Here is a 57,671-nt window from a genome sequence, read left to right on the forward strand (position 1 = left end):
TAAAACCTCTTCTGGAGTCCCCTCCATAACAAATCGTCCATCTTTTATTACAACAAGACGATGACTATACCTTACCGCTTGATTTAAGTCATGGAGCACCATAACAACAGTGATCCCTAATTCTTCATTTAGTTTATTCACCAATTCCATTACTTCAATTTGATGGCATATATCTAAGTAGGTCGTTGGCTCATCTAAAAGTAATATTTTAGGTCTTTGGGCTAAAGCCATTGCAATCCAAGCCCTTTGTCGCTCTCCTCCCGATAAGCTATTGACGGAGCGATCTCTAAATTTTTCTACTCGCGTTTGTTTTAATGCCCATTCAATAATTTCTTCATCTTCTTGGCTCTTTGCTTCATACCATTTACGATGGGGCATTCTGCCATAACTCACCAGTTCTTCAACAGTAAAGTCTGGTGGTGTAGACTGGTATTGGGATAAGATAGATAATTTTTTTGCCACTTCTTTAGTAGGGAGTCGATGGATATCACAGCCATCTAAATATACAACCCCATCAATGGAATTCATTAATCTTGATACAACCTTTAGTACTGTTGATTTACCAGAGCCATTAGGGCCAATTAATGAAACAATCTCCCCTTGGGGAATTTCGAAATTAAAATCCTCAACAACGATTTTCTGGTCATAGCCTATTTTCAAGTTTGATGCCTTAATCATACCTTATAACCTCCCCCTTTTCTTAAAAGGTATAGGAAAAATGGACCACCAAATATAGCCATAATCACACCAACGGGAAGTTCAATTGGGGCGAAGGCTGTTCTAGCAAAGGTGTCAGCCAATATCATAAGGGCCGATCCCATCAGTGCACTAACAGGTAGCATAAAACGATAATCTGAACCAATCAACAATCTGGTAATATGGGGAACGATTAACCCTACAAAACCAATTAGCCCTACCGTAGAAACAGAGATTCCTGCTAAAAATGCTGCTGTCAAGGATAATATCAACCTAGCTGTGTTAACTTTTATCCCTAAATTTTTAGCGGCATCTTCCCCTAGTTGTAGTGTATTGGCTGTGTTAATACATAACAAACCAATAATCAAACCAATAATTGAATAAGGAGCTAAAATTCTTAAATGGTGCCAGCTTTTGCCTGCCAAACTACCATTTAACCACATTAAGACCCCTTGAATTCTATCGCTATACAAAATAGAAAGTAGGGATGTACCTCCACCTAAAATGGCATTTACTGCTACTCCGGCTAAAATAATTCTTATGGGGTCTATCCCCTTCTTCCAAGCCAATGAAAAAACCAATAGACAAGCCAATGCCCCTCCAATGAAAGCTGCTAAGGGAACAATTCCACTTAAGTTGGGAAAAACCAACATGATCGTTATTGCTGCCAGTGCAGCACCAGAAGAAACACCCGTTAAACCTGGGTCGGCAAGGGGATTTCTCATAACTGCCTGTAGTAGAGCACCTGCCACTGCAAGGTTTGCCCCAACCACCATCGCTATTAAAGTCCTTGGTAGCCGGATATTTTTTATAACGGTATGGGCAGTAGCGTTTTCTAAGCTGGTTAACCCTTGAATAATCTCACTAACGGTAAAACGTACACTGCCAAATCTTAGTGAAATTAAGATGGCAAGAAACAATACAACCGATGTCATTACAAATACAGTTATTCTTTTAATTAACCTTTTACTCATCACTTTTTTTGTTGGTGTTGACTTACTTGACGCACTCATCTCCACTTTAATCACCTAACTTTATATGTATTATTAAATTATTCTTACTTAAGAGGCTTTCTCTTGTTCCTTCTTTTTAAGAATTTCCTTTGCAAGATTTAAGTAGACCTTGCTCATTTCAGAATCTGGAAAAGCTTCTATAACTGTTTTACCATCATTCTCAGCCTTTTGAACATGACCATCCCTAGGGATGTATTGAATAATTTCTGTATTAATTTCCTCTGCAACTTTCTCAACAATATCTACTTCATTTTCTACGCCCTTGGCATTTAGAATTAATCCCCTAAGCTTTGCGTAGCCTTTACTACTAAATTGATTAACTGCAGAAGCAATATTTGAAGCTGCATACAGCGACATCATTTCTCCCGATGTAACCACATATACATCTTCTGCATAACCGCCCCTTAAAGGCATAGCAAAACCACCACAGACAACATCCCCCAATACATCGTAGATAATTACATCTGGTCGATATACTTCATAAGCTTTTAACTCTTCTAACTTTTCAAAGGCAGTAATAATTCCTCTACCAGCACATCCAATACCAGGGGTGGGCCCTCCTGCTTCAACACAAAGTACACCATTAAAACCTTCAAAAACGATATCATTAAGTTCAATTTCATCTCTTTTTTCTTTTATTCGATCAAGTACAGTAGGGATTATTTCTCCCTTCATCAAGTTTTTAGTAGAATCTGCCTTTGGGTCGCATCCAATCTGCATGACTTTTAGACCTAAGGTAGATAAAGCTGCTGAAAGATTTGATGTGGTAGTAGACTTACCAATACCACCTTTACCATAAACTGCAATTTTAAGCATATTGACCTCCTTGTGTAACTGATTATTATTCTCAACAGAAATAGATTATCATAATCATATGATAATTGTCAATGATTTCTTATAGATATTTTTGCTAATTATGTTTAGATAGTAATGCTTTAGGGTATAATAAATTATTAACTTTTTATGGTAAGTGTTGTTGAAAATTCAGCAATAAAAAAACTATTGGTGGACCTTTTCTATGGCCCCAATAGTTTTTTTTTATTGTTATATTATATTAGCTTACTTTAAATCAAAAATCTTTAGATTCTCAAATCCGATTTTTTCAAAGGGTAAATCAAAATGCATCGGATAGTTATTTGAATCGTTCCACTGATAAGGCTTAGTAAAAAAGGAAATAGCACTATTGTCTATTCTAAACTCTATCCCTTCAAATAAGAAGTCTGTATCAAATTCTTTAGAGGTGTATTGACTCTTCGCTTTGGCAATGGCTTTTTTAATTAAGGTTTCGTAATCGAACCCTTCTATAAATAGCTCTTTTAGCTCTATTCTTTCACCTGTTTTCAGATATACATAACCACTATCTTCCCACTGATCTTTACCATTACCACTGAAGTATGTATGTTGACTAATATTAAATAAGTTACCGATGGGGTAAGCGTGGATATTTTGTCCTACATACAACCATGATGTTTCTTCTAGAGCTAACCTAATTTTATCAGTTTCTTCTTCTCTCATTTTATCAATCACTTCTTGAAGGCTTAATGGTAAATCATTCGGATAACTGATATTTATATTCCATGATAGATCATCTTCTGCAATATGATCCATTTTTTGGATTCTATTAAAGGAATGATTTTGAAGAAATCTCTTTTTCTTGATATCTTTAACAAAAATAGATTGATCTCTATTATAAAAACGTTCTGTAATAGCTACATCTTCCTTCTCAGAAAAGAAAGGAACTGTTACATAGGTACTCAAAAACCCAACATTAAACTCTGGGTTATTATAGTCTATAACGATATTCATTCCATAATCAGAAATAAAAAATTTCTGCTCTGAACTGATTCCCTTAAAGGGAGCGATTAAATTAAGGTCACCATGCTCCTCGTAATCAATATGGCTGTATCGTCTTCGTTGATTAACTTCTTCAACAATGGCTTCGTTAAGTCTCTCAAGACCCTTTACATCATTGGTAAATAAATCTTCAATTAAAAATTTTTCCCCAGTATTTAAGTCAAAATTTAATGTTTCTGTCATAGAAAAAAATTGGTGTCCATCCCTTGGATGTGAGTAGGAACCATGTAAATTTGCTACCACCGATAAAACGTTATTACAGTTAAAACTTTGACTAATTACCAAACTACTATCCATTAATTTGCTTTCTGGCTGAAAAAGGTACCGAGCTCCACGAAAGGGGGGTATTTTTTCGCCAGTTAAAAATAGTAATAATTGGTCATATAATTCTTTGATCTCTTTATTAATCAATTCTTCAACGCTATTATCCACTAACCCCTTAACCTCTATATAACTTCGGTGGTGCTGGTTAGCTTCTGAAAGATCAATCATCTTAATTTCCATAGGGTTTTCTACCACGTAGTTGATCTCAACTGGTGAAAGTACCCTTTGTCCTTTAGATTCGTAGACTACCGATTTATTATTATTAGGAGTAGTCACATCTTTTACAGCGGTTTCCTCTCCATTGCAACCACTTAGAAAAATTAAAGCCGATAATATCACTACAAATAGTGGCTTATTTAATTTTAACATATCCAGACTCCTCCATCAGATTCTGCCCTTCTTCAGATAAAATCCATTCGATCATTTTCCTTACTGAACTATCCTTTTTTTCATCCCTTCTTATGACAGCATAATAAGCAGTTTTTATTGGGTACATACCAGTTTGTATCGTCTCGCTATTTGGATAGATTCCATCTACCTCCAATAATTTAACTTCATCATTACCCCACATATCCACCACAAAATAGTAATAGGAATACCCTAAGGCGCTATGGTCATTATCATAGGTAGCTACTGCATCGATTAATTCGCCCATACCTGCCATAATTCTTTCCATAGGTGGCTCCATCGGAGTTAAACCATCCATTACCAACTCTAAAAAGCCCGTTTGACTTCCAGAATTTACAGGTCGTTGATAGGCTATAATCGGCATATCTAAACCACCAACTTCAGACCAATTAGTTATTTCTCCTGCATAAATCTGCCTAATTTCTTCTAAAGTAAGCCCTTTAATTGGATTATCGCCATGGGTTAAAAATACAAAGGCTTCACTTACAATTGGAATCACTTCTAGTTCTACCTCTTTATCTCTGGCTAATGCTAATTCTTCCTCTGAAGGGCTTGTTACAAAAATAATATCTGCCTTTTTATTAATTAAGTTTAAATAGGCTTCATGGGTCTTGTTATGTAGAATATATGGCCTTACTTCTTCTAGGGTTAAGCCTGTTAGTTTAGCTGCAACAGCTTCTGATAGTGGTATCGTTACCGTAGATCCATCTACTTTAGGGTAATCTGTTATATTAAAGGTTAATTCTTTCTTTATGCAACCGGTAAAGATAGTTAAAATTATCACTAACAATATAACAAAGACAGTGTTTTTTTTCATGTAATGTTCCTCCTTAAGAATATTAATATATACTTCTTTCTTCATTTGATTTTTTAAAAGCAGTAAATAGTTCGACAACAAGTATTAATATAATGATTTGCAGAAAATCTCCATATCTAGCCATCAAGGGTACGTTCCAATTACCATGAACCAAGCCTACAAGAACAATATTTTTAGTTCTTAGGAAAATATAGCTGAAGAAAATACCAAGAATAAAAATCATAACCAAACTTATTAAAATTTCTATTATTGAAGCCCCATTGAACAAACGTACAGGTATATGAACTGTAGCAAAAATGATACTAGACAAGATGGTAGCATATCCCTTTAACTTCGGTTTATAAGAAGCCTCCTTAATAAATCTATTTAAAAGGTATCCTCTAAAAAGTAATTCTTCTCCCATACCTACAAAAATCCACTGTTGAAGCATTTGTGAAAATGAAAATCTTTGATCTAATTCTATTTCACCAAAAACTAAATAATAAGTCAGCCCTAATATGAGGTACATAACTGCAATTACTACAAGTGATTGGCCAATATTTTTAAAGTATAAACCAATCTCGTCTTTAAAAATATGATCCCTTTTCATAGCCCACAGGGCAAGTAAAGCCATAAAAATAGCCGAAGCTATTGTCAAAAAATATCTAATTAGTTGTCCTTCAATGTTGAAATATTTAATTAATAAAAAAAAGATAGTAGGAAATAAGAAAGCTACAATAATCACTATGATAAGAGGTTTCTTAGTGATTTGTGATATTGATATCGTTTCTAAATCCATTGTTTACTTCACTCCTTTTACGCTAGCTACAGCTCCTTATGGATACAACGATTTGATTATTCCATTATCTTATTCCATTATTTTTTTAAAATTCCTTCTTTTGTAAGAAAACTGTAATCTTTGCATTATCAAACCCCCTATATGTAGAGTTAACTACTTTATAGGGGGCTTGATTGGATAATTGTATATATTTTTATTGATTTTATATATTTCTATTTATTTCTTCAACTATTTTATTAATCAATTCTTCTACTGTAAATCCGCCTCTTTCACTGATCATTTCAATAGTAGCTACAGAAGACATGGTTTTAAATATAATAGGATTTTTTAATTTGCTATACTTAGGAGATAAGTTAAATAAAAATTCTTTTATAAAGGGATATTCCTTTAACAAGTCTGATAATATCATTTCTCTTTTAATGCCATAAGGGTTTTTGACCACTTCTTGACTTGTCTTTTCTTCCACAGTTGGGTCTTGAATAGGTTCTTGTTTTCTATTGTTCCATGATAGCAACTTCTGACTACCCTCTAAACTTCTAATTCTAGTTGCATCCTGCATCATTTCTAGAACACCTCTAAAGTTTCCTTCATCATCTCTTACTGCATTATAAATAATGTAGATGAACTTTCCTCCCATTTCTAACCAGAACTCAGCCTCATCCTGCTCTCCTTCTCTAAAAGCTCTAATAATTTCTTCTACTGTGGCAACACTTTCTCTCGGATGACAATTCTGTACTTCTCTGCCGATTACACCTGCACTTCTTGGAAATACCCTGTGCTTCGTATCACTATAAAACTTAACAATTTCATTCTCATCTACATAGGATAAATCCACTTGTAGATGTTTAAAAATTAGATTAATTTGTTCTAGCGTTAATTTACCCTGACTAACATCTAAAACTTCCGAGTTTGAAGTTCCATTAAGCACTCCATGTTTCTGTAATACATGGGCTAAGTCTTTTAACAATTCATTATTATTAGATCCTTCTTGCTTTTCTTTTTCTGCCTTTCCATAAGGAAGCGGATTAGAAATTAGACAATAACCAATTTCATCATCACCCTTTCTCATTAAAACAAAATCTTCATCCGTTAACAGATCCATTGAAGTAGGGAATAGTATTTCTTCTTCCTTCACCATCATATCTTCTACCATTTCTATCACTTCATCTAGAAGTTCTAAAAAAGCAATATCTTGATCTGTTTCTAAGAGACCCTTAGCTTTCTTAATGATATCTCTTATATTATTATCTAGGGTCCACATTACCTTTGAAGGTTTATCAAATCCTTTTCTTTCTAATGCGGCAAACAATTGATTTTGCTTTCTTGCAAAATGAGTATTAATTTGCGACAATTGATCGTAAAGTTCTGCCCATTGATTCTTGATAAATTTCTTCTGTTTCATCTTCTTCATTTCAGCTAAAACCCTTCTAATGGCCTCTACTTCATCTAAGTATGTTCTAATAGGATGACCTGCGGGGAGACTGAGTTTATTTGATTCCAGAATTCCATCAAAAATTTCAAGTATTTCATCCATTCTTTCAGCCAATTCGTCATCAGTAATACCATAATTTTGAAGGTACTGTTCACAAATGGCAAATTCTTGGGGTGTTACTTTATCAACTGAAGCCTTCATTTTTTCTTTTGCTTCATCTAAAGAGATTTCCCCCTTTAAAAAACTAAGCTTAATCTTCATAATCTTTTCGACTTTCTTATCATCTAAATCTAGATACTCACCCATTTTAATCTTTTCTAGAGCTGCCTTTGGTGTAAAGTAAACATGAAATTCTTCATCGCTTATTTTCTCTACAGATTTATTAAAGCCCTTTTCTTCCATCATCTTATACATAGGAAAAGGTTCAAAATCTTTTATAACATGAATCCCTTCGCCTTCCTTTAATTCTTGTATCGCTTTTGTAATACAATCTTTAAAATGATCATGTTCACCACGGCCGTCAATGGTAATGTACTTAAATTCCTTTTTCATTTCTCATCGCTCCTTATCTTAACTATTTTATATTTATCTTTAATATTAAAAAAATTACGATTTCCCTCTGATAACTTAGTTTTAATATTTGTATACAAAAACATAAGTTAAGGTTTGTTATGCAATTTTCACAATTAACTTTCTTACTTAGAATTGGAGAATTGCTATTCTAAATTTTTATCATTCTCTATTTGATATTTTAAATCAATTGATAATTCTTATTATATATAATATACCATTCTTAATCAGTCTTAATCTGTGACCACTGTCACAGGATATAAAAAAAGTAATACGCTTTAGCATTAATTCGTTTAATATATCTAATACTAATACGAGATTTATTAGACACAAAAAGGAGGAATTTATAATTTTATGGAGACTATTTACAATCCTGCTATTCGGGCAGTCATCCTCTACTTTACTCTTTTAATATTAGCTCGAATTATGGGAAGAAAAATGATATCACAAATGACCTTTTTTGATTTTGTCGTTGGAATAACCATTGGTTCAGTAGCTGCTTCATCAACTCTAGGCCCATATAGCACAAGCCTAGGAGCCGGAATAGCTGTGTTAGTTGTCTTGACCACATTAGTAGTTTTAATTGGATATCTTCATATTAAGAGCTTTAGATTCAGAAAGTTAGTAGACTCTGAGGCTGTTGTAGTAATTGAACGGGGTCAAATTGTTGACAAAAACCTTAAGCGGGAGCGCTTCACAATTCAAGAATTAACTGCTCTACTTCGACAAAAAAATATCTTTAATCTTAGTGATGTTGAATTTGCATTGTTGGAGCATGATGGGAAATTATCTGTGCTACCTAAATCTAATAAACAACCCTTAAAGCCAATAGATATGAATATTTCTACCCCCTATCAAGGATTGATGAAGGACGTTGTAATAGATGGCATAATTATGAAGGAAAATTTAGAAGATGCTCTTTTAACAGAGAGCGACCTAATGAAGAAACTTCAGTTTTATGGATTTGAAAATGTTAGGGATGTTTTTTATGCTGGAGTAGACTCAGCTGGAAACCTATATGTTTCTAAGAGAAATGATCAGCAAGAAACCGATGGGAAGTATGGTATTGAATAATTAAGAAAGAAAAAAGACTATATACTTTTTTTATGAAATAAAGGTATACAGTCTTTCTAATTATCTACTCTAATTAAATCTACAAAATAAAATAAAATGATAAAATAGTTTTTGTATTATTTAATAAATATTTGTTTTCTTGAAGCCTACCTTTTCATAAATAGGGTAACTTGCCTCTGAAGCTTGGGCATAGATCATAAAGCTATCAAAAATTTTCGATGCCTTTAAAGTTTCCTTAAGGGTTAATTCCATCAAAGAATTATCATTGTTTACTGCTCCAAGAAAGTAGATTCCATAAACTTCTAAATCTAGTTCAATTAATGCAGATACAGAAACTGCTTCTCCATTTCTTAGTCCTAAGTAGGGTATTATCTTCGACTTTTCTTTACATACTTCATCTAAAACCCTTTTTCGAAGTTCTTCTCCCTTTTCTTTATCTATTTTATTAATATCTGCTACTGTATCCCACCATAAAGAGAGCATATCTTTTTCTATAGGGTTTATCAGATCAAAGTCCTTATCCTTAGTGTATTCGTCGCTAAAATTATGCATCGTTAAATACATCCCATAATACTTACAATGATCCTGATAAAAAAACGCTGTCATGTCTTCTCCAATTAAATTTATAAATTGATTTCTACTTTCTATATTAGATTCAGTTAGAAATTCTGGTTTACCAGAGATAACCCCAAACCATTTAGCCTGTCCATATTCTATAAAGCCACACTTTTTAGCCAAGCCGGGGGACATCCCATTATTATTTACGATTTGAATAAAGGGCATTTTTCCTTGATCTATAATTTTAGAAACTAAATCTATGGTTACATCAACGGCATAACCTCTTCTCCTGTAGGCTTCCTTTGTATACATAATCCCCATAGAGTTATCTTCGTGAGTAAGTACCCAACAAACCATCTCATTATCAAGATACACAGCTGAAGATGGTCTCTCCATAATGTCTTTTTTTATTCTATCTAAACTATCGTGGGAGTTATATTGATAGAAGTGATTTACTTCTTCTGCATTTTTAATATCGATTGGCTTAACTGGATTTTTAATTAACCCCTTATCCACCTTCCCATCAGGTATATAGTATACTGTTACAGGACTTATCCAACATACTTCATGTTTCTTCATAATTTTCTCTGCAATTGAGTCTTCGACAGCTGAAAAACCATAAGCCCCTGTCTGTAGATAATCATCTATAATATAATTTAGAAAATCTTCATTTTTAGAGTACAATAAGTGCATATATTCATTTTTCTTAACTAGTACCCCTGTTGGCTTTTCAAGATGATCTACATAGATTTCTGCCTCTGGTACATTCTCTAATACTCCTAAAATATTTAAGTTAATGATATGATCCTCCTTAAGAAGATCAATAATTGAGTCCCTTACTTCTGTTTTGATTAACATAGCTTCTGCCCCCCTTTATAAACCCCTGCTAGCACCATTACAGCTTTTTTGATAGATCTTATTTTAAGTAATACTTTAAAATATTTTTTCTAGTGATAATTCCCACTATTTCAGTATCAGTTACTACCGGTATTGTTTTAATTTTTTTATTAATAATAATGTCTAATATTTTTTCTAGAGAAGTATCCTCTCTTACCGTTATCAGTTTTGTTGTCATCACTTGACCAATTTTTATATTATTTAACCGACTTAGATCATTTTTTAATACTCTTAAATCAACGGGGGTATTCATTTCTGCATAGGCATAATGGGAATCACCGCTTAACTTCTTATCAATATAAATAAGATCAGTCTCTGTAACGATCCCCAAAAGTTTGCCGAAACTATCTACTACAGGCAAACAATTTGTATTTGTCGAAATTAATAGCTCCATCCCCTCATATACACTAGCATCTTCATTAACCGTAACTACTTCTGTAGTCATTATATTTTTTGCGTTAAGTTCCATTTTTCTCCTCCTTATTTTCCCTCTTAATCCTTTTATAATAGCTACTCTAATATAAAAATTTCTATATACTTATTTCTACATACTTATTTCTACATCAACGCTCCTTTGCCCTTTAATTTCCATAAATAAAAAACCCTCCTATTTCTAAGAGGGCCCTTTATGATCTATTAATTTGCTTGCTGTAGTGAATTTTTTAAGTCCTCATCTGCTGTACTAATTGGTTTAATATCAAAGGTATCTACAAGATATTGTAGTACATTAGGTGATATAAAGGCAGGTAAGCTAGGTCCTAAGAACATGCCTTTTATCCCTAGTGAAAGTAGTGCCAATAAATCTGCCACTGCCTTTTGTTCATACCAAGAAAGAACAATGGTAAGGGGCAGGGAGTTTACATCAGTCTCAAAAGCATCTGCAAGGGCTGTAGCGATTCTTACGGCTGAATAGGCATCATTACATTGTCCAACGTCTAATAACCTTGGTAAGCCTGCTACTGTTCCAAAATCCAGCTTGTTAAAGCGATACTTTCCACAAGCTAAAGTCAAAATTACGCAATCTTCAGGAACTTTTTCAGCAAATTCTGTATAATAGTTTCTTCCAGGCTTGGCTCCATCGCATCCACCAATTAAGAAGAAGTGTCTTATTTCACCTTCTTTCACAGCATCCACAATGGTATTTGCATGGGATAAGGTCTCATGATGACCAAAGCCTACTAAAATCTCCTTAGGCTTTTCACTCTCTTCAAAGCCACCCAGTTCTAGGGCCTTATTAATAATTTCACTAAAGTCCTTCGTACCATCTTCCTTTAGCTCGATCTTTTTAATTCCGTCCCAACCTACTACATTGGTAGCATAAATTCGGTCCTTATAGGTGTCTCTTGGTTTCATCAAACAGTTGGTGGTCATTAAAATACATCCTGGTATACCATCAAATTCTTGTTGCTGATTCTGCCAAGCAGAACCAAAATTACCTACTAAATGCTTATACTTGTTCAATTTAGGATAACCATGGGAGGGTAGCATCTCTCCGTGGGTATAAATATTAATCCCTTTACCTTCCGTTTGTTGAAGCAATTGTTCTAAATCTCTTAGATCATGACCTGAAACAATAATAAAGGGACCTTTTTTAATATTTACATTTACTTTTTGGGCAGACGGATTTTCATACCGTGTTGTATTAGCTTCATCTAATACACTCATTACTTCTACACTCATCTCACCGACTCTCATAGTCATACGTAATAAGTCATCTAATGTCATATTATCATTTGTAGTAGCTTCTAAACCTAAGAAATAAGTCTGATCTACTTGATCACTATGATGTCCAATATATCTAGCTTGATGGCCATAGGCACTTATTCCTTTTAGCCCGTAAAGTATAGTAGACCTTAATGAACGAATATCGGCATCTAGTTCTTGATCGTACATTATACCAGCCTTTACTGAATCCTTAAGCATTTCTTCTTTTGTATGACCTAAATTGTATGTAGCTGCATCGGAATAGTCTCCTTGAGGGGCTTTATTTCTAATCATCTCTTTAATACGCTGGGATTCTTTTAACATCTCTAGGTGGAAGTCTAAGTCAAAATTTACATTAGTAAGGGTTGTAAATAAAGCATTTTCTACGAATTTGACAATTTCTTTGTCTATATGCTCTCCCTTTTCAAGTAGGGGCTTAACATAGCAGGAGATCCCTTTTAGTTGATAGATTAATAAATCTTGTAAATTAGCAATCTCTGGAGTTTTACCACATACCCCGTGCTTAGTACACCCCTTTCCTCCCATTGTTTGCTCACATTGGTAACAGAACATTGAGTTTTCCATAGTATCTCTCCTCCTTAGCAATTTTTAATATCCTTAGTAATTTTACCCAATTATCTAAAAATATAATCTTTTTTTGTAGTTTAGATTTGACAAAGTATCTACAAACTATTAATTTTGCAAATAAAACAGCCCCCCAAAATGGAGGGCTATCTAATTATTTTAATTCTTTTGTAGTAGTTTAAGGCCTCTTTCTAACATCGCTGCCAATAAGATTGTTATAAGGGACCAGGCAAAAACACCTGCTGTATTGAGGTTCACTCTTTCTATTTGAAAGCTTGTACCCATTGATATTTTGGGCTGACTTAGGACTTCTGCTGCTATTATAATTTTTAGATTAAGACCCATCGCCGCTGCCATGCCGCTATGAATGTAGGAACTTATAGAAGGAATGTACAGATCCTTTAATCGATCCCATTTCCCAACCTCATATATATCCATCATCTCAATCAGTTTTACATCAACATTCCAACTAAAATTGGAGCTTTTTCGGATTCTAACCAAATAAGAGCAAGTAAAATCATAGCCATTGTAGGTACAGCCCTATTAATGATTACAATTGGTAAGTAAATAGTAGATCACTTTGGAGAATCCTCCTAATAAACCCAAACCTATTCCTGCTCCTAGGGCAATTCCAAAGCCTATTAACGCCCTTCTTAGGGTATTAACTACTGCCATTATAAAGTTGGGTGATTGAATGATTCTGATGATCTCCATTAAGGTAGCTTCTGGGGATGGAATTAATATTTCTTGTTCAACCACCATCGAGGCAATCTTCCATAGAGTTAATAATGCCATAACCGATAGGGTTGTATATAATAGCTCCTGTTTCTTTTTATCTTTCAAAATAGAAACCTTCATCTGGAAGCTTCCCTCCTACGGTTTCTGAAGAGTAATCAAATAAAACCTTTAAATATTTTTCGATTGACTCCCTTGCTACCTTTGAATCTTGATAATTAATATTGGACCTATTTAAACCATTTACAACTGCCCCCTTAGATAGACCTGTTTCTAACGCTTCACTGTACTCTCCAGCTTTTTCGCCATTTAAGGATAACCAGTCAATACTATTTTCATATTCTTCTAAAAACATCTCAATAAATTCTGGATGTTTTTCTATAAGCTCGTTTTTAATGATTAATGAGGCTTGAGGATAACTTGCGTTCCCTTCATTTTGCTTGCTCCATTCTTCTTGAAGGTCTAACAGTATAACGGTGTCTTCTTTCTTTAGCATCACATTAGAAAGGGCAGGTTCTGGGATTACTGATATTGTACTTCTACCTGCTATAAAGGTTGAGGCAAGTTCTGTCGCTTCCCCTAAATAAGTTAAAGTAACATCTTCATCTGGATCAATTCCATTACTTGAAAGAAGGTATCTCAATACGATATCTGGGGTAAGACCTCTACCTAAAGTATGAATTTCTTTCCCCCTTAAGTCTTCCCAACCAGTAATTTCTTCTGTTCCAACAATATACAGAATACCCCATACACTTGATGCTGCAAGCTTATAATCTACTCCCCGATTATATAGGGTTGCTGCTAGGTTAGTAGGTACAACTGCAATGTCAATTTCTCCCGATATAATTCTTGATGCCATCAAATCCGGCGATTTAACTGATTCGTAGCTAATATTAACATGTTCTCCAAAGGAAGGGTTTTCCTTAAACATTTTTATCATACTTAATGTAGGCGCGCCAGAAGGAGCTGCCACGTTAATACTTACATTTTCTAACACCTTTGATTCTACTTCATTTGTATCTTCTTCACTATTCACGTTTGATGTGCAACCTGCTAAAATTCCTAATGTAAAACTTAAAATTAAAATGATTCCAATTATTTTTTTCATCTTCTACACTCCTCTTATCATATTTTTTCTTTAAGCACTTTTGCATTTCACTTGATTTTCTTGATTTGAAAGAAGTTTGATCAACTTAGTTCTTACATTAATTAACTCACGGATTTCCAGATTTCTTGTATTTAATGGCAGGTCTATTTCTACCACATCTTCTACAGTACAAGGCTTTTGAGAAAGAACAACAACTTTATGTCCAAGTAATATCGCTTCATCAATCTCGTGGGTAACAAAAACAATAGTGTTTTTCCACTTATTCCATATTTCCACCAATCCTTTAACCATATTAATTCTAAGATCATAGTCTAATGATTTAAAAGGTTCGTCCATTAATAGTAATTCAGATTCAAAATTAAAGGCTCTTGCTATAGAACACCTCTGCCTCATCCCTCCACTTAATTGATGGGGGTATTTATTTTCGAATTGGTTTAAACCCACCATATCAATTAAGGCTTTTATTCGATTGCTGGAAGCCTTTTTATTAACCAACTTAATATTTTCAAAAACCGTTTTCCAAGGAAGTAAACGATCCTCTTGAAAAACATATCCTATCTTCTTTTTCTGATCTATTATATTTCCTTCATCTGGTTTAATAATTCCTGCTAACACATTAAGTAAAGTAGATTTTCCACAACCAGAAGGACCTAAAATGCAGGTGATCTCTTTGTCACTAATGGTAAGATTAAAATTGTGTAGTACATCTATCTCTTCAAAGCTTTTATACACTCCTTCAAGCTTCATTCTTGGCTCTCCTTTCACAATCTTCTACTGCATTTTTACTTGCCTTAAGAGCATAATAGATAAAGGATTCTATTTTTGACTTATCTATTTCATTTTCATTCCCGTCAAAGGACATATTTAATACAGGTATTTTAGATGATTTATTTTCTTCCTGTGTTAATATATTTAAGATTGTGTTGGTGTTTTCATACATTGAAGAAACAGTAATAACCCCCTCCACCGATTCAAAATCCCCTAAGGCTTTAGCATATCTGTATCTACCATTTCCGCCTGCATAAAGATGAAGATTTTGGTCTGCCCTCTTAATCAGCATTTCTAAATCTCCTTCAAAGGGATTGTTGCTCACAAGTAAATTGGAAATCCTTTTAATATAATTAGACAGCTTAGTCAGCTGGTTATGACCAAGAATATCTTTTTTATTCCCTGATTGAGTAAGAAAGTCTCTCCAAAAGAACCACATATATTCACTAAGGGGAGCAAATAACAATTGGATTCCCTGTTCTTCCATTTTCTTTATGTTATGATTGTTCATAAAATCATTAAATAGTAGGCCAACTTCCCCTAATAGGTAGATTTTATGAGATTTATTCCTTTTATCCATAGATTTATGAATTTTTCTTGTCACTTCTTCCAACTGTTCTATCGTTAGTTTTCCATCTGCTATTAGCCCATTTAAATTGTTGAGGTATTTCACCCTCTCGTTTCTTGGCGCTAAGTTAATTAAATCTCCCCCCAAGAGAACTAAAAATAAATCTTCTGCTAAAGTACTATCTTTAATAAGATCCTCAATGAAAGGTGCTACTATTTCAACATTTTCCATGTTTGCCCCATCAAGTTTATCTCTAATTAATCGATGATATTGTCCTCCTACCTCTGACCCCTCAGAAGTAGGGATGAGAAAACTATATTTTTTACCTGAAGCTTTTAACTCCAAGGCCTGATTCAGCACATCACCCACAAGACATGTAAAGGAAAGGTACTCCTTTGACAATGTATATTTCCTTCCAATATCCAATGTTTTCTTTGTGGTCATGGGAAGCACTTGAGCCCGATAACCCTTTTCTTGTAGATATGTTGCTAGAAGGTTAGTGTAGGGAAACAAATAGGGTAAATAAATCTCCCTTGTTTTATCAATTTCCTTTAATTTTGATTTAACACTAGTAACCCTATGGTTAACCTGATCAGAATATTCCTTGAGACTTAAAATTTCCTCTTCTTTTATCTTTTCTGACTTCAGACTATTTACAAAGGCTTCTACACGGGTCAATACTCCAACACTTGAAAAATGCTCGTCTACTTCAATATTTAGGTAGGGCTTTCCCTTCATTTCTTCTTTAAAATAATGGGATAAAACTGTATCGGGTCCACAACCATGATTAGTAATATAAATAGGATACAAATTTGGATGTTCTTTTATAATCTGAGCCCCCGATAAAATATGTTGTCCAAAGGGCCAATACATATTAGGATATTCTTTAGAAGTATCATGATCGTGGGCTGGTAAGTTAGACAAGGTTAAGACCTTGTAGCCTAGTTTCTCTAGTTTTTCTGGAATCCCCATATTCAATATTGGATCAACAATCCCATAACCTCTAGTAACAATGACAAAGGCTTTTTCATCCTTCCCAAGTCCTTTTATTGTGTTTTCTCCCAGTTTCTCAACTTCTAACTCAAAATCCTTTAACCGTTTCATTCCTTTTGCCAAAGCTACAGTAGTCTGAATAGAATTCTTTCCCAACTGCTGCCCCAATGTCATTAGCGTTTTCATCATATACTGCTTGCCAAATTTAAAGGATAGCTCAGGAGACAGTATTCGAATTCCTTTCTTTTCTAAATCCATAGTCTTATTTACTAACTTAGGGACACATTGCATATAAACACAACCATAATTTTGTCTAGTTGTCGAAACAGGATGAGCCATCGTATAAAGACTAGGTAAGAATAAATAATCAACCTTCTTTGCTATTAACTCTGCTACATGACCATTAATTAACTTAATTGGATAACAAGTTTCATCCATTGTAAATTCTTGGCTTAACTCTACAGTTTTCTCACTACTATTCTCAGATAATAGAACATTAAACCCTAGTTCCTTAAAGTAAGTATTAAATAATGGAAATAATTTATGAAGGAAAAGTACCCTCGGAATCCCTATTGTCTTTTTGGCAGGGTCAATAGCACCTTCATAACCTTTTAAATAATATCCTTCAATCTCTTCAAATATTTTTGATCTCTTAGTCGTTTCGATGGTTTCTTTCTTTTCAATCTCCTTAAAATTGAAGTCTTGATCTAAATTAAAACCTTTGAAAGCTGAAGCTGAAGTTTTCATCTCTTCTTTAGCCAAGATTGCTGCACCGAAGGCTCCTGTAACACTAAAGAATTTAGGCACCTCTAATTTATCGCCTAAAATACCTCTAAAGGCATTTACCACTGCTTGATTATAAGCTACGCCACCTTGAAAAAAGATTTTCTTGCCAACTTCCTTTTTACCTACAACTTTATTTAAATAATTTTTTACAATTGAGTAGGATAAACCCGCAGCAATATCCTCAATTTTTCCTTCATTACTAATACTTGCCGCAATGTTAGTTTCAATAAAAACAGTACAACGATCTCCCAAGTCTATTGGATTATTGGAACTAAGGGCTAAATTACCAAAATCATCTAAATAAATATTTAATTTTTTTGCTTGTTCCTCAATAAAAGACCCAGTACCAGCTGCACAGATTTTGTTCATCTCGAAATCAGATACAATCCCCTTCTCTAGCTTGATAAACTTAGAATCTTGTCCTCCTATTTCAATAATTGTATCTACATCTTTGTCTATGGTGGATGCTGCTTTTGCTTGGGCTGTAATTTCATCAATAATTACGTCTGCCCCTATGTAGCTACCTGCCATATATCGCCCAGAACCAGTAGTCCCACACCTAATATCTCTAGTTCCTTATTGTTTTCTACCATATGTTTTTTTATTTCCAATAAACCCTTACTCACGGCAGCAATTGGGTCCCCTAAAGTTCTTAAATATCTAAAATCTAAGACAGCATAATCTTCATCCATCAATATTACATTAGTACTGGTAGAACCTACATCAATACCGATATACCCCTTCACATAAGACTGAGAACTAATGTCTTTACATTCGTGTTTATTAATACTATCATGACTACCAAATTGTTCTAGGGTAGGAAATGAAACAGCATCTTGGATAAGATTTTGTGACTGGTCTTTTTCAGTAATAATCCTTTTGATATCTGATAGATCTAGTAAGAGTCTCTCTTTAAGTCCTATCACTGCTGCACCTAAAGCAGCAACATTACCACAATTATCTGGTGTAATCATTTCCTCGTTTCTTAGCTTCATTACATCCTTTAAGGCCTTTACTATGGCATCATTATAGGCTACTCCACCTGTCAATAATATTGGAGGTTGTATTGGATTCTTTTTCACAACATTAGCCCTATAGTTTTTTACTAGAGCATAGGCCAGCCCTAATAGGATTTCTTTAGTCTCTGTTCCCTCTTGTTGATGATGAATTATATCGGTTTTAGCAAAAACGCTGCATCTTCCTGCTATTCTTGGAATGTAACTTGCCTTTTCTGTGAGTTTTGAATAATCTTCAAGTCTAATCCCTAGCCTTGATACCTGTTCCTCTAAAAATGAACCTGTTCCAGCAGAACAATTTGAATTGATAGAAATTTTAATGCTATTATTGCCGTTGTCATCTACATTAGTGATATATTTTGAACTTTGACCTCCAATTTCAATTACTGACTTAATATCTTCTCGACAATGCTTACTACCTTCTACTAAAGAAGTCACTTCATTAATCCAGCTAATTCCCTTTTTATCTGAAAGAAATTTACTACCTTGTCCTGTAGCTCCTCCCTTTGTAATCCCTTCTCCATATTTATTTTCTAAATAACTAACATACTTGACTATTTCTTCTTTAACTCTTCCTTTATGAAGAATATATGCAAGATCGATAACTTCTAAATTTTTATTGATCAAAACAAATTTTATAGAAGAATAGCCTATATCAATTCCTAAACTAAACAATTTAGTACCTCCCTTTATTCAATCCATCTAATATCCAGTATTTTAATCTAGTATTTTAGTTGACCATGATAATCATTTTCATTTATACTATATAGTGATTATACATTTACAGAAAATAAAAAAAGTATCCCACGATACACTTTGGTATATTTCTATAATAAATTTTAAGTAGGGAGGTTATTATGGAACCTATTAAACAGCTTAATAATTGCATTCTATTTGATCATCTGACTAGTCAAGAAGTGTCAGATTTATTATCTAAAATTACATATCATGTTAAATCCTATGGAAAAAGTGAAATTATCTTTTCACCCCATGACCCTTCAGATACCCTAGGAATTATTTTAAATGGTAGTGTGGAGGTTCAAAAAATATTTGCTTCTGGTAAAGCCCTTACTGTGACTAGAAGATTTCAATATGAGCTAATTGCTGATGCTTCAATTTTCGCTAATACCACCTATTACCCTTCAACAATTTCTACTTGTGAAAAGAGTCATATCTTATTTATCAACAAGGTTAATCTTTTAAACTTATTTTCGATAGATCAGGAGATTATGTCTAAATTTCTAGAATCTGTCGCCAATAGAGTATTAACCCTAAATACCACCATAGAGATTCTTTCCTTAAATTCTGTGCCAGCAAAAATAGCATATTTTTTACTTACCGAGAAAAGTAAATTTAACAGCAATGTTATTAAACTAACATTTTCTAAAAAGTCTTTGGCTGAACATCTTAATGTATCTAGACCAACCTTATCAAGGGAGTTAAAGAAGCTACAGCTTGAAGGGATCATATCATTTGATAAAAGAACCATTGAGATTATAGACGCAGAAAAATTAGAAGGGATTTATTCAACATAACGTAAAGATCAAAAATAACCCCTGTGATTTTACCACATCACAGGGGTTATTGATTATTCTATCGTTGTTTTATCCTAAGGCTTAAACACCACTACTAAAAGCATTTTGAATTGCTCTTTTGCTAATAATGCATGGGGAATACCTGCTGGCATTATAATTGTTTCTCCCTTTTTTACAGAAAAGATTTCTTCTCCTATTGTGATCTCTGCTTCTCCATCCAGTAGATAAACCATTGCATCTCCACTTGAAGAATGGGAGCTTATTTCCTCCCCTTCATCGAAGGCAAACAATGTTAGACTTAAGTTTTTTCCTTGGGCTAGGGTTCGACTAATTACTTGTCCCTCTTGATAAGAAACAAGAGATTCCATATCTAGCACCTTAGAAAGTTCAATATTCTTGATAAATTGATCCATAAAAATTCCTCCTCAGGAAAATGATTATATTTTTTATAATCATATCATTTCCTTTTTAGTATTTCTGTATCCTAGGTTACTTATTTTAAGTAGATCAAAAGATCTTATATTTGACTATACTGATTAATACTTAAATCTCTTAATACTTTCCTGCATTTCTTCTGCTAGACTAGCTAAAGCCTCACTGGAGTTAGCGATTTCTTCAATAGCTGCGGTTTGTTCTTCTACTGAAGCGGATGCCTCTTCTGTCCCTGCAGCGTTTTGTTGAGATATGGCAGATAAGTTTTCAATAATTTGTATAAATTCATCTTTTTTATTTTTCATATTATTAACAGAGTCTGTAGACTTCTCTACAATCTGCATAGCTTCTTCTACAGCCTTGTTTATATCTTGATATTTGATATTTGTAATCTCTACATCTTCTGTTTGTTCTTTAATAATTTCCTTTGCCTTAATCATCGTGGTTACTGCATTTTCTGAATCCCTTTGCAACCCGCTGACTACTATATCAATTTCATTTACCGATTTTGAAGATTCTTCTGCCAGCTTTCTTATTTCTTCTGCTACAACTGAGAATCCTTTTCCTGCTTCACCGGCTCTAGCTGCTTCAATAGCAGCGTTTAATGCTAATAGATTAGTTTGTTCTGCTATACCATTAATAATACTTGTTGCGCTACTGATTTTCTCAGCACTTTCATTTGTTTTTAATACCATTTCATGAATCATCGCCATTGCTTCATTATTTTCATGATTTTTATTGGCTAAATTATTTACAATAATGATTCCTTCATCCTTTGATTTTCTTAATCCTTCCATCTGGGATTTTAGAATCTCCATGTCTATTAAATCTTCACTAATAATCTCGCTCAATTCGTTGGCAATTTTAACGCCTTCCTCTGTATCCCTTGCCTGGTGATTTGCTCCTTTAGCAATTTCTTCGATGGTTTTTGCTACCTCATCTGCCGCTATAGAAGATTGCTGACTTGTTGCAGTCAGTTCTTCTGATGAAGAGCTAACTAATTGAGCCGTATCCCCTATGTTTTTAACAATTTCTTTTATGGAATTCTTCATATGTTCTATAGCATTTATAATTTCACCAAATTCATCCTTTAAATTAAGATGTTTTTGTGAAATAGCTATTGAAAAGTCACCTTCAGCCATTGAGTTTACATAGGTTTTAGTGATATTCAATGTTTTTATAGCATAATTGGATAATCTAAACAAAATTAAACTTAATATTAAAAATGCTATTATTCCTACCCCATAAACCATTTTAATATTTTGATTTATTGTAGATTGAACAGCTTCCATAGAGATCCCTAAATTGATGGCGCCTATATGTTCACCATCTACACTAACAGGTAAAAGTACATCATAGACTTCAACTTCATTTTCTCCACCTTTATAGGTAAATTCTGACGTAAAAGATTTTCCATCAACTGCTGCTGTAATACTTCCCTTGTCCTCTAATACCATTCCAATTCTATCTTCATTACTATGGGCAACTGCAGTTACGTTTTTATCTATAAACAGGGCATACACAACAGATTCTTCTTCTCCTAGACTATCTACAAGTCTTTGGTAGCTAAAACGATCCCATAATGCTTGAGCTTCGTTGGCAAGTATTCCTACTTGAATAGCTCCCCCTTTACCATCGTGGACATAACCAAACTTATAAAAATTTTCATCGGTTAAGCCTTTACGAATGTCTTCCATTAATTCACCTGCTGGTTCCTTTGGAACCCTTCTAGCAAAGTGATCATCTGGTACAACCAAACCAAGATTAGTATCAACATGGGTTGTATAGACAACCTCCCCCTGATCATTAAATACATTGACAACAGTAATGTCTAAATCCTTTGCTAATTGTATAAGAAATTCATTGCTTAAGTTCGCATTATTAGTTGTTACTATTCTTGCTGTTGCCCTAATCTTATCTTCTATCATACCATTGATTGCTTTTACAGAAGCATCATAATCTTCGATCTGTCTCGCTGCTTGGGTGGCTATTTCCATACCACTATCTCTCATTTGTTCAAGCAAGCTGTTTCTCGTAAGATATGTAGATATAGCATTAATTGATATAATTGCCATAAATACAACGATTAATGGTATTATAATCAATTTAAGCTTGATCGAGCCTCTTTTCTGATTAATATTTAATTTTTGAATCATTTCCTTCCTCCTTCTAGGGTTTATCATATAACCTTTATTGATTGGCGACATTCATCGCCATTATTCGACTTAATATCATTCTACATTAGTTTATTAAACCCTTTTTATTAAAAATAAGTTAAACTTTTCTGATGATTTAAGAAGTTTTAAGCTTTATCATTTAGAAAATGCAAAAGACATGGGGTCTCCATGTCTTTTATAGTTAACATTTATTTATTTTTGTGTAATTTAATTAACATCTTTCGTTGCAATGTTACCTTCTATAATTGTACTAATCCATTGTGTAGCTGTACAATTACTTTGCTTAGTTCTACTATCCCTTTGTTTAGTTGCAATAAGCTTATAAATAATTTTTGGTGTTCCCGGCGGGAATCGAACCCACGGCCTTTCGCTTAGGAGGCGAACGCTCTATCCTACTGAGCTACGGAAACACACTTAACTATATTGTATACTAAAATACATTATTTAGTCAATATTTGCCATCATATCTTTAAAAGTTTTAACAATCTATACTTATTTAGCGACTAACCCTAACATAACTTCGCTACACTCTTCCCCTGTAGATAGATTAAAATGGACTAATTCAATCTGCTCATCAGGTGCAAACCCACTCCAATATTCTGGTATCTGATGAATAAAACCACAAGTTTGACACTTATAATATACCATTTCCATACTTTACTCCTCCGTTTTCTAATGTATAGCTAGTATTTTTAGTCATTTAGCTTATCTAGATTTTAAGCTTTATGCTTTATGCTTTATGCTTTTTGTTATCATAAGTATTTGAGCTTTTTGATTTTTAAAAGTTTTTGTTTTGCTTTATTGTACTGATTACTTAAGATAGATCTATTTTGAAATGTATCACTTCATTTATTAATGCTTAACCAATTTTCTAAAACGGAATCTAGCCCTTTAGTCAACTCTTCCTTTTTACAGTATAACTGATTAAGTTCTTCATGATTTAAATGGGGATTAGCCATCAGTAAATCAATCTCTTTAATTTCTTTTTCAAGGATTTCTATTCTTGATTCCAGTTTAACTATTTTTGCTTCCTGTTTTTTATTTTCATCAATTTTGTATATTCTTTTTTTATTATCCTTGCTAACCTCCAACTCTTTTGGTATTTCTAATACTACTTCTTCTTTAATTCTTCTATAATAGTCATAATTACCAGAATAACATCTAAAACTATTTTCTTCAATGACTATCATTCTTTGGGCGATTTTATTAATAAAGTATCGGTCATGGGAAATAAATAAGATGGTTCCTTTAAAATCATCTAAGGCTTCTTCTAGTGTTTCAATAGAATCGATATCAAGATGATTAGTCGGCTCATCTAATATTAGTAGATTTACATCATGGTAAAGGAGTTTACTTAACTTAAGTCTAATCCTTTCTCCACCTGATAAATGTTTTACTTTTTTAAAAACACTATTGCCATAGAATATAAACTTTGAAAGATACTCTCTTGCCTTCCCCTCTAATATAAAAATATCCTCTCTAAAACACTCCAAAACTGTCAGTTCTTCATCTTTAAAGGTAATTTTCTGGGGTAGATATGCCATCATGACATTAGCACCTAATTCTAGCTTCCCAGCATCAAGTCCTTCTTCCCCTAGTAACATTTTTAGAAAAGTAGTTTTTCCACTTCCATTAGGCCCAATAAGTGCAACTCTTTCTCCATAATTAACCAATAAATTTGCATCTTTAAAGATCACTTTATCCTTAAATTCTTTAGAGATTGATATTGCCTTAATTGTTTCATTTCCTGACCGTTGAGAGGTTTTAATATTCAATTTCATATTCTGCTTTTCAAAAATTGGTTTTTCTATCTTTTCCATTTTTTCAAGCTTCTTCTGAATACTAGCAGCCCGTTTAAAAAATTTATTGTTGTCGGCCCTTAGGGCCCAATCCCTCAAATCCTTAACTGTTTTTTCCATTGCATTAATCTTCTTTTGTTGTTCTTTAAAATGATCAAATTGAATAAGCATATTCTCTTCTTTTTGACTTACATAAGCAGAATAATTACCCTTATACGTTTTGCATTCCATATCCTCTATCTCAATTATTTTTTCTACAACATTATCTAAAAAATATCTATCATGGGATACGATAATTACAATTCCTTTATAGGTATTAAGATACCCCTCAAGCCATTCAATTGATTCCATATCTAGATGATTGGTAGGTTCATCTAAAAGTAATATATCAGGATGATCAATTAAGATTTTTCCTAAAACAACCGTTGTCTTTTCTCCACCACTTAATAAACTAAAGTTTTTATTTAAGAAGCTTTCCTCAAATTTTAATCCCTTACAAACTTTACTAAGCTTTTCTTCTATATCGTAACCACCCTTAATTTCAAATAACTGTAGCAATTTGTCATACCGCTTTAATACTTTTTCTAATTCATTATCTTTTGAAGCTTTCATTTTTTCTTCTAATATCCGCATTTCTTTTTCTATATTGTGAATTTCTTCAAATGCCAAATTTAAAATATCTATGACCTTAAAGTGATCTGGATATTCTGGAATTTGATGAAGATAAGCAGTGGTCGCTTCCCTCGGCATAGAAATAAAACCTTCATCATACCCCAAACTTCTAGAACCTGGATAACAATTTAGTGGTTCTATTCCCGCAATTAATTTTAAAATGGTACTCTTACCACTTCCGTTTCCCCCTACTATTCCAACTTTTTCTCCTGAATAGACTTGGAATGTTATATCTTTCAATACTAAAGTAGCATCCATATATTTTTTCACATGATTTAACGAAAGTTCAAACATAAATATTCCTCGCTTCCTACATAGTAGTTAATTCTTTATGAAATAACAGCGAAGGATTCTCTATTTACTTAAATAAAAAAGACCATAAGAATATCCCTCTTACAGTCCATTACAATTAATCGCAAAAATTAATTATTAGATTACTATCATTTCCAAAAACTATTATAGGTGTAATAATCTAACCATAGATTAAATCATAATCTTTATATGGTCAGTTAAAGTTTTAAGAAATATTAGATTATCCTATTTAACGGTAAAGTAAGTTATCCTTCCAACTGCTATATTCCATAAAGAGCACAACAACAAAACCTAAATATTAGGCTATTATACTCCAATAGAATACTGATTAATTTAAAATAAACTTAAATTAATATTAGCAATTAGATGGTGTCATAACTTTACTTTCCCCTTTCTTTATAAATTTACTATATTATATAATAATTTGCATTTTTTGTAAATGCAGAAATTTTACATAGTAAATCTGAATTTTTCATATTTGCATGAATCCTATATAAATCCATAGTTATGGTATTATACAATTTCCTCAGACAATTAAATTTAAAAATTTATGGAAAACTATTGACATTGTTTTTTTGTTTTTGTACTATTGTATTAAGATATTAATACAGTAATACAATGATACAGTTATTACAGATAAAGGAGGAGTGAAAAATGACATGGGACCTAGAATCAGATCGTCCTATCTATGCCCAACTTGTAGATCAAATCGAACTAAAAATTTGTTCGGGAACCTATCCTTTAGGTTCTAAGTTGCCTTCTGTAAGAGATCTTGCTAAAGAAGCATCGGTAAATCCTAATACGATGCAAAGGGCATTGGCAAAACTTGAAGATGATGGTCTTTTATATACTAACCGTACTAGCGGGAGATATGTAACGGAGGATTATAACATGGTACAACAACTTAAAAACAAAATTGCCCAAGAGCATATTCAGTTTTTCTTAAATAAGATGACTGACCTTGGTTTTGAACGTAATGAAATTTTAAGCATTCTATCTACAATGGTAAAAAAGGAGGATACAAAGAATGAATAATATATTAGAGTGTAATAACCTAACAAAAGTCTTCGGCTCAAAAAAAGCCTTAAATAATATTAGTTTTACTATTCCTCGTGGAAAGATTGTTGGTCTATTGGGGCCCAACGGCAGCGGTAAAAGTACCTTTATTAAACTATGTAATGAGCTTTTAACTGCTACTAGTGGAAATCTTCTCATTTCTGGGCATAAGCCTGGAGTTGCAACGAAAAAAATAGTATCTTATCTACCTGAAAAAACCTATTTAAACGACTGGATGAAGGTATCACAAATGGTAGAGTTCTTTGAAGATTTTTATGATGATTTTAATCCTACTACTGCCTACGATATGTTAAGTAAGCTAAACATTAATCCAAAAGATAAACTAAAAACCATGTCTAAAGGGACTAAAGAAAAAGTACAATTAATTCTTGTAATGAGTCGAGAAGCCGAACTATATTTATTAGACGAACCTATTGGAGGAGTGGATCCAGCTGCTAGAGATTATATCTTGGATACCATACTTAATAATTATAATGAAAATGCCACAATTATTATCTCTACCCATCTTATTTCTGATATAGAAAAAATCCTAGACTACATTATCTTTATTAAAGATGGTGAAGTTGTTATGACTAAAGAGGTTGATGAAATTAGAGAAGAAACAGGTAAATCTATTGACTTATTATTTAGGGAGGTTTTCAAATGTTAAATAAATTATTACGCTGGGAATTTAAAGCTACCGCAAGATTATTAATTCCTTTATATTTAACACTACTGCTATTTTCATTAATCAACAGAATCATAAACCCCTTTAACTTAATTCAAACATCTAATAATTTTAGTTTGCAAATTTTTATTAGTTATATTACGATCGTTGCTTATTTTTCTTTAGTAGTAGGTACTGTTGCCATGACCTTGGTTATTATGATTCAAAGATTTTATAAAAGCCTCTTAGGGGACGAAGGTTATCTTATGTTCACATTGCCCACCACAACTTGGAAGCACATCATTAGTAAGCTACTAGTTGCAGTAGTATGGGTTATAGGAAGCATGGTCACTACTATTACCTCGATTATCATAATTTCTGGTGCAGATAATATTGGTCAGCAATTAATTGAGCTGATTAACGGAGTGAAAGAAATACTTGGAGTCGCAGGAATCTTTACTTTACCTTTTATGATGTTATTGATGATTACAACTGCTGTTCTAATGATTTATGCAGCCATCTCCTTGGGTCACATGTTCTCTAGACATAAATTAATCGCCTCCTTTGCTATGTATGGGGTATTATATTTATTTAGCCAAATTTTGATAGTGATCTCTATAGTCATCTTTAGCAATAGTTTCTTTGCTACACTAATTAACTCAACTGAAACAACACCTGATATTTTCCGAAAGTTATCTATTTTTTATATTATTTTTGCCACACTATTATCAACTGTTTACTTTACGTTAACCAATACACTTCTTACTAAGAAGTTAAACTTAGAATAAAATAATCTCTTTGTACACACAAAATAATTAAACTAACATAAATAGAGGAAGTTGCATATTAATATGATATTTATATTAATGCAATTTCCTCTTGTTTTTAGATAAAACAGACTATATTATTTGCAATTTCAATTAGACTCTCGAAACATTCCATTTAACAAACATAACTACCCCTACACTTAAAAACATTGTAGCCGCCATAATGCTATAGAGACTAAAGTTTAAATCAATTAACTGTCCATAAATTAGTTGACCAGGGGCTACGCTGGCGGTAGCGATGGCAGTGGAAAAAGCACTTACCTTACCAAGCATCTCTTCTTTTACTTCCCCTTGAACATAAGTTAATGAAACAATGTTGGATAATGCCAAAGATAGCATGATTCCCAGCCCACCAATTGAGTAGATCCCTAAAATAATTAGTTTGTTATCCATTGTTAGGTAGGTTGCAACCCCCATTGTTATGATGGCAATAAGCATTGGATACATGGTTTTATGAATGTCTTTTATCTTAAAGAGGTTAGGTCTAAAGGTAATTAACATACCACCAATAATCATCCCTAAAACAAAAATTGCCTCAGCAAAACCATATTTTGTTGCCGACATTTCTAATTGTACCTTAATAAAATATGGAGATACGATACTTAATATTGGTACAATAAAAATATTTGTAAGCCCATAAGAAGCTATAATTCCTAAGACAACTTGTTTTTTCTCTTTTAAATATAAGAAGCTTTTTTTCATTTCTCCGATAGATTTTAATAATGGATTTTTAATTTTTTCTTTAATTTCTAGATCGGGAATATCTAAAAATACTTCTAAAATTGCAGCTATTAAAAAACTGCCTGCATTTAGAATGACTATTGTTTTAATTTCTACAAAGCTATAGAGTATACCCGCAATAATTGGTCCAACTAAATTAACAATCGCCCCAACCTGCTGAATAATGCCATTAGCTGAAGCTAACTTCTCTTTATCAACTATTTGGGGGATGCATGCCGTTACAGAAGGACTATACAGTGTATAAATAATAGATAGCATAAACATAACGCTACCTACAATAAGGATATGGTCTCTTCCGCTGATTAAAATAATTGAATAAATAAACATTAGGGCAGCACTGAAAAAATCAAGGTAGAGCATTATTTTTTTTCTATTTACTGTATCTGCTAGAAGCCCTGCAATCGGCGCAAATAAAATATAGGGAATAGTTGAAAGGGCTAATATTCTTGAAAAAGTAGCGGCACTACCTGTTAAGTCAAGAATATATAATGACATGCAAAATCGTTGTACTGCATTTCCAAATAGAGAAATAATTTGCCCGATAACCACAATAATAAAATTTTTATTTTTCATTTTACCCCCTTATCAGATCATAATCTACGCAAATAGGGTAATTTTGATTATCACTTAATTGTAACTTTACATCAATTCCATATATTGCCTTTAGATTTTCTCTAGTGATGGCCTCCATAGGAATACCCTGACAAATAATTTTACCTTGCTTGAGTCCAATAATATTACTGGCAAACCTACAGGCATTATTTAGTTCGTGGAGTACCATAACGATGGTAATATTCTTATTTTTGTTCAACTTTTCTAATACTTGTAGTACTTCTAATTGATAAGACATGTCTAAATAGGTGGTGGGTTCATCTAACATGATAATGTCGGTTTCTTGGGCTAACGTCATTGCGATCCAAGCCCTTTGTCTTTGTCCACCCGAAAGATTTTCTACAGGCTTGTCTGCAAAATCCTTAAGGCCTGTTTCTTCAATCGCCCAATCAATGATCTCTTTATCATGGGTATTAAGTCCTCCGATCATTTTCTGGTGGGGAAATCTTCCATAAGCAACCAATTCTTTTACGGTCATTCCACTAGGACAAATTGGCCCTTGGGGTAAAAAAGCGATTTGAGTTGCTAAGTGCTTTTCCTTTTGATCTTTTATATCCTTCCCATTGATGAATATTTCACCATCTTTAGGTTTAATAATTCTTGCAATGCTTTTCAGCAAAGTTGATTTTCCACACCCATTTGCTCCAATGATGATACTAATTTTACCCTTTGGTATTGATAGATTCATTTTATCGATTATTAAATTGTCTTCATAAGCAACTGATAAATTACGTACACTAATAGCTTCCATTTATTTCTCCTTCATCATTAAATAAATAAAATAAGGGACACCAAAAACTGAAATAACAATACCTACTGGTATTTCAATTGGTGAAAACAAATTTCTTGAAACTGCATCTGCTAGTAAAATAATCACGACACTAATCATTGCAGAAATTACTAAAAAGTTCTTATGATAAGGTCCAACTAGCCGTTTTGAAATATTAGGAGAGATTAATCCAATAAACCCTACATTGCCTGCAAATGCCGTTGCTCCACCTGCTAGTATTACTGCATAGCTTAAGAACTTTTTTCTTTCACGATTTAAATTTAAACCAAGGGCAACTGCATGTTCATCGGATAAATTTAAAACATCTAACTTTTTGTAATCCAATAGCACAGTTGTAAATGCTACGATTACTAAAGGAATAATTACTTTTGCATAATTCCATCCTGCTCCCCAGAGACTACCAGAAGTCCATATTAATACTCTATTGTAATCACCAACACCACCTCTAAAGGTAAAGAAGGTGATAAATGCATTTAGCCCCGCTTGCATTCCAAGCCCAATTAGAAGCAACCTTTTAGGTTTAATACCGTTTCTGCTTGATAAAAAGTAAATCACAAAGGCCGCAACCCCTGCCCCCATAATAGCCATTAAAGGCAACACATAGATTGATAGAACCCCCAATGTACTATAATAATTAGAGGTTTTTAATGATATAAATATTACTGCCGCTACTGCTGCCCCAGCATTTATTCCTATAATACCTGAATCTGCTAATTCATTTTTTGTGATTGTCTGTAATAGGGCCCCAGCAGTAGATAGAGCAATCCCTACAGAAATACCTACTAGCATCCTGGGGAGTCTAAGGTGTAAAACTGCAGTATTTTGCAATTTTGTTCCCCCACCTAATAGCGTTCTTACTATGTCTAGTGGCGCTATTTTATATGTTCCCCAGCTTAAATACATAATGATTGCAACAACTAAGAATAAACCTAAAATAAATACGGTTTGGGGAAATCGACTTTTTTTCATTTAGCCTCGCTCCTTTCTTGCAACAGCTATGAAGAAGGGAACTCCTATTAATGCTGTAAATATTCCAATTGGCATTTCATAGGGACTATATACTAATCTTGCTGCAATGTCAGAATATGTTAATAAGATTGCCCCTAATAAAAAGGACAGCGGTATATTTTTTGTGTAATCCTCCCCAAAAAATTTTCTAGTTATGTGGGGAACAATAAGGCCTACAAACCCAATATTCTTGCCCACGGCTACTGCTGCAGCACACATGGGGATCATCACAATAAAGGTTAATAGTCTTATTTTTTGGGGATTCTCTCCAAGACTTATTGCTACATCGTCTCCTAAGCTTAATAGATTAATTTTCTTCGATAATAAAATTGCCAATAGAAAACCTACCGTTCCTACAATTGAAACTAACCTAAAATCTGCCCAAGTTGCATTTCTAAAACCACCAGCAACCCAAAAAGCAATAAACTGAGATTGATTTGATAATAGACCTACAATCGTTGTTAAAGAAATAAAAAAAGTACTCATGGCAGTTCCTGCTAAGAGAATCTTAGTAATAGAACTATTTTTTGTTTTCCTTGATAAAAAACCAATCACAATGATCCCAGTTAATATTGCTCCAATTAGGGAAGCCATCATAACATTGGAGGTACTAATAGTAATACCTACAGCATAAAAAATTGCTATCACTAAAGTAGCTCCTTGACTTACTCCTAGAAGAGAAGGTTCTGCGATAGGGTTTCTTGTTACTCCTTGAATCATAGCCCCTGTTACGCCTAATATCCCTCCTGTAAATAACACACTAAGGACCCTTGGTATACGAACATCTCTAATCAGCATCAGTTCTAACGTTTCTCTATAATTAAAAATACTCTCTAATATTTCAGATATCCCAATATGGGTTACTCCTAAGCTGGTGGCTAGGAATAACCCAATAATTAGAATGAATAAACTACAAATCGTAAAAGTAATACCATTAATTTGTTTCATTTAACATCTCCACAATTTCATCTAAAAGTAATTCTCTTCCGATAGAACTGTATCCTTGAATAAAATATGGTGATGCATCTAATTCAATAATTTTACCTTCTTTTACTGCCGACAAACTATTCCATATGGCATTTGCTTCAAGTACCTTTAAGTCTTCATCTGTTGCGATTACAAATATATAATCTGCTTTGATAGAGGCTAACCCCTCATAGGTTACTACTGGCAAGCTTATATCACTCTGCTCTGGCATACCTTCTGGTTTGCTTAAGGCTAGATCTTGATATAAAACACTACCAAACCCCGCACCATCGAAAACGTAGAATTGTCCGCCACTAGCTAAGAAGGATAAGTAACTTGTTTCTTCACCATAGGTTTCTTTAATCTGCTTACCTACTTCTGTTGCTTTAGCGGTATAGGCTTCTAACCAAGTATTCGCTTCTGTTTCTTTATTGAATACACTTCCTAAAGCTCTAACATCTTCCTTCCAGTCTAAAGCTTCTAATTGGATCATTACTGTTGGTGCAATATTACTTAATTGGTCATACATTTTTTCTTGTACTGTTGAAATGATAATTAAGTCAGGATTTAGATTCATGATAGCTTCAACGTCCATTGTATCCTGCATGCTGTATCCTAGTATTGTAGCCCCTTGTAATGTCTCTTCTAAGTAAGATGGAAACTTTTTATAGTCATAAGCGTCACTATTTGCTGTTCCGATTACTTTATATCCTAAAATAGATAAAATATCACTATTACCACTTAAGTCTACTATTCTTTCTGGGCTTTCTGGAATTTCTACTTCCCCTCTAACATCAGTTACTGTAATTGTTTTAACTTCTTCATTTGCCTCAACATTATTTTCAGTTGAAGGGCTAGGGCTTGAACAACCCACAAGAACTAACATAGCTATGCATGCAAATAGAATTGTTTTAAACATTGAACTTCTTTTCATTTATATCTTCCTTTCAAAATCATATTCTTATCTTTTGGACAAAATTCATTGTATATGATAATCATTATCACTTCAATAGATGCACCTAATTTAATAATTTTTACATCTAATAGAATTATTTTAATTGAATAGTAGGCTGAAATTCATTATAATTGAACTTGTACCTTTGATGTTACTATTGTCTATGTATACGGGAAATTAAATTGAACTAACCAATGGATTGACCAATGGCTTAGAATAACCTTTAATCAGGAGGAAATCAGGAGGAAAATATGGTTGTTAAATCTAATGAAGAGTTTAAAAATGCAGTATTAAGCACCCTGTCCTTTAGTGAAATTAAGAGTGAGCATTATACTTTATACACAAATAAAAAAAAGCCAGAACTTGGCTATTTGATTAGTTATTCGAGGGATGGTTATTATAATTTAGGAATTGCAGACTACACAATACCGAAGGACTTTTCCGTATCCTTTGATAACCCAGAATTTCTCATGCGCTTTGGCATTGTTTATGAGGGTGAAACGGAGTTTATAATTGAAGATCGCCCTGTATCCTCTTTTACTCCTTCAACCTTTTTTGTTGTAGAAAAAGACTTAAAGGGTCAACAAAATTGGAAAAAGGGCCAACACTTTCACGGTACAGAAATAACTATATTTGAATCTTATTTTAATGATGTTATCCAACCTAACTTTCCTAACATCATGGATTTTAATGCTTTTATTAGAAATTATACCTATATCTACTTACCCTTAGAAATTGTTGAGATAATACGCCAACTCCAAAGCTTAAGTTATCAAAATGCCCTAACTAGTATTTATCTGGAGAGCAAAATTTTAGAATGTATCGCTATTTTATATAATGAAGTTACTAGATCTTCTGAAAACGCTTTTACCAACCAGATAAACTATGGCAATATTAATATTGGCAAAGATCGTGTGATTAAACTAACCTCATCGGATATTAATGCAATTCAAAAGGCCCATGATATTTTGGAGAAAAACTATAGTAATCCTCCTGATATAAAAACCTTAAGTAAGATGGTATTTTTAAATGAGCAAAAATTAAAGGCCGGTTTTTCAAAGCACTATCATATGTCAATTGGCGAATATACAAATCATCTTAAAATGAGGGTAGCTGCCAATCTTCTATCCACAACTGACTTAAGTATTGAAGAGGTTGCCCATAAGGTTGGATATAACTATTCTGCAAACTTTTCAAAGATGTTTAAAAAAGTCTATGGAAAAACCCCTTTGAAGTTTAGGAAGACAAAATAAGAAGTATTAAAAGAAATAAATCTGTTAAATTTATATATCTAAGATAAATAACCTATAACAAACAGTAATGTCCCCACACTTAAAGCTACAAGTAATCTATTTAAATTACTTGTAACCACTACCTCTGGTTCATCTATAATATACTTTATATTTATCTGGTCTCCAATTTTCTGGCCCATCGATACGATTATTGGTTTTTTTGAAATAATTCGTCTACCATCATGGGCATATTCAATTAAAACACGTTTTGAATTTCTAACGATGGATGGGTTAGGAAAAGTTAACTCTTCATCAATTATCGTTGCTTCTACTGTTTTTGTTTTTCCTATATATTTGAGGATCTGAATTATTTCAGTAATAGAAAAAGCGAAACACATAAGTGCGGCAGTGAATAGCAAGAATTTTGGATTCATAATTTACCTCCTTATTTGATGAAATTCGTCTAATATCCATATTATACTATAATTTCTATCTTATTCATATATTTCTTGCTAATAACTTATACTATTTCTTCTCACTAAAACAAGAAGATAGATATCAGCCTTTCGCCAATATCTACCTTCTGTTTTTAATATATTTTCAACATATTTTTATCATATTTTATTTCAACATTTACCAAGATCAGCCACATAAATTTCCTAGAATACAAAATTAGTATTTCTCCATCTACATACTTTTGTACCTCTGTATATTTTCATCACTCAAAAACTCGTAAGCAGCAGTAATCTCTTGAAATATTTTTGTTGCATCTGGAGCTTTACTTAAGTCTGGATGATACTCTTTAGCTTTTTTTCGATAGGCCGACTTAATTTGTGCTTTATCAGAATCGTAGGAGACCCCAATCACATCACAGCTTCTCTCAAATTTATTCTTAAAGTCCACTGTTGGATTTCCATGACCATAACCCTGCTGGTAGCCCCCCTGTCCTCCAAAGTTACCATAATGGTACTGACCCCTTTGTTGGCTTTGTTGTTGATACCATTGTTGTTTAATTCTTTCTTCCCATTGTCTCTGCTGTTCGTAGTATCTCCGTTGACTTTCTCTTATTCTTTCCTCTTCTGCCCTTCGATAGGCCTCCTTAAATTCATTAAATTTCTTATATTGGTAACCAGTCTTCCCAGAAAGCGCGTTGGCAGTATTAAACAAATATTCTGTAGTGATATACTTTACATATTTTAAAGAATAAGCAATTCTTCCCCCCATAATTAGAAAGGTTAACATAAAGATAATTATAGAGAAACCAACTGGATTAAATAATATTCTTAATCCTAAGTTTGCAAATAGGATAAAAAACAGACAGCCCCCCATACTGGCTACTGCTAAACATCCCTTAAAAAAGCTTCCTACAAATACCACTAGATTTTCAATTAAGGTGATTAAACCCTCTAATATTACAGAAACAACTCTTCCTATTCCATATAAGATTTTACCTACTATCCCTTTAATAAACTTCATCTATTACCACTCCTCTTGCCTCAACTATTTACTTGAGGAAATTGCATAAGTAATATTAAATTTATATTAATGCAAAATAAATATAAATTCAAAGCTTTGATATTATGCAATTTTCTCTATATGAAAATTAAACCTTTTTAGTAAATTTTTCTTTACAGTTAGGGCATGTAATCAAAATTTTTCCTTTTCCCTTCGGTACCCGTAAGGAATTATTACAGTTGGGACATTTATAATAACGATGGGTCTTTCTACCCTTAAGACGACCCTCAAGTTTTTTTAGTTTTGAATAAATAGGACTGATAAAAATAGCAAACTTATAATTTTCCATTCTGCGTTTATTAATGTCTTTAGAGAACATTCTAAAAAGAGCCATAAAAATCGGCACATAGCTTAAAAAGCTAATTACAACAACATTTGTAAGTCTACCGATTAACGTTATAATCATTGATAATACAAGTAAAAAAATGGACAGCTGATCTCCACCATACCTACCTGTCATAAAACGTTTAATCCAATTCATCCTAACCACTCCCTAGCAACTGTAAAGTTTATTTATTCCCTACTCTATTGATGATTTTGATAATTACCTTAATAAATAATCTATTCTTTCACTCATTATATAGGGAAATAAACTAGACCTCAAGTATACTGCATAGGATTTAAGATACTTTTAAGAATTGGTATTACTTTTTCATGCATTTCTAAGGCTCTTCTTTTTAATTGAACTTCTTATTTAATAAATTCGTTCTCCAATTAGCTTGTCATGGGGGACAACTAGGCAACGATTAATTTCTTTATCGTATTTATGATGAATACACTGTAAAGCCCTTCCATAATCTTCTTTTGTTTTAAACTCCCACACCAAAACATATTTAATAGACTTAATGATTTTTGTAAGCTTTCGAGGGGGTAATCCTTCTTTTATTTGTTCGTAATCAATGGTATAATCTCTTTTAAAGTACTTAAGATCGATAAGTCCCCCTTGTTCTTTTTGAGTATCAACAACTTCCTTTAGTAGTTCTTCAAATACCTCAGCTTTAGTGGGCTTAACTTGATAAATAGCTATTTCCATAAATGTAGCATTCATTTGATTTCCCCCATTCTAATAGATTTTATATATTTTATAACCTTGTCCTACTAAAATCTATCTTTAATATAACGTATTTTGGTAAATTATTCAATCATATGGCTGATGGCATAAAAAAACGCCATATTCTTTACTAGGCGTTTTTTTAACATTTAATTTTCCAACGAGGGAGCATATTTATTCTAAATTATATCCATTAGCAAACTCTGAATATAACTTTACTGCACTAGCATAATAGATCTTTTTTGTATCAAGAATCTCTCCACTAAGTTGAATTTTCCTTACTAAGCTCTGGATTTCTTCTTCACTGCCTACCTTCTCGTCTAAATCCACATCAAATATGACTTCTACCCTTTTAGCCCAATTTACAATATCGTTAACAGCATTTAAACCTAAGGCTTTGCCATTAATATAATATTTACCAATATCCTCACCCTGACTTTTTAAGTAACTTTTAAAGTCTTGTTGCCTCATATAAATCATCCTCCAATTCCATTTACTTACTTTAAGGATATTATATGATTTATTTTCCAACATTGTGCCTTTATCGGTAACCCCATTTCGACTTTACCATCCATTATTTCAAGTCAAAACGTCTTTTAATTCTGATAATATAATCTTATAAGGAGAAAAACAGGTAAGTTTATCAATATTAAAGAAAATTCATCTTAGCCACTTTTTATGAAGGTTTAACTTTTACAAACAGGGCTTCATCCATACCTATAAAAGCAAATTAAAATAGTCTGTTGTCCTATTTAGGGTGTCTGCTATGTGTGCTTCAACTTTATCTTCTTAATAGTAATTTTTTGTCAAGTAGATTAACATATTTCATCCTAATATATAGGAGCTTTTCTATAAGAGCAACCCCTTTCCGTTCTAGCTTACCTTATAATACTGAGCTTGAGAAGTCCAAAGTTGATGGTATTTTCCCTCAACATCCGACAACAGTTCTTCATGGGAACCCTGTTGAAGTAGTACCCCATCATGAAGTACACAAATACTATTACAAAAGCAGCATGACGATAACCTATGGGATATATAGATGGCCATATTTTCTCCAATCAGTTCATTGAATCTTGAGTAGATTTCATGTTCTGATATTGGATCTAATGCTGCTGTGGGTTCATCTAATATAATAATTTGACCTTTTTTATGTAATGCTCTTGCCATTGCAATTTTTTGGGCCTCTCCCCCAGAAATCTCCATTCCATTTTCATTAAGTTCACGATAAAGATAAGTATTTAAATCATGTTTCTCAATAAACTCAGAAAGACCTACCTTTTGTAATGATTTTTTCACTTCCTCATAATGATATTCACTTGAGATTGCCACATTTTCGCCCAAGGTAAGGGATAATAACCTAAAATCTTGAAATACTACAGAAAAAATATCTAAATAATCATCATATTGATAGTTACTAATATTACTTCCATTTAGGGTTATCTGCCCTTCCGTTGGTTTATAAAGTCTTAAAAGAAGCTTTATTAAAGTTGTTTTACCCGAACCATTTGTGCCTACAAGGGCAAGTTTTTCACCTGTTTTAATTTTAAGATTTATATTTTTAAGAGCATATTGATTAGAATCAGGGTATTTAAAGCTTACATTTTTAAATTCTATCTCCCACCTACCATCCCTTGCTTTTTGAATTAGCCCTTCATCTTCATTCTTCACGAGACTATTTAATTCCATAAATCTATATAATTTTTCTCTATATAAATCTGAAGAAATAATAACACTTAAGCTCCTCACCATTTCATTTGCATTTGTAGAAATAAGATTGATTGTTCCTATATAAAGCATGATTTCTCCGACTGATATTGTTCCATAGATGGCTTTTATCCCTACAAATAGAGAAATAACAACAGATAGTAGATTACTTAATAATTCAGACTTGATAATACCTTTTCCGTATACTGACCAAAAAGATGTATATATTTCAGACATTTTTCCCCTATATACCTCCCCCACATTGTCAGCAAGTGCCCTATTATACAATCGAATATCCTTTCCCACCCTATAGTTGTAGATGATATTTAGATAAGAACGAACATACCTAAATATATGATTTGTTTCATTCGATGCTTGCCCCGTCTCTTTATTTGACTTAGATATTATATTGAATGATAATACATTAAGCAAAATAAACAGAATAACAAACATAAAATTTATCGTTCCATTACTGAAACCTCTATAATCAAAGTCTGCTTTTAAAAAAGCAATAGAAAAATAAGTTGATATTACAATTCCTGTTAAATTACCAATAAAGATTCCAACATTCTTACCAAAGGAAGAAAAATTATGTATTCCAGTTGTTTCAAGATATTGTAGCTCTGACATTGTATTTTGCAATTTATCTGTCTCAATATGATAATACTCTATTTCCATTAGCTTCTTGGCTTTTTCCATTATATGTTGTTTGCTCAAACTTAAAGTATAATACTGATTCCTACTTTGTAAATAACCTCCTGCCATCATCATCAGTAAATTAAAGAAAACCATCTGTCCTACATAGACCATTACTTCTGGGAGATCCTTAGCCTCAAAAATAGAGTTAATAATATTTTTAGAAAAATATAGGCTGACGAGGGGATTTGTAATGGTTATAAGATTATATAAAATAATTGATTTAAAGTATTGGGGCTCCATTTTTAAAAGGTAATTATAAAACCAACAAATTCTCCTTATTTTAGCTTGCAAAGTGGATACCCCCTTCTTTATAATACTTACTTTGGATTTCAAACAATTCTTTGTATTTGCCATCTTTCTCCATAAGGGTATCGTGATCTCCTTCTTCCATAATCTTTCCGTATTCTAATAGTATTATTCGATCACAAAACTTTGTAGATGCTAATCTGTGGGAAATAAATATTGAGGTTTTATTTATGCTCATCTCATTATACTCTTCATAAATACGACTTTCAGCAATTGGATCTAAAGCTGATGTAGGTTCATCAAGTATATTTATTTTTCCATTTTTATATAGGGCTCTAGCAAGGAACATCCTCTGATTCTGTCCTCCAGATAAGTCTACTGCCTTTTCTCTACTGGTTTTTATTAGAAATGTATCTCCCTTATCTGGCAGAGAACCAACGAATTTTCCCATACCACTACTATCAATTGTATTTTGAACTTTATCCCTATCATAACTTAAACTACCTGCTACATTAGCATATATTGATTCTGGAAATATATTTATATCTTGAAAAACAGGTGAAAACAAGCTATAGTAATCTGTCCTATTAAATGTTTTACTGTCATGTCCATCAATTAAAATTTCTCCCTCATTTGCCTCAAGTAGGCCCATCAAGAGGAGCATAAGAGTAGTTTTTCCTGCTCCATTCACCCCCACTAGTGCAAGTTTTTCTCCACTAGATATCTTCAGATTAAAATCTTTAAAGATCCACTTTTGACTGTTGGGATACTTATAGCTTACAGATCTAAATTCAATTTCTGGTGCTTCCTTAACCTCTGGAGAAATTTCAATACAATTTTTAACCTCTTCCATATCTAAAAAATCCTTTATATGATCTATCGCTACACTAAAGGATATTAACAAATTAATTTGGTTTATTATTTCGTTAATCCATTTAGAAAATGCCATCACCAGTCCAAGCATAAACACAAAATATGAAATATCAATTTCTCCATTCAGCACCCTAATTACAAGATAGAAATAGACAAAAATATCTCTAAAACATAGCATAAAAGCATTTATTGATATAGCTCCAAAATTTACCTTTTCAGATTTCAATATATACTGTAGCCATTTTTTTCTATAGAGTTCAAAGTTCTCTATAATCCAATTTTCCATTTTATAAATTCTAATGTCCTTTAAGAAATCTCTTTTCTGGGATATATCACATATATAGTTAAGCTTTTTGACTTCATTACTTCTAAGTTCAATATTTCTACTTTGATATTTATTGGCCCAAATACCATATAGCGTATTTATAACTGCTGTTACTCCAATAATCACAAGAAGATTAAGGTCGATATTTATAATATCAATTGCAAAAAAAATTATCCCAAATAAAGAGGTGCCCAGTACAACAATATTCTTTCCAAACTGGTGCATAACCCCTCTGTCGCCTTCACCCATAATCTCCTTTACTTTGGCTATCTTATTCTGTGTTTCTACTTCTAGTAGACTCTGATAATTTAAGTTAAATATTTTTTTAAAAATCATAGAAGCGTTTAAATGGGCTTTAGCAATAGTCCCCTTTTCCATAAGTTTCATCAATATATAAGTAGAAATGCCTTTTGCCACAATCATACCTACTGAAGTGACTAAAAATATCTTTAGAACCGTTTCTACTGCCATTTTGTATTCTATGCCTTCAACAATAATCTTAGGTAAGTTTATTGCTGTATAAACACCGATAATACTACAAGGTACAGCTAGCATCAGTAAAAAAATGAATTGTGGATAAACCTTTATCCAAATTTTAAGATAAAATATTATATTATTATAAATCCCATTCTTTTTGATTGGATTATTCATTATTTTCTCCCCGGTTTATAAATATCGTATCAACCCTATAATTACCACTCGATTCCTGTTAATAATTTCCAATGAATTCAAGATAAAATAATACTTGTACTCATTAGAAAGTGTTTTTTCATAAATCAGTTAAAATGCCCTAATTTTTAATCTTTTTGGTTTTGCAGTTAAAAGAATTTATTCTCGCTATCATTGATGTATTATGCTTACTATATTATAGATTTAAGTTTATGTAAATATATTCCTTCACATCCCATTACTTAATACATAATCCCCTATTCTATTACATAAAGTTCTCTTATTTTAAAGATCATTAAAGTCGAATTTGCCTATTAAATAAAAAGCCAACTTAGAGTTACTAATCCAAATCGGCCAACATCCTGCTCGTATCTTTGCTTTTAATTCCTTCTGCCATCACACAACTCAAGTCTACTATGGTCACAAGATGATATGATATCAAACCCTAGAAAAGCACTTCCTATCCTATCAAATAGGAGATACTTTCCCTATTTATCCCCTTGAACCATAAACATAGGTACAGAGCGATTAAGCAATAATCGTTCTTCATCATAAACTCTATCGGATATTATCCTATGCTTTACACTACTATAACCAAGTTCCTCCATCGTTTTAATATCCCAATTAGGTCGGACTTCTGAAGCTAAAGGTAATTCAACACGCCAGCCCCTTGCTTTTTCAGCATCCTTATAGGATACTTTAGGCTCTCCATAAACTTTTATATATTCTTCCCTGTCTTTCTCTCTTTGAAGTTTAACCGACTCATCCCTACAGTCTGCCAACCAGTCTGCATCAAAAACAAGAACACGACCACCTTTTTTTAATAGTCGTAACCAATCCTTATAAACTCCTTTAGGGTTAACTAGCGTCCAAACAACATTTCTACTAATGATCATATCAAAGCTCTCATCAGGAAATGTAACATCATGACTATCCATTACAACAAACTCTGGTGTAGCCCCTGCCATCTTGGCATTAACTATAGCACATTTTATCATATCTTCACTGGCATCAATTCCTACAACGTCATGTCCTGCAAGGGATAAAATCGTAGAAAAAAAGCCTGGACCAGTCCCTACATCTAATATCTTGAGTTTACCCTCTTTAGGAGCATTTTCTAAAATAATCGATGTCCATTTTTCCTTTTGCTCATTACTTAACTCATCTTTAATAAACTCACTATATCCTTCAGCAGATATTTTCCAACCTTCTTCCACTTTATCTTTTAAGTTCATAATTTTCTCCTCTTCTCTATAATTAATTGGGTACAAATGATCCTAACTAAACACAATCACCATCATCTATTTCAAAGCACCATAGGGCATCACATGGGGAATGCCTTCTTCATTTGTTACAATGTCTGCCTGCACACAGTATACTTCCTTTAGCATCTTTGAAGTTATCGTCTCCTTCGGGCTTCCCTTTGAATATATCTCCCCTTGTTTCAACACGATAATTTCATCTGCAAAACGAGCTACAAGATCCAATTGATGCAGGGTGACTATGGTAGTAAACTGATTTGTAACAGTTAGCTCCCTTAACAATTTTAGAATTTCTAATTGATAATATAAATCTAAGCTACTGGTGGGTTCGTCTAGAATAAGTACCTTTGGATTTTTCACCAAAGCCTGGGCTATAAAAACCAACTGACTCTGTCCCCCACTTAATTCGCCTATATTACGTGAAGCCAAATGTTCTATATTTAATTGCTTTAGTACCTCCATTACCCTATTGATTTCTTCTTCTGAAACCTTATAGGTTAGTTTGTGTAATCTCCCTAATAGCACTATTTCAAACACATTTAGTCCTACATCACAGGAGGTACTTTGGGGCAGATAGCTAAATATTTTTGCTATTTCAGCTTGTCTCATGTTGTGTATATTTTTTCCCTCAAAAAATATATCTCCCTCACTTTTTAACAACCCACTAATATTTTTTAGTAACGTAGATTTCCCTGTACCATTAGCTCCGATGATACTGGTAATTTTCCCTTGTCTAGCTATAAAATCAATATTCTTTAAGACTTTTTCTCTGTTATATCCAAAGGATAAATTTCTCGTTTTTATCATGAAAAATAACCTCTTTTCTTTGTGAGAATTAAAGAAAAAAAGAAGGGTACTCCAACCATTGCTGTAATAATCCCAATAGGAAAAATAGTTCCTGGAACAATTATTTTACTAATGATAGAAGAAATAGAAAGTAAAGTTCCTCCGAATATAGCAGATAAGGGGATAAAAAATCTTTGATCTTCACCGACCATCATTCTAGCCACATGGGGCCCTACTAAGCCTATAAACCCAATTGTACCTACAAAAGAAACTGCTACTGCTGTAATTAGAGAAATCATAATAAAAGTCTTTATTCTAAGTCTTTCAACATTAATCCCTAAACCCTCAGCTTTTTCATTTCCTAGCTTTAATGCAGTTAGTTTCCATGCATCCTTTAGCATAAGGGGCAAGGTAAAAGCTAGTATAAGATATATGATACTGAGGTTAAACCAATTGGCCCTTGTTAAACTACCAAATAGCCAAAAAACAATACTTTGTAAATCCTCTGGTGATGCAATATATTGTACAAAGGACTGTAGTGCTTGAAAAAGAAAGGACAAACCAATTCCTGCAAGAATCATAGTTTCTGCTGTAAGGTTTCTTGCTTTTCCTACAGAGTAAATCAACAGGCTGGACAATGTGGCAAATACAAAAGCACTAAAGGGAACTGCATAGGGTCCTATAAATGCTAAAGATGATATGCCAGTAACAATGGCTAAGGCAGCTCCAAAGCCAGCTCCTGCTGAAATCCCTAACGTATAGGGACTTGAAAGGGGATTCCCTAAAATTGTTTGCATCCCGGCTCCTGCAACACCTAAAGAAGCCCCTACTCCGATGGCCATTAAAGCAGTAGGAAGCCTTAGAGTCCACACAATTACATTAGTACCATGATCTACATGGGGTAATCTTAAAAGGGCAGCAACTGTTTCAAGAGGACTTAGCCAAGCAGGTCCTACTAAAACATTTCCTATTAAACTTACTACACCTATCAGAGCACCGATTAGTAGCAATAACTTTTTTCGTCTCGTATCAGCTTTATAATCATAATTTCCTATTCTCTCTTCCATGCAACCAAGTCCTTTCTTTGTCAACTATCGTGGCTTGAAACAGGACTATTTTAACTGCATCATCCATATTCCTGATAAATCAAAGGGTAGAAATCTGTCGTAATATTCTTGTAACGTAGCCATTGGATCAATATCCGCAAATTCTTCTGGATAAAATATTTTTGCAAAAAATGCTGAAGCAGCGCAGTCATACATTTCTCTTCCTAAACCATGATGAATCGCATAAACATCTTGATTCTCTACTGCTTTAAGTCCTTGCCAACCGCTTCTATAGGTAAATTCTCTTAACAGTTCTTGAGATTCTTCTTCATTTGATAAAAAGCCTAATCGTAAAGAGGTAGGATTAGCTGGCCAATAGGAACCTGTCATAATAATATAATCGGGATTTGCCCTAAGTAAATACTCTGGGTTTATTGGCTCTGAATTATTTATGATCCCAGCCCCAATGCTTTTCCCTCCACTTTCCTTAGCTAATGCTCCCCACATAAAGTTATCACCATAACTATTTCCATACTCTTCAGGCCCCCTCATGCCTACTTCAATATAGACACTTGGTTTTTCTTTGTTAATATTACTTAAACGATGCTCTACTTCTGCCATCTTTGATGTATAAAAATCAATAATTTCATTTGCTTTTTCTTCTTTATCAAATATTTTCCCTAATAATGCTGTTGTTTTAGTATGGTTTTCAATTGTCTGTGCATGATAGTCAATATACATAACTGGTATTCCAGCTGCTTCTAAAGTTGGAACAACTGTTTTTTCTGCTTGTTCCTTCACTTGTAGCGTAAGGATTACCACATCTGGATTTAATTGAATAACCTTTTCTATATTAAAATCATCATTTTCTACGTTTCCTATATCTATAATATCTTCTAAACCTGGTACACTTTTCATAAACTGTTGATACATATCATAGCGAAAATTAGGTAATGAATTCCCCCATCCAGCAATGTAGTCTGCAACTTCTTCCTGTAATAATGCTGACATTGTCATAAATGCACCACCAGCACCACTCCAGTTAATAACAGTTTTTTCAATAGGTCCTTGAAGTACTACTTCTCTTCCCGCTAAATCTGTTACAATGATTTCTTCGACTCCTTCTTTTGATTGACTTGGTTGGGTTGTATTGCTACATCCAGCTGAAATAATACTAATAAGTACAAATAATATTAACAACCCATACCTTGTTTTGATTTTCTTTTGTTTCATACGATTAACCCCTCTCAATTTTAAACGATTAACTTACTTAATGCTTAAAATTATCTGCAAAATTTAAGGCAGCCTTATAAGCAACTTCCTCTAATAAATTCATATAGTATCGGTTTTTATCAAGTAAGTATAATATAATATAAAAAGCCATGAAGTTTTTAAGAGTTATTACACTCCTATTAAACCTACATGGCATAATTAATAAAGCATAAATTTTCAACTTATGCTACAATTAATATCCTCCCCACCGAAGGCTTCTTTAAAAATACAAGGCAGGTTTCCTGACTCATGGATCTTCCTACTCTCTCACCTTCTCAGTTATCCAATGGTTTTATGAGATTTCATCACCAATTACAGTAGCGGGGGCTGTAGTGGCATTTCACCACTTTCCCTTTTAACCCTTAACTAGGGCACCTTATACTATCTATTTAATTTAAATTATGACTTGTAGAAGTTTAATACATGATGTAATTATATTCTTATCTAGTGCTTCTATCAAGATCTACTTTATCTAAACACAATATTTTATAATACAATATAATGGCCACCAAAGGATCTTTTGATAGTCTTCGTGGCCTATAATTTATATATCTAAATAACAATGTTATCTTTCTAGGGTTTCTAAAAATAGTATAAGCTAAACTGCTGGACATGTCAATTTTTAATGTAATATTTTAAATTTTTGTTTAATTAATTTTTATTAAGTATTGCCTAACCTCATCAGCACTTTTAAGCTTAAGTATTTTAGTAATTTCCTTTGATAAATCTGCCTTATTTAATTGATGCACTAACTTTCTAGTTTTCAACACCAACGGAGGGCTTACACTTAATTCATCAATCCCCATAGCGATAAATAGTGGAGCAAGCAATTCATTACCGGCTGCTTCACCACACATACCTACCCATTTATTGGCCTGATGGGCGTGATCTATTACTAACTTAATCAACCTTAATACAGCAGGATGAAAGGGGGTATATAAATTAGAAATTTTAGGGTTCATTCTATCAACTGCTATGGTATATTGAATTAGATCGTTTGTACCAATACTGAAAAAATCCACCTCTTCTGCTAGTTGATCAGAAATAATGGCTGCAGAAGGAATTTCAATCATAATTCCAATTTCCATATTGTCATCATGCTCAATATTATTATTCTTTAGCTCCATCTTAGCGATATTTAATTGATTCTTTGCCTCTATAATCTCTTCTACACTGGCGATCATGGGAAACATTATTTTTACCTTTCCAAATGCACTTGCCCTTAGAATCGCCTTAAGCTGTGTTTGAAATATTTCTTCCTTATCTAAGCAGTATCGAATTGCCCTGTAACCCAAGAAGGGATTGTCCTCCTTTGGGAGGTTTAGATATTCGATTTGTTTGTCTCCCCCTACGTCTAGGGTACGAATAATAACGGGTTTACCCTTCATCCCCTCAGCTACAATCTTATATGACTCAAACTGCTCATCCTCCGTTGGTGGCATTTTTCTATCCATATATAAAAACTCACTTCTAAAAAGGCCAATTCCCTCACCATCATTCTTTAGAACAAGATCTAAATCCTGTGGATCTTTAATATTACAAGCAATTTCAACCCTATGGCCATCTTTAGTGATGGATTCTTTTCCAATATATTTAGTTAACCCTTTTTTATATTCTTCATGGGCTTTTTGTCGATTATCAAATAACTGTTTAATCTCTTTATTAGGATTTACATAGACTTCTCCCGTTTCCCCATCCATTGCCATCATATCTCCATTTTTAATTTCCTTCAAGCCACTACAACCCACTATTGCTGGTATTTCTAAGATGTTAGATATAATAGCTGTATGACTTGTTGTCCCCCCTTCCTCTGTAATAAGGCCTAGTACCTTTTCCTTTGGAATTTGGGCGGTATCAGAAGGGGTCAAATCCTTGGCTATAATAATGACAGGTTCCTCCATATTTTCATAGTCCAGATCTCCTACCCCTAATAAATTCTTAATCATTCGGTTAGCAACATCCTTTAAATCTACTATTCTTTCCTTTAAATATTCGTCATCAATTGCCTCAAATACTACCCGATACTCTTCAATGACAAGACTAATGGCCCATTCTGCATTAACCCCTTCATTTTTTATTACATTCACGATTTTATCCTTCACCTCTGGGTCCTCTAAAATTAAAAGATGTGCTTCAAATATATCAGCTTCTTTTTTTCCCATCTTTGTTTCTGTTACTTTCCATAATTCTTGAATTTGAATTTTTGCCTGTTCTAATGACCTATAAAATCTGTCAATTTCTTTATTTATGTCCTGTATTAATTCTTTAACTATATTTATCTCATCCTTTTTGATAAAGGCCTTTCCTATTGCTATACCTGGTGAAGCTCCCATTCCCTTCATATAAAACCTCCTTATGCCTCCATTTCTAACAAATCACCTTCTGTAAGTAGTAAAGCAGCTTCTTCATCTAATATTACAGTTACATTTGGGTGTAATTGCAATACAGATGCAGGTAATTCTGGTGTGATTTTTTCTAAAATCATATGATGGATTGTTTTAGCCTTCTCAGCCCCACTGGCCAATAAAATAATGCTTCTAGACTGCATAATTGTTTTGATTCCCATGCTGATTGCCAGTTTAGGAACATCATCAATTGAAGCGAAAAATCTTGAATTAGCTTTAATGGTATCTTCATCTAACTCAACTAGATGGGTTAAAGCCTCAAACTTTACATCTGGCTCATTGAATCCAATATGTCCATTTCTTCCGATCCCCAATAATTGAATATCGATTCCATTGGCTTGTCTTATTTTTTTTTCATAATTTTTGCATTCAAGCCCTATATCTTCTGTCATCCCATTAGGAATATTTATATTATCTTTTTTGATATCAATATGATTAAATAATTGCTGATTCATATAGTAAGCATAGCTTTGTTGATTGTTGCTGTCTAATCCGTAATATTCATCTAGATTAAAGGTCACTACCTCCTTAAAACTGATGTTTCCCTCATTATAAAGTCTCACTAGTTCCCTATAGGTACCAATGGGTGTGGAACCTGTGGCTAACCCCAATACACTATTGGGTTTTAATGTAATTTGACTTGATATGATATTCGCTGCTTTTTTGCTTAGTTCTTCATAATCTTTTGCAACGATCACCCTCATATTAGTTCTCCCTTTCATAACAAATTTCACCTTCTATTATAGTTGCTAATATTTCAAGTTCATCATTGAATATTGTTAGATCAGCAAACTTACCTACTTCTATACTCCCCCTAGATTTATCTAACCCAATTAATTTAGCTGGATTTAAAGATGCCATTGCCACCACCTTTGAAAGACAATAACCAGTGTTTTCCCAATAATTTTTTATTCCTTCATTCATCTTTAAAACACTTCCAGCTAAAGTCCCATCCTCTAAGGTTGCAGTTGTCCGTGTTACTTCAATCTTCTGCCCCCCTAGTTGATACACTCCCTGCTTCATGCAGGCCCCCTGCATAGAATCAGTAATTAAAACAATTTTTTCCTTCCCCTTAATTTCTCCTATAATACTAAAAAGGGCAGGATGAACATGTACCTTGTCGGCAATCAGCTCGCAATAAATATTTGACTTTAAAATGGCTCCAACTACTCCTGGGTCCCTATGGTGGAGTCCTGTCATTCCATTAAAGATGTGGGTGGCACTATCTATCCCTACCGAAATTGCCTCCATCGCCTCTTCATAGCTGGCATTAGAATGACCAATAGAGAAGGCTATCGGGTGACTCTTTTTAATACTTCTAATAAAATTTAACCCACTATCTATTTCTGGCGCTATTGTTATAATCTTGATTACATCCTGAAATTCCTTAATTAGACCATAATCTGGCTCAATGATAAAGTCTCCCTTTTGTGCACCCTTTTTTTTAGGATTAATAAAGGGGCCTTCAAGATGGGCTCCTAAAATGGTTGCCCCCTTCGATTTAGCCCCCATTGCTTTTCTGATTCTTTGAAGGGCCCCCTTAATATTTTCTAAAGGCATTGTCATGGTTGTTGCCAATATCCCCGTAACGCCATTTTGGCATATCCCATTACGTATTTCATCTAGAGCCTTTGGATTTTCATCCATGATATCGTATCCAAAGGCTCCATGGATGTGAATATCAATAAAACCGGGAGAAACATATTGTCCTTTAGCATCAATAACTTCTATCTTATTACTGGGAAGTTGATCAACTAAATCTAAAAATTTGTTATTATAAAGTAACACCTTATTTTCAACTATACGATCTTCAAGTATTACTTTTCCATTTATGATTGCCTTCATTTAAGCACCTCTATTTATCCTATTTATCCACTTTTTATCCCTTTTTCCTTTAACTTAAACTTCTGCCATGGCAATATATAATCTAGAAGATAAATTTCTTCCTCCACTACCCTACCAACGACGCTGGTCTTTCCGCTATTTTTCATGTCTTTAAGGGCAATTTGAAGTTCTCCTGCATATCTGTCATATAGGGAGCTATCAATTAAAATATCGCCTTTTTGAATTTCCTTTGGGTTAAATAATTTAAAATAATAATCTTTGTACTTTACTCTACTTTGGGTAGAACGGATCATATACTCAGATACGTCCCCCCTGTTAAAATGAAGCTCCTCCATCAAAATTTTTCTTTCTATCTCTGGTAAGTCTGCTAAAACCTCAATATTAATGGTTAGTAAATCTCTATTCATTTCTGATAAAGCCCTAAGCTCATCCTCTGAGGCAAAGGCATTGGCAATAATGACATCATCTATTAAATCGGTGTTAAAGAGGTCCTTTACCTGGGTTTCTATTGGCAGGTTTCGGTGGTCTTCAAGGGTACATAATCCCTCCCTTACTTGCCAAGGCCCAAAATCCCCATTACTAGAAGATACAAAAGCCGCTGTCCTAATCCCTTTTTTTCGATACTCCATTGAAGTATTTATAAAATGATCTCGGGATAAGCCTGTATACTTATGGGGATAGAAGTTATGGCAACCAATTAGATTATCTTTATTAGGTACATATGAAAGGATATTGTCTAGATATTTTGTACCGCTACTCATATTTACCTCGATCTTTAATCCATAGGGATTAAAGGTCATAATACTTTCTTCCATCCCACTAAAGCCTAAATCTAACCGTAGCCCCCAAAGCTTCAGATCTTTAAAAAATTTTAAGTCATCATAGCTGATATTAAATTCTTCAAATATGGTGGGGGTCACATCAGCAATTACCTTCATACCTAAATTATCTGCGTGGCCAACAATATCCTTAAAGTCTTCAATTACTTTATTTTTATCACCCTTTAGGGAAATAAGACAAGTAAATATCCTTGTAAATCCATATTGTGCCGCCAATGATATATACCTTTTTATCTCTTCTTTACTCCCATTGTCGGGATATATTGAAATTCCCAACTCCCTCATTTATATCAAGCCTCCACTTCTTCAGTTGCAACATTTTTATATAGGTCCACAAATTCAGAAGCTAAGTCTTTAATTGTTATAGCATTCATTAAATGATCTTGTGCATGGACCATCAGCAAAGAAACCTCAACCTTTTGCCCCTGTGCCTCTGTATGAATTAAAGTTGTTTGGGCTTCATGGGCTAAAGCAAGCTTTTCTATAGCATCATTAATACATTTCTCAGCTTTTGAAAAACTGCCCCTTTTAGCATGTTGAATAGCCTCCATACTTGAGCTTCTTGCCTCTCCACTATAGGTTATGATGGTAAAAATCGTTACTTCAAAATCCATATCTATTCGCTCCTTGCCTTAGGTATTGTTTAGTGTATACAGCATTGCATATTAAATATCGTTACTGTTTTTTTATAATTAGGTTACTGTTTTTTGTAAGGGATCGCTGTTTTTAAATTAAGTTACGTTTATTAAATTGAGGTAAGTAGTCAACATTTTCCCTTAATATATCATCTAGTATTTTTTTTGCCACCTTAATTGATGGCACTAAAGGATTAGCCATGAGGGCCATTAAGGCTGTATTATAGTCTCCCCTTAAGCCTGCTTCGACTGTCAAAAGTTCATATGATTTTACAGCTTGTAATAATCCATTAATTTGAGTTGGTAGTTTTCCGCTGGCTATTGGTTTTGCCCCTGCCCTACCTATTACTGCATTCACTTCCACCACAACATCCTCTGGTAGTCCCATTATCCCCCCATTATTATGGATGTTGACGGTATGAACTTCCCCTTTATCGTTGTAGATTGCACTAATTAGCGAAACAGCAGCATCGGAGTAATAGGCGCCTCCCCGTTCTTCTAGTTCCTTTGGCTTCTCTTCCAACTCCACCTTTTTGTATAGTTCAAAAAGGGCTGCTTCAATCTTCATTACTTGTTCTGCCCTTGTTCCCTTTTCTGCTAAGGCCTTTTTTTCGTCCTCCAACATTTCATCTGTCATATAAAAGTACCTATGATAGGGGCAGGGTATTAATCCCAAGGCATAAATAAAATCTCGGTCCCAGACCAAATCTGGGATATTCTTCATTGTAACTGAGCCGCCTTCTGCCAGCTTAGTAAGAACATCTTTAGTAATCTCTTCTCCGTCTAAATAAACCTTTTTACCATAGACCATATGATTTAAACCAACAAAATCAATTTTTAGTCGATTACTTTCATACCCGAGAATCTTTGCAATATTATTAATCATCCCTATAGGAACATTACACAGACCCATTGTTTTAACCTTTGTATGCTTCAATACCATTTCAGTTATGATACTAACAGGGTTAGTAAAGTTTATCAGCCATGCATTTGGTGCCAATTCTTCAATCTCTCTACAAATTTCAAGGATAACAGGAATTGTCCTCATGGCCTTAGCAAAGCCCCCTGCCCCTGTGGTTTCTTGCCCAATTACATCATATTTTAAAGGTATTTTTTCATCCTTTGCCCTAGATTGTAATCCACCAACTCTAATTTGTGTCACTACGAAATCAGAATTCTCGATGGCTTTCTTCCTATCTAACGTTTGGAAAATCTGGGTTTTAAGTCCCGCTTTTTTAATCATCCTTTTAGTAAGTTCATAGATGACATTTAGTTTTACCTTACCTTCCTCAATATCCACTAAATGAATCTCTTCTACAGGTAATTCATTAGCTCTTATGATAAAACCTTCTATTAACTCTGGTGTATAACTACTTCCTCCACCAATTACAGTAATTTTTAATCCATTAGTCATGGTTTCACCCCTTATTTAAAATTGATAAAGTAAAGGGAGTTTCCCCCCTTTACTGGTTTTATGCAATCTCTTTCTTAACCTCATCTTTCATTTGTTTATCGGCAATCATGACAAAGGGCAGATAAATGCCAATAGCCACAAATAGGTTCACAATAGCTAGTATAGCCGCCCTAATACTACCTCCTGTTGCTAAGAAGGCTCCAATCCCCACAGGTGAGATCCAAGGAATAGCCACATAGGTAGGGGGAACTAATCCACTGGCTGTAGCTAAATAGGCAATTAGGGTAAGGACTCCCGGTGTAATGATAAATGGTATAAATAAAATTGGATTCAACACAATTGGTATACCAAAGATCATTGGTTCATTAATTTGGAAAATTCCATTTGGTAATGCAAGCTTCGAAACCTCTCGATATTCTTTCCGCTTTTTAACCCCTAAGAAGATGGCTGCTATCAACCCTAAGGTAGCCCCAGACCCTCCTAAGTGAACATAAACATCAAAGAAAACTCTAGTAACTGTAAATTGGGCTGCTAACCCTTGCTGAATGGCACTGGCATTTGCCTCTAGGGCTGGTAAGTAAATGGAGTTCATAATTGGCTCTAGGATATTTGCTCCATGTAACCCAAAGAACCAGAATAGATTCATCAGCATCGAAAGAACCATAGCTGAACCTACCCCTTGACCAAAACCCTGTAGCGGTGCTTGAATTGTATCATAAATTAAATCGTATAGACTTGTATCCCAAAAGGTTGAAATAAGGTGGGTAACTGTACCTGCAACATAAACAGCCACAATCCCTGGAATAACAGCTGCAAAGGCCCGCCCTACTGCTGGTGGCACTGTGTCAGGCATTCTAATGACTATTTTTCGTTTCGTTAATTTAACAAATATTTCTGTTGAAAGAATAGCTACCAGTAACCCTGTAAATAGCCCCGTTGCATTCAGAAAACCTCCATTTATATAACCCCAAGGGGCTTCACCATGGATTTGAGGAGTAACTGTGATAAATGCTGCAATTGAAATTAACCCAGCTGCTAATCCATCTTCATCATAGCCTTTTGCTAAACTATATCCAGTTGAAAATACCACTAACAGGGTCATAATTGCAAAGGTACCCCACCATACATTACCATTAATTCCCCTTAAAAATTCAAAGAAGGGCACCCATGTAACTAGGGTACTGTTGAGTAGAACAGCAAAGGAACCTGCTAATATTAAAGGCATTATACCAACGAATCCATCACGAATAGCTACTAGGTGTCTCTGTCCGCCAATTTTTGAAGCTATTGGCATAAAGTACTTATCCATAAACTCAAAGAACTTTTTCATGTTCATCCCCCTCATATACTATTTATATAACTTTCAATATTACATTCATAATTAATCTAAATCTATTCTAATAACCTTAAAGCTTGATCTAATACTGCTTCACCATTCATTGTTCCATAATTGATGCTTTCGATTACAGCCACAGGAATTTTCTTTTCAGCCAATAGCTTTTCTATTTTATTTAGTAAATATCTTACTTGAGGCCCTAATAGCACCACATCAATATTATCAAAGTGCTTTTTAGCATCGGTTTCAGATACAGCAAATATTTCTGCTGAAATACCTTTTTTCACTGCTGCATTATTCATTTTTGTAACTAACAAGCTGGTGGACATCCCTGCAGAGCATACCAACATGATTTTCTTCATCCCTTCTCCTCCTCTTTTAGACTGATTTATGATTATCTATTAAAATGATCTACAGCCCTCATTAATGCTCCCATTGCTGCCCCATGCTAGGGCAAGCTAATTCTAGGTAGCTGTTTTTTATTCAATACTAAATAATAACCTGATAATTTCGAAATTTTTAAATAAACCGCCCCATAGAGCAAGAGAAAATTTTTCTTCATAGATTACTAGTTAAACAATATGTCCCATCCCTTAAGCCTTAAGCATACACCATCAATTCTATTCATGGGTACGTTTTCCTCTTTTTCAAGTAAGTAAAAAATTTCATCAGCCAGAACTACAATTGAATTCCCACCACCTCCGTCACTTTCAATAAAACACCTGATAATCCCCCCTTTAATAAAGTGATTTTTATTCTTGCATAAGCTTTTCTTCAAACAATTCCTTTATGGCTTCAATTGCTTCAACTTCATCGATGCCTTCTGCAACAATTTCTACTGTATCTCCTTTTTTAACTGCCATACCTAAAACAGACATGATGCTCTTTCCATTAGCAGACTTATTATTTTTTTGTAGAATTATATTTGAAGAATAGTTTTTTGCTATACTAACTAACATACTGGCGGGCCTAGCATGTAATCCAGACTTAGTATTTACTGTCACTGTAAGTTTTTCCACTTGATCAACCACTCCTTTTTTATATGTCACGATAATATAGAGCAAGATTGATGCCAAATAGGGTATACCATCAAAATAAAGCGAGAAATTAATTTATCATTGCAAAATCACTATTCAATGTGGTGTATTAATATTTAGAAAATTAAAAATAGTGTGCAGATTTTTCTACACACTATTTTACACACTTACACACTTACACACTTTTACATGGTAGCAATGATTAAGTTTGTTTTATTACATTATGCTTCAATATTATTTGAAATCATCATTTTACAGATATAAGCCAGTTCATTTTCTCCAATCGTAATATGATATTTATCTTCTATAGGCTTAAAAGCGCCTTTTATTAGAATCATCTCTCTATAGAATTGATCTTTATAGGCGTCCAAATCAATAAAGAGGGTCTCTTTTCCCCCACCCTTTAGCTTATCAACCAAAAAGCTAATATGAAGAATGATTCCGATTAGAGCTTCTTCTTTTATATTTATGTTTAGCTTTTTTTCAATATCCATTATCGTAATCCTTATTTCATCTATGATTTTCTCACCATTTACTTCATTTAAATGAATTTTTAAAGACTTACCTATTTTTATAAAATCTTCTTCCTTCTTTATGATATCTTCTAAATCCTTAAGGCCCTCTCCCACAATTATATCTTCTGCTGAAATAAAGGGAATATCACTTACATGGATATCTACAGTACTAACTATTGCTAGAACCTTGTGGTTCTCTTTAAATTCATTAATGGATGAGACAAATTCTTTTCGATTTAGTATGTTTAATGGTATTATTTCTATTTCATCAGACTTTGGAAGTCTTTCTTCAATAATCCCCTTTAAGCGTTCTGACGCCCCTTCTCCAGTAAAGCATGCTGTAATAATAATATTTCTAAAATTTTTCTTTAGCCTTTTATTTATGTCATTTGTAAATGAGTTTCTGTTTCTAAAACTACCATAAATCTCATCTATATCTCTTCCCAAAACAGCTTTTCTACAAGCATCTATCAGTAATGCCGTGCTGACCATATCTATGGTTTTAACGATTATTCCCGTCTCTTCGTAGATTAGGTCTCCAAAATTAGTTAATGAGCCCATATCTACTAAAAGAAGTACACCTCTTCCACGATCTAACTGTATCACTTGTTTTTTAGCCAATTCGTACATGTCTAAAGGCTTCATGCTAAGGGGCATATCTAAGGAAACTGCATGTTGGGCCCCAATTAATGTATTGCATACCTCCACCATGCTACTGGCAGTTGTATTACCATGCATAATGACAAGGACTCCAACCTTCGACTTTTCTTCTCCTTCTAAATCTAATGGGTTAGCTGTAAAAAACAAAGTTAGATACCCAATTTCGTCTAATGGCGTTTGAATATGAAACCTTTTATCTATCATTTTTACGGCTTCCATGGCTACTAGAAACTCATCTGGATATTCTACCCTAATTAAATTTAGCTTGGGATGATAGATTTTCACTCCCTTTTTTATTCTCTCAATAAAGCCATGAATATGTAATGCTAATCCATAATAAATCTTTTTATCGTACTTTCTTTTAAGGGTATCTTCTGCCAACTGAAGGATATTCTCTACTATTTCCAGTACTTCTACATCAACAATCTTAGATATTTCTTGAATTCTAATATCTTCATGTAAATTACCTAAGTATTTTTGAAAGTGGCTTTCTATGTCTATATTAATGATCTGATTAATCTCTTCTGCATCTATCCCAGAATCCTTTAGGGTCTGTAACTTCTTTTCAATTGCATCATAAAAGTCCTCATTATCAAAATTTTCACCTTTGATATTTGGCAAAGCATCCTCTTTATGGTTAAATCGTAAAATATCTCCCTTTTGTTTAAAGAGTTGATCTACTTCTTCTCTTAATTCATTGATTCTCATCATTCCCTTTTTAACATGCTGGGGTAAGTCTGATTGGGAAATTAATATATAGTCCTCCCTTTTAGACTTATAATTAACGAAGGCCTTTGCACAGGCCAGTTGAATATCACTTCCCAGCTGACCAATATTACTGGGGCAATCATATAGGAGTAGGGAGATCAGGGAGTTTTTATTAACATAAATGCTTTTTCCAATACGTTTTGATTCTTTTTTGATAAAGTATTCTATTAGATAATATCGCTCTGTTAATGATTTATCCCTTAAGGCTGGCAGGGTAATGAGCATTGGTATTCTTCTTGTGAAGGTGTTAAGTAAACAGGATTGGGGATCCTCTGTTGTGGCTGCAATAATTTGTACTTTAACG

52 protein-coding genes, 1 tRNA gene and 1 riboswitch (2 of these 54 only partly in view) are annotated in these 57,671 nt (G+C 33.5%); of the genes, 6 read left to right on the forward strand and 47 right to left on the reverse strand.

Annotation, left to right across the window (positions count from 1 at the left end):
- From T335_RS0117275 to T335_RS0117305, 7 genes are all read right to left on the reverse strand, one after another.
- Window positions 1–678, reverse strand: the 5' portion of a protein-coding gene (locus T335_RS0117275) for an ABC transporter ATP-binding protein (RefSeq protein ID WP_026478644.1). 114 nt of this gene lie to the left of the window's left edge; 678 of the gene's 792 nt are visible here — the first part of the coding sequence; the start codon lies at window positions 676–678; its stop codon lies beyond the left edge, outside the window.
- Window positions 675–1,709 (reverse strand): FecCD family ABC transporter permease, encoded by a 1,035-nt coding sequence (locus tag T335_RS0117280; protein WP_242837321.1) that lies wholly within the window; start codon window positions 1,707–1,709, stop codon window positions 675–677. Before T335_RS0117280 ends, T335_RS0117275 begins: the two co-directional genes overlap by 4 nt.
- A 48-nt stretch (window positions 1,710–1,757) precedes the next feature.
- Window positions 1,758–2,525: a nucleotide-binding protein gene (locus T335_RS0117285; RefSeq protein ID WP_026478646.1), complete on the reverse strand. Its 768-nt coding sequence runs from the start codon at window positions 2,523–2,525 to the stop codon at window positions 1,758–1,760.
- A gap of 243 nt (window positions 2,526–2,768) precedes the next feature.
- Window positions 2,769–4,256 (reverse strand): hypothetical protein, encoded by a 1,488-nt coding sequence (locus T335_RS0117290; protein WP_026478647.1) that lies wholly within the window; start codon window positions 4,254–4,256, stop codon window positions 2,769–2,771.
- Complete coding sequence (locus T335_RS21200) at window positions 4,240–5,112, reverse strand: PstS family phosphate ABC transporter substrate-binding protein (protein WP_051569389.1); 873 nt, start codon at window positions 5,110–5,112, stop codon at window positions 4,240–4,242. Before T335_RS21200 ends, T335_RS0117290 begins: the two co-directional genes overlap by 17 nt.
- Window positions 5,113–5,134: 22 nt before the next feature.
- Window positions 5,135–5,890, reverse strand: a complete 756-nt coding sequence (locus T335_RS0117300; RefSeq protein ID WP_026478648.1) for a CPBP family intramembrane glutamic endopeptidase — start codon at window positions 5,888–5,890, stop codon at window positions 5,135–5,137.
- 202 nt (window positions 5,891–6,092) lie between these two features.
- Entirely contained in the window at window positions 6,093–7,874 is a 1,782-nt protein-coding gene (locus tag T335_RS0117305) for a PAS domain-containing protein (RefSeq protein ID WP_084281457.1), read from the reverse strand.
- A gap of 372 nt (window positions 7,875–8,246) precedes the next feature.
- Here T335_RS0117305 and T335_RS0117310 point away from each other — a divergent pair, with 372 nt between their 5' ends.
- Complete coding sequence (locus T335_RS0117310; protein WP_026478650.1) at window positions 8,247–8,966, forward strand: DUF421 domain-containing protein; 720 nt, start codon at window positions 8,247–8,249, stop codon at window positions 8,964–8,966.
- A 120-nt stretch (window positions 8,967–9,086) separates the two neighbouring features.
- Here T335_RS0117310 and T335_RS0117315 read toward each other — a convergent pair whose 3' ends face one another.
- The 9 genes from T335_RS0117315 to T335_RS22745 form a co-directional block, all read right to left on the reverse strand.
- Complete coding sequence (locus T335_RS0117315) at window positions 9,087–10,382, reverse strand: GNAT family N-acetyltransferase (protein ID WP_026478651.1); 1,296 nt, start codon at window positions 10,380–10,382, stop codon at window positions 9,087–9,089.
- A gap of 58 nt (window positions 10,383–10,440) precedes the next feature.
- Entirely contained in the window at window positions 10,441–10,890 is a 450-nt protein-coding gene (locus tag T335_RS0117320; protein WP_026478652.1) for a CBS domain-containing protein, read from the reverse strand.
- A gap of 167 nt (window positions 10,891–11,057) precedes the next feature.
- Window positions 11,058–12,710, reverse strand: coding sequence for a hydroxylamine reductase (gene hcp, locus T335_RS0117325; RefSeq protein WP_026478653.1), 1,653 nt, complete (start codon window positions 12,708–12,710; stop codon window positions 11,058–11,060).
- 159 nt (window positions 12,711–12,869) lie between these two features.
- The gene (locus T335_RS22600) at window positions 12,870–13,211 is read right to left on the reverse strand and encodes an ABC transporter permease subunit (protein ID WP_330371279.1); all 342 of its coding nucleotides are present in this window, start codon (window positions 13,209–13,211) and stop codon (window positions 12,870–12,872) included.
- A 42-nt stretch (window positions 13,212–13,253) separates the two neighbouring features.
- A complete protein-coding gene (locus tag T335_RS22605) occupies window positions 13,254–13,568 on the reverse strand; it encodes a hypothetical protein (RefSeq protein ID WP_034328851.1) in 315 nt (104 codons plus the stop codon).
- Window positions 13,543–14,553, reverse strand: coding sequence for an ABC transporter substrate-binding protein (locus tag T335_RS0117335; RefSeq protein ID WP_026478654.1), 1,011 nt, complete (start codon window positions 14,551–14,553; stop codon window positions 13,543–13,545). The genes T335_RS22605 and T335_RS0117335 overlap by 26 nt, the downstream gene beginning before the upstream one ends.
- A 30-nt stretch (window positions 14,554–14,583) precedes the next feature.
- The gene (locus T335_RS0117340; protein ID WP_034328852.1) at window positions 14,584–15,300 is read right to left on the reverse strand and encodes an ABC transporter ATP-binding protein; all 717 of its coding nucleotides are present in this window, start codon (window positions 15,298–15,300) and stop codon (window positions 14,584–14,586) included.
- On the reverse strand, window positions 15,290–18,199 hold the full coding sequence (locus T335_RS21215; protein WP_051569390.1) for an acyl-CoA dehydratase activase-related protein: 2,910 nt from the start codon (window positions 18,197–18,199) through the stop codon (window positions 15,290–15,292). The genes T335_RS0117340 and T335_RS21215 overlap by 11 nt, the downstream gene beginning before the upstream one ends.
- A complete protein-coding gene (locus tag T335_RS22745) occupies window positions 18,181–19,359 on the reverse strand; it encodes an acyl-CoA dehydratase activase (RefSeq protein WP_051569391.1) in 1,179 nt (392 codons plus the stop codon). Before T335_RS22745 ends, T335_RS21215 begins: the two co-directional genes overlap by 19 nt.
- 182 nt (window positions 19,360–19,541) lie before the next feature.
- On the opposite strand from T335_RS22745, the gene T335_RS0117350 reads away from it, so the two are divergent.
- Window positions 19,542–20,219, forward strand: a complete 678-nt coding sequence (locus T335_RS0117350) for a Crp/Fnr family transcriptional regulator (RefSeq protein WP_026478656.1) — start codon at window positions 19,542–19,544, stop codon at window positions 20,217–20,219.
- 74 nt (window positions 20,220–20,293) lie between these two features.
- Here T335_RS0117350 and T335_RS0117355 read toward each other — a convergent pair whose 3' ends face one another.
- The 5 genes from T335_RS0117355 to abc-f all read right to left on the reverse strand — a co-directional run bounded on the left by T335_RS0117355 (window position 20,294) and on the right by abc-f (window position 25,593).
- Window positions 20,294–20,632, reverse strand: a complete 339-nt coding sequence (locus T335_RS0117355) for a cupin domain-containing protein (RefSeq protein ID WP_026478657.1) — start codon at window positions 20,630–20,632, stop codon at window positions 20,294–20,296.
- Between the two features lie 123 nt (window positions 20,633–20,755).
- Complete coding sequence (locus tag T335_RS21800) at window positions 20,756–22,807, reverse strand: methyl-accepting chemotaxis protein (RefSeq protein WP_051569392.1); 2,052 nt, start codon at window positions 22,805–22,807, stop codon at window positions 20,756–20,758.
- A 354-nt stretch (window positions 22,808–23,161) separates the two neighbouring features.
- Window positions 23,162–23,238: transfer RNA gene (locus T335_RS0117365), tRNA-Arg, on the reverse strand.
- Window positions 23,239–23,320: 82 nt separating this feature from the next.
- Window positions 23,321–23,482 (reverse strand): hypothetical protein, encoded by a 162-nt coding sequence (locus T335_RS22375; protein ID WP_156943717.1) that lies wholly within the window; start codon window positions 23,480–23,482, stop codon window positions 23,321–23,323.
- A gap of 191 nt (window positions 23,483–23,673) precedes the next feature.
- A complete protein-coding gene (gene abc-f, locus T335_RS0117375) occupies window positions 23,674–25,593 on the reverse strand; it encodes a ribosomal protection-like ABC-F family protein (protein ID WP_026478658.1) in 1,920 nt (639 codons plus the stop codon).
- Window positions 25,594–26,265: 672 nt separating this feature from the next.
- Between abc-f and T335_RS0117380 the strand changes: the two genes are divergently transcribed.
- From T335_RS0117380 to T335_RS0117390, 3 genes are read left to right on the forward strand one after another with little or no spacing between them, the layout of a single operon-like run.
- The gene (locus T335_RS0117380; protein WP_026478659.1) at window positions 26,266–26,646 is read left to right on the forward strand and encodes a GntR family transcriptional regulator; all 381 of its coding nucleotides are present in this window, start codon (window positions 26,266–26,268) and stop codon (window positions 26,644–26,646) included.
- Window positions 26,639–27,337 (forward strand): ABC transporter ATP-binding protein, encoded by a 699-nt coding sequence (locus tag T335_RS0117385; RefSeq protein ID WP_026478660.1) that lies wholly within the window; start codon window positions 26,639–26,641, stop codon window positions 27,335–27,337. The genes T335_RS0117380 and T335_RS0117385 overlap by 8 nt, the downstream gene beginning before the upstream one ends.
- Window positions 27,331–28,122 (forward strand): hypothetical protein, encoded by a 792-nt coding sequence (locus T335_RS0117390; protein ID WP_026478661.1) that lies wholly within the window; start codon window positions 27,331–27,333, stop codon window positions 28,120–28,122. The genes T335_RS0117385 and T335_RS0117390 overlap by 7 nt, the downstream gene beginning before the upstream one ends.
- A 132-nt stretch (window positions 28,123–28,254) precedes the next feature.
- Here the strand turns inward: T335_RS0117390 and T335_RS0117395 are convergent, their stop codons facing one another.
- The 5 genes from T335_RS0117395 to T335_RS0117415 are packed head-to-tail and all read right to left on the reverse strand — an operon-like array spanning window position 28,255 to window position 33,212.
- Entirely contained in the window at window positions 28,255–29,475 is a 1,221-nt protein-coding gene (locus T335_RS0117395) for an MFS transporter (protein WP_026478662.1), read from the reverse strand.
- 1 nt (window position 29,476) lies between these two features.
- Window positions 29,477–30,265: an ABC transporter ATP-binding protein gene (locus T335_RS0117400; protein ID WP_026478663.1), complete on the reverse strand. Its 789-nt coding sequence runs from the start codon at window positions 30,263–30,265 to the stop codon at window positions 29,477–29,479.
- On the reverse strand, window positions 30,266–31,273 hold the full coding sequence (locus T335_RS0117405; RefSeq protein WP_026478664.1) for a FecCD family ABC transporter permease: 1,008 nt from the start codon (window positions 31,271–31,273) through the stop codon (window positions 30,266–30,268).
- On the reverse strand, window positions 31,274–32,260 hold the full coding sequence (locus T335_RS0117410) for a FecCD family ABC transporter permease (protein WP_026478665.1): 987 nt from the start codon (window positions 32,258–32,260) through the stop codon (window positions 31,274–31,276).
- Complete coding sequence (locus T335_RS0117415) at window positions 32,247–33,212, reverse strand: ABC transporter substrate-binding protein (protein WP_026478666.1); 966 nt, start codon at window positions 33,210–33,212, stop codon at window positions 32,247–32,249. Before T335_RS0117415 ends, T335_RS0117410 begins: the two co-directional genes overlap by 14 nt.
- A gap of 272 nt (window positions 33,213–33,484) precedes the next feature.
- On the opposite strand from T335_RS0117415, the gene T335_RS0117420 reads away from it, so the two are divergent.
- The gene (locus T335_RS0117420) at window positions 33,485–34,486 is read left to right on the forward strand and encodes a helix-turn-helix domain-containing protein (RefSeq protein ID WP_026478667.1); all 1,002 of its coding nucleotides are present in this window, start codon (window positions 33,485–33,487) and stop codon (window positions 34,484–34,486) included.
- 38 nt (window positions 34,487–34,524) lie between these two features.
- Here T335_RS0117420 and T335_RS0117425 read toward each other — a convergent pair whose 3' ends face one another.
- The 21 genes from T335_RS0117425 to T335_RS0117535 form a co-directional block, all read right to left on the reverse strand.
- Window positions 34,525–34,899: a hypothetical protein gene (locus T335_RS0117425; protein WP_026478668.1), complete on the reverse strand. Its 375-nt coding sequence runs from the start codon at window positions 34,897–34,899 to the stop codon at window positions 34,525–34,527.
- Window positions 34,900–35,152: 253 nt separating this feature from the next.
- The gene (locus tag T335_RS0117430; RefSeq protein ID WP_026478669.1) at window positions 35,153–35,941 is read right to left on the reverse strand and encodes a J domain-containing protein; all 789 of its coding nucleotides are present in this window, start codon (window positions 35,939–35,941) and stop codon (window positions 35,153–35,155) included.
- Window positions 35,942–36,068: 127 nt separating this feature from the next.
- Window positions 36,069–36,461 (reverse strand): hypothetical protein, encoded by a 393-nt coding sequence (locus T335_RS0117435; RefSeq protein WP_026478670.1) that lies wholly within the window; start codon window positions 36,459–36,461, stop codon window positions 36,069–36,071.
- A 213-nt stretch (window positions 36,462–36,674) separates the two neighbouring features.
- A complete protein-coding gene (locus tag T335_RS0117440) occupies window positions 36,675–37,028 on the reverse strand; it encodes a hypothetical protein (protein WP_026478671.1) in 354 nt (117 codons plus the stop codon).
- Between the two features lie 177 nt (window positions 37,029–37,205).
- Window positions 37,206–37,502 carry a hypothetical protein gene (locus tag T335_RS0117445; protein ID WP_026478672.1) on the reverse strand — a complete coding sequence of 99 codons (297 nt, stop codon included), beginning with the start codon at window positions 37,500–37,502 and terminating at the stop codon, window positions 37,206–37,208.
- Window positions 37,503–37,904: 402 nt separating this feature from the next.
- Entirely contained in the window at window positions 37,905–39,725 is a 1,821-nt protein-coding gene (locus tag T335_RS0117450; protein ID WP_034328854.1) for an ABC transporter ATP-binding protein, read from the reverse strand.
- Window positions 39,715–41,529 (reverse strand): ABC transporter ATP-binding protein, encoded by a 1,815-nt coding sequence (locus tag T335_RS0117455; RefSeq protein WP_026478674.1) that lies wholly within the window; start codon window positions 41,527–41,529, stop codon window positions 39,715–39,717. Before T335_RS0117455 ends, T335_RS0117450 begins: the two co-directional genes overlap by 11 nt.
- Before the next feature lie 506 nt (window positions 41,530–42,035).
- Window positions 42,036–42,782, reverse strand: a complete 747-nt coding sequence (locus tag T335_RS0117460; protein WP_026478675.1) for a class I SAM-dependent methyltransferase — start codon at window positions 42,780–42,782, stop codon at window positions 42,036–42,038.
- A gap of 66 nt (window positions 42,783–42,848) precedes the next feature.
- The gene (locus T335_RS0117465; protein ID WP_026478676.1) at window positions 42,849–43,616 is read right to left on the reverse strand and encodes an ABC transporter ATP-binding protein; all 768 of its coding nucleotides are present in this window, start codon (window positions 43,614–43,616) and stop codon (window positions 42,849–42,851) included.
- Window positions 43,613–44,662: a FecCD family ABC transporter permease gene (locus T335_RS0117470; RefSeq protein WP_026478677.1), complete on the reverse strand. Its 1,050-nt coding sequence runs from the start codon at window positions 44,660–44,662 to the stop codon at window positions 43,613–43,615. Before T335_RS0117470 ends, T335_RS0117465 begins: the two co-directional genes overlap by 4 nt.
- A gap of 45 nt (window positions 44,663–44,707) precedes the next feature.
- Entirely contained in the window at window positions 44,708–45,874 is a 1,167-nt protein-coding gene (locus T335_RS0117475) for an ABC transporter substrate-binding protein (protein ID WP_026478678.1), read from the reverse strand.
- A gap of 254 nt (window positions 45,875–46,128) precedes the next feature.
- Window positions 46,129–46,307: riboswitch (cobalamin riboswitch) on the reverse strand.
- Between the two features lie 253 nt (window positions 46,308–46,560).
- Entirely contained in the window at window positions 46,561–48,255 is a 1,695-nt protein-coding gene (gene ptsP / locus T335_RS0117485) for a phosphoenolpyruvate--protein phosphotransferase (RefSeq protein WP_026478680.1), read from the reverse strand.
- 11 nt (window positions 48,256–48,266) lie between these two features.
- Complete coding sequence (gene nagB / locus T335_RS0117490) at window positions 48,267–49,022, reverse strand: glucosamine-6-phosphate deaminase (protein WP_026478681.1); 756 nt, start codon at window positions 49,020–49,022, stop codon at window positions 48,267–48,269.
- A gap of 1 nt (window position 49,023) precedes the next feature.
- Window positions 49,024–50,163 carry an N-acetylglucosamine-6-phosphate deacetylase gene (gene nagA / locus T335_RS0117495; RefSeq protein WP_026478682.1) on the reverse strand — a complete coding sequence of 380 codons (1,140 nt, stop codon included), beginning with the start codon at window positions 50,161–50,163 and terminating at the stop codon, window positions 49,024–49,026.
- 23 nt (window positions 50,164–50,186) lie between these two features.
- Window positions 50,187–51,287, reverse strand: a complete 1,101-nt coding sequence (locus T335_RS0117500; RefSeq protein WP_026478683.1) for a DUF871 domain-containing protein — start codon at window positions 51,285–51,287, stop codon at window positions 50,187–50,189.
- Window positions 51,288–51,292: 5 nt separating this feature from the next.
- Window positions 51,293–51,616: a PTS lactose/cellobiose transporter subunit IIA gene (locus tag T335_RS0117505; RefSeq protein WP_026478684.1), complete on the reverse strand. Its 324-nt coding sequence runs from the start codon at window positions 51,614–51,616 to the stop codon at window positions 51,293–51,295.
- Window positions 51,617–51,728: 112 nt separating this feature from the next.
- Window positions 51,729–53,051, reverse strand: coding sequence for a 6-phospho-beta-glucosidase (locus T335_RS0117510; RefSeq protein WP_026478685.1), 1,323 nt, complete (start codon window positions 53,049–53,051; stop codon window positions 51,729–51,731).
- A 58-nt stretch (window positions 53,052–53,109) separates the two neighbouring features.
- Window positions 53,110–54,381, reverse strand: a complete 1,272-nt coding sequence (locus tag T335_RS0117515) for a PTS sugar transporter subunit IIC (protein ID WP_026478686.1) — start codon at window positions 54,379–54,381, stop codon at window positions 53,110–53,112.
- A 62-nt stretch (window positions 54,382–54,443) separates the two neighbouring features.
- Window positions 54,444–54,749, reverse strand: coding sequence for a PTS sugar transporter subunit IIB (locus tag T335_RS0117520; protein ID WP_026478687.1), 306 nt, complete (start codon window positions 54,747–54,749; stop codon window positions 54,444–54,446).
- Window positions 54,750–55,139: 390 nt separating this feature from the next.
- On the reverse strand, window positions 55,140–55,406 hold the full coding sequence (locus T335_RS0117530) for an HPr family phosphocarrier protein (protein WP_026478689.1): 267 nt from the start codon (window positions 55,404–55,406) through the stop codon (window positions 55,140–55,142).
- 239 nt (window positions 55,407–55,645) lie between these two features.
- On the reverse strand, window positions 55,646–57,671 hold the 3' portion of the coding sequence (locus T335_RS0117535; protein WP_026478690.1) for a sigma 54-interacting transcriptional regulator. Its footprint extends 686 nt past the window's final position; 2,026 of the gene's 2,712 nt are visible here — the last part of the coding sequence; the start codon falls outside the window, past its right edge; the stop codon is at window positions 55,646–55,648.

The organism is Alkaliphilus transvaalensis ATCC 700919, from assembly GCF_000621485.1.
In the GTDB taxonomy this organism is placed as follows: Bacteria; Bacillota; Clostridia; order Peptostreptococcales; family Natronincolaceae; genus Alkaliphilus; species Alkaliphilus transvaalensis.

Coding starts and splice junctions, on each gene's coding strand:
- T335_RS0117460 (WP_026478675.1), bottom strand. CDS start 42,782: ATGAACTTAAAAGATAAAGTGGAAGAAGGTTGGAAAATATCTGCTGAA.
- T335_RS0117405 (WP_026478664.1), bottom strand. CDS start 31,273: ATGAAAAAAAGTCGATTTCCCCAAACCGTATTTATTTTAGGTTTATTC.
- T335_RS22605 (WP_034328851.1), bottom strand. CDS start 13,568: ATGAAGGTTTCTATTTTGAAAGATAAAAAGAAACAGGAGCTATTATAT.
- T335_RS0117435 (WP_026478670.1), bottom strand. CDS start 36,461: ATGAATTGGATTAAACGTTTTATGACAGGTAGGTATGGTGGAGATCAG.
- T335_RS0117440 (WP_026478671.1), bottom strand. CDS start 37,028: ATGAATGCTACATTTATGGAAATAGCTATTTATCAAGTTAAGCCCACT.
- T335_RS0117500 (WP_026478683.1), bottom strand. CDS start 51,287: ATGAGGGAGTTGGGAATTTCAATATATCCCGACAATGGGAGTAAAGAA.
- T335_RS0117415 (WP_026478666.1), bottom strand. CDS start 33,212: ATGAAAAGAAGTTCAATGTTTAAAACAATTCTATTTGCATGCATAGCT.
- T335_RS0117315 (WP_026478651.1), bottom strand. CDS start 10,382: ATGTTAATCAAAACAGAAGTAAGGGACTCAATTATTGATCTTCTTAAG.
- T335_RS21200 (WP_051569389.1), bottom strand. CDS start 5,112: ATGAAAAAAAACACTGTCTTTGTTATATTGTTAGTGATAATTTTAACT.
- T335_RS0117335 (WP_026478654.1), bottom strand. CDS start 14,553: ATGAAAAAAATAATTGGAATCATTTTAATTTTAAGTTTTACATTAGGA.
- T335_RS0117425 (WP_026478668.1), bottom strand. CDS start 34,899: ATGAATCCAAAATTCTTGCTATTCACTGCCGCACTTATGTGTTTCGCT.
- T335_RS0117505 (WP_026478684.1), bottom strand. CDS start 51,616: ATGGATTTTGAAGTAACGATTTTTACCATCATAACCTATAGTGGAGAG.
- T335_RS0117510 (WP_026478685.1), bottom strand. CDS start 53,051: ATGACTAATGGATTAAAAATTACTGTAATTGGTGGAGGAAGTAGTTAT.
- T335_RS0117395 (WP_026478662.1), bottom strand. CDS start 29,475: ATGAAAAATAAAAATTTTATTATTGTGGTTATCGGGCAAATTATTTCT.
- T335_RS0117520 (WP_026478687.1), bottom strand. CDS start 54,749: ATGAAGAAAATCATGTTGGTATGCTCTGCAGGGATGTCCACCAGCTTG.
- T335_RS0117350 (WP_026478656.1), top strand. CDS start 19,542: ATGGAACCTATTAAACAGCTTAATAATTGCATTCTATTTGATCATCTG.
- nagB (WP_026478681.1), bottom strand. CDS start 49,022: ATGAGGGTGATCGTTGCAAAAGATTATGAAGAACTAAGCAAAAAAGCA.
- T335_RS0117380 (WP_026478659.1), top strand. CDS start 26,266: ATGACATGGGACCTAGAATCAGATCGTCCTATCTATGCCCAACTTGTA.
- nagA (WP_026478682.1), bottom strand. CDS start 50,163: ATGAAGGCAATCATAAATGGAAAAGTAATACTTGAAGATCGTATAGTT.
- T335_RS0117340 (WP_034328852.1), bottom strand. CDS start 15,300: ATGAAGCTTGAAGGAGTGTATAAAAGCTTTGAAGAGATAGATGTACTA.
- T335_RS0117465 (WP_026478676.1), bottom strand. CDS start 43,616: ATGATAAAAACGAGAAATTTATCCTTTGGATATAACAGAGAAAAAGTC.
- T335_RS0117280 (WP_242837321.1), bottom strand. CDS start 1,709: ATGAGTGCGTCAAGTAAGTCAACACCAACAAAAAAAGTGATGAGTAAA.
- T335_RS0117400 (WP_026478663.1), bottom strand. CDS start 30,265: ATGGAAGCTATTAGTGTACGTAATTTATCAGTTGCTTATGAAGACAAT.
- ptsP (WP_026478680.1), bottom strand. CDS start 48,255: ATGAAGGGAATGGGAGCTTCACCAGGTATAGCAATAGGAAAGGCCTTT.
- T335_RS0117455 (WP_026478674.1), bottom strand. CDS start 41,529: ATGAATAATCCAATCAAAAAGAATGGGATTTATAATAATATAATATTT.
- T335_RS22375 (WP_156943717.1), bottom strand. CDS start 23,482: ATGGAAATGGTATATTATAAGTGTCAAACTTGTGGTTTTATTCATCAG.
- T335_RS21800 (WP_051569392.1), bottom strand. CDS start 22,807: ATGATTCAAAAATTAAATATTAATCAGAAAAGAGGCTCGATCAAGCTT.
- T335_RS0117290 (WP_026478647.1), bottom strand. CDS start 4,256: ATGTTAAAATTAAATAAGCCACTATTTGTAGTGATATTATCGGCTTTA.
- T335_RS0117390 (WP_026478661.1), top strand. CDS start 27,331: ATGTTAAATAAATTATTACGCTGGGAATTTAAAGCTACCGCAAGATTA.
- T335_RS0117475 (WP_026478678.1), bottom strand. CDS start 45,874: ATGAAACAAAAGAAAATCAAAACAAGGTATGGGTTGTTAATATTATTT.
- T335_RS0117305 (WP_084281457.1), bottom strand. CDS start 7,874: ATGAAAAAGGAATTTAAGTACATTACCATTGACGGCCGTGGTGAACAT.
- T335_RS0117300 (WP_026478648.1), bottom strand. CDS start 5,890: ATGGATTTAGAAACGATATCAATATCACAAATCACTAAGAAACCTCTT.
- T335_RS21215 (WP_051569390.1), bottom strand. CDS start 18,199: ATGGCAGGTAGCTACATAGGGGCAGACGTAATTATTGATGAAATTACA.
- T335_RS0117445 (WP_026478672.1), bottom strand. CDS start 37,502: ATGAGGCAACAAGACTTTAAAAGTTACTTAAAAAGTCAGGGTGAGGAT.
- T335_RS0117470 (WP_026478677.1), bottom strand. CDS start 44,662: ATGGAAGAGAGAATAGGAAATTATGATTATAAAGCTGATACGAGACGA.
- T335_RS0117420 (WP_026478667.1), top strand. CDS start 33,485: ATGGTTGTTAAATCTAATGAAGAGTTTAAAAATGCAGTATTAAGCACC.
- T335_RS0117430 (WP_026478669.1), bottom strand. CDS start 35,941: ATGAAGTTTATTAAAGGGATAGTAGGTAAAATCTTATATGGAATAGGA.
- hcp (WP_026478653.1), bottom strand. CDS start 12,710: ATGGAAAACTCAATGTTCTGTTACCAATGTGAGCAAACAATGGGAGGA.
- T335_RS0117310 (WP_026478650.1), top strand. CDS start 8,247: ATGGAGACTATTTACAATCCTGCTATTCGGGCAGTCATCCTCTACTTT.
- T335_RS0117320 (WP_026478652.1), bottom strand. CDS start 10,890: ATGGAACTTAACGCAAAAAATATAATGACTACAGAAGTAGTTACGGTT.
- T335_RS0117285 (WP_026478646.1), bottom strand. CDS start 2,525: ATGCTTAAAATTGCAGTTTATGGTAAAGGTGGTATTGGTAAGTCTACT.
- T335_RS0117355 (WP_026478657.1), bottom strand. CDS start 20,632: ATGGATCAATTTATCAAGAATATTGAACTTTCTAAGGTGCTAGATATG.
- T335_RS0117410 (WP_026478665.1), bottom strand. CDS start 32,260: ATGAAACAAATTAATGGTATTACTTTTACGATTTGTAGTTTATTCATT.
- T335_RS0117385 (WP_026478660.1), top strand. CDS start 26,639: ATGAATAATATATTAGAGTGTAATAACCTAACAAAAGTCTTCGGCTCA.
- T335_RS0117515 (WP_026478686.1), bottom strand. CDS start 54,381: ATGAAAAAGTTCTTTGAGTTTATGGATAAGTACTTTATGCCAATAGCT.
- abc-f (WP_026478658.1), bottom strand. CDS start 25,593: ATGTTTGAACTTTCGTTAAATCATGTGAAAAAATATATGGATGCTACT.